The following is a 57671-nucleotide window of genomic DNA, read 5'->3' as shown; positions in this document are numbered from 1 at the left end:
GTCAACGTACGTCGCATGCCGGTCACTCCCTAAACGGCCTGGGGGAAACGGAAGAGCCGGTCCGGATCGTGGTTGCGCCGGACCTCCTCCAGCCGGGCGAGGTTCGGGCCGTAGTAGGCCTCGCGCCAGCCGATGAGCTTCGGGTCGATGTAGTTCTGGTACGCCCGGCCGCTCGCCCAAGGGCGCAGGCTCCGCCACAGCCCGTCGAGCCACGCCTCGTGCCGGGCCACGTCGGCGGCCGGCGCGGATTCGGGCCAGTGGACGAGGTACTGGGCGAGGAACGCGGCGTCCCGGTGCGCGAAGGCGGTGTCGCCGACCGGGACCCGGTTCACGGCGCCGCCGCAGACCCCGTCGAACTGCACCACGGCGAGGCCGCCCCGCGGAGCGTCGGCGCCGTAGCGGCGGACGGCGTCCAGGACCGCGCCGATCGCCGTGTCCGGCAGTCCCGCGCCGGCCCAGAAGTCGGAGCGGGCGGCGTGGGAGTTCCTGCGGAGCCGCCCCCGCGGGTCCCGGCCGGGCAACGTGCCCGGCAGCCGGCACTCCGCGGCGCCCAGGTCCGGACACCCCGACATGGCCCGCACGGTGTCGCCGTGAGTGCGTACGACGATCCAGCTGTCCCGCGGCGCTGCGCCGACGAGGTCGGACAGCCGCGTCAACTGCCTTTCCAACTCCCGGCGTCCGTCGAGGCACACCACCCGGACCGAGGGCACCGCGGCCGCCGCGGCCCCCGGCCCGGATCCGGCGAAACCCGCCTCGACGGTGAACTCCACCTGGCTCCAGAACGGGTCCGGCAGGCCGGCCAGCCAGCGCTGCCAGCCGCGCAGGACGCCCCCGCAAGCGTCGTCCGGCCAGTGGAGTTCGGCGAGGGCGCAGTCGCCGACCGGGTGGGTGCGGAAGCGGAACTCGGTCACCACGCCGAAGTTGCCGCCGCCACCGCCGCGCAGGGCCCAGAAGAGATCCGGATCCCGGTCGGCCGAGACCTCGCGGACGGCCCCGTCGGCGGTGACCACCCGCGCCCCCGTCAGCCGGTCCGCGGTGGTGCCGTACGCCCGCGAGGCCAGGCCGAGGCCGCCGCCGAGGGTGAGCCCGGCGATGCCGACGGAGGGGCACAGCCCGGTCGGGACGGACACGCCCCGCCCGGTGAGGGCCGCGTGCACGTCACCGAGCCGGGCGCCCGCGCCGATCCGTACGCCGTCCCCCTCGACCGCCACCGAGGCCATGGCCCCGGCGTCGAGGACCAGGGCACCGGTCCGGGTGGACCAGCCGGCGTAGCTGTGGCCGCCGCCGCGCGGCACCACTGGTACGGCCGTGCGGCGGGCGAAGTCCAGGCAGACGGCGACGTCCCCCGCGTGCGCGGGCCAGGCGACCGCGGCCGGCGCGACGGCGTCGTAGCGGGGCTGGAACAGCCGCCGCGCCTCCGGGTAGTCCCGGTCCCCGGGAAGCACCAGCCGCCCGTCGATCCCGCGGGCCAGCGCGCCGTAGTCCGGGCCCCCGGCCGCCGCGCCGACGGTGGCGAGGACGGCCGCGGCCGCACCGCCGAGGACCTGGCGCCGATGGAGGCTCATACCTCTTTCCTGCCACCGTCCGCCCGGATCCCCGTGCAGGCGGGTCCCACGCGCACCCCGTTGACATCCGAACGGCTCATCGCCGAAACGGTTCGACTCGTCATATGTACGGACCGGGGCGGCGGAGGTGTCCGGCGTTCCCCGACCGCCCCTCGCGTCGCGAACCGCCGCCGTACGCTGCACCCATGAGCCTGGTGGACCTCACAGCGCACGCAGAAGAGTTCAACGCCGACCCGTACCCCTTCTACGAGGCCCTGCGCGCCGCCGGCCCCGTCCACCGGCTGGTGCTGGGCGGCGAACGCGCATGGCTGGTCGTCGGCCACCACGAGGCCAGGGAGGCCCTGAGCCACCGGCCTTCGGCCGGTGGGCCGCCTGCAGCCGCTCGGGGTCAGGCGGCGGGGGGTTCCAAGGGTGGGAGGCGGCGCTGGAGGAGGCAGAATTCGTTGCCCTCCGGGTCGGCCAGGACGTGCCAGGCCTCCGTGCCGTCCTGGCCGATGTCGACGGGCCTGGCGCCGAGCGCGAGGAGGCGCTCCAGCTCGGCGGGCTGGTCGCGGTCGGTGGCGTTGACGTCGATGTGCAGGGGGAGCTTGCCGGTCCGCGGGTCGCTGTTGGGGCTCAGGACCAGCGTGGGCTGCGGGCCGCCGAAGCCGGCGCCGGGCGGGCCGATCTCGATGCTGCCGTCGTTCTCGCGGCCGAGTTCGACGTAGCCGAGGACCTTGCTCCAGAACGCGGCGAGCCGTTCCGGCTCGGCGCAGTCCAGGACCAGCTCACTGATGCGGCATGCCATGCGCGCCAGTCTACGCGGCCGACCTGCACCACGCTCGTTCCCCGCCCGCCGCTGGGACCGGTCACCTACCCGGTCCGAGGGGAACCGGGCCCCGGCGCCACGGGCCTGTGGGCCCGTCAGCCCTTGCGGGCCAGCAGGAAGCCCTGCGGGCAGTTCTCCCCGGAGGCCGGTCCGCGCAGCAGGCGGGCCACCTCGGCCAGTCCGGCCCCGGCCAGCAGGGCGGCGATCCGGTCGGGCGGCATCCGGTACACGTCGAGGTCGACGGGGTGCCCGTACGCGTGTTCCAGCCGGACCCGCCCGTCGCCCGCCTCGAAGGCGATCAGGGCATGACCGCCCGGCGCCAGCACGCGGGCGAACTCGGCGAACACCGACGGCAGTTCCCCGGGCGGGGTGTGCAGGGTGGAGTACCAGCCGAGGACCCCGCCCAGCACACCGTCCGCCACGTCCAGCGCGGACATCGGCCCCACCTCGAACCGCAGCCCCGGATACGTCCGGCGGGCAACCGCAACCATCGCCGGGGACAGGTCCACACCGAAAGCCCTTACGCCCAGCCCGTCCAGATGCGCCGTCACCCGGCCCGGACCGCAGCCCAGGTCGGCGACCGCCCGGCCGGCGCCGCCCTCGTCACCGCGCACACACTCGGCGAAGGCGGCCAGCATGGCCCGGTCCAGCGGCTTCCCGGCCAGTTCCGTGCCCAGCAGCCGCGCGCAGTCGACGGCGACGGCGTCGTACGCCGCCCGTACGGAGTGCAGGTACGAGGAAGCTGTCATGCCCGTGAACAGTAGCCCGCCCGGCGTCGCGGATCACCCTCCAACGAGCGGATTGGGCAGTTCCGCCCACTGGTCTCCGGGGACCCCCGGACTCAGCCGCATGAGGGTGAGCGCCTTCGTCGGCAGCCGCCCCGTCAGCAGCGCCCCGGTGTCGGCGGTGGCCGGCAGGGCGGTCGCCTCCGCGAGCGCCTCGGCGAAGGCTCCGGCCGAGCCCGCCGTGGCACCGAGCGCCCCCGTCAGCAGGGACCCGAAGAGCTTGCGGCGCAGGACCGCCACGTCGTCGGTGACCAGCCTGCCCGACAGGGGCGGCACCTGCAGCCCGTGCGCCCGCAGCCGGGCCGGGCTGATCCGGATGTCGGCCAGGTCGCGGTAGACCAGCCGCAGGGGCTCGCCGGCGGGGGAGAGGACGACGAGGAGGTTCTGGCCGTGGGCCTCCAGGGCCACCCCAAGCTCCAGCACCCGCAGGCACACCGACAGCGCGAGGCGGGCGAACCGCGCCCGCCAGGCCGCCGAACGGGCCGGCGGGTAGGAGGCCAGCGCCGCCACCGGCAGCACCCGCTCACCCGCGGCGGCGTCCGCGTACGCTTCCGGCGGCTCGCGCAGCACGGCCGCGAGGTCGGGGCTGTGCGCGGTCGCCGCGCCCAGGGTCCGGGTGATGTGCAGCCGCCCGTCGAGCCGCTCGGCCAGGCCCTGGGCGAAGGCGGACACGGCCGCCGCCGTCTCGATGGAGTAGACCGAGATGTCCCGGACGGAGGAGGTCAGCCGGGCGCTCAGCGCGGTCTTCACGTGCGGGCCGCCGTCGGCGGGCGCCAGCGTGCGCAGGGCCATCAGCGGATGCGCCGCGAAACCGGTCCGCACCCGCTCGTGCTTCAGCACGTGCGCCGCCTGCCACGGGTGCACGGGGACCAGGATCCGCCCGCCGTCCCGCAGCCGCGCCGGCCAGTCCCCGGTGACCAGGCACTCCTCGGCCCGTACGGAGACCAGGCCCAGCTCCACCACCGGCCGGTGCTCGGGGGCGTAGGACAGCTGCTCGGCGACCGAGAAGCCGGGGCGGGAGCGGCAGTTGGGATGGTACGGATGGCCGTCGACCACCCGCTGTTCCCACTCCCAGGTGGCCCGCGCCGCGTGGTCCTCCCCGGCGGGCGGCTGCCCGGCGCGGGAGAGCGCGAGGGAGGCCGTACCGGCGTCCAGCTCGGCGGCGAAGTCCTCCCCGTGCGGGATTCCGAGCGCCCTGACGAGCTGCCCGGCCCGGCACTGGGACCTGCCGTCGAGCAGCAGCTCCTCCACGTACGGCCGGGTCGCGTACGGGTCCGGCAGCGGGCCCTCCAGCCGGCGGCCTCCCGCCAGCAGCAGCGCCAGGCCGGTCGGCGTCGCCTCCCGGCCCACGACCCACGGCAGGGGCTCGAAGGCCAGGGCCCGCCACAGCCGGGTGAGCACGGCCGCCCGGGCGGCGCTCAGCGCGGCGGCGTACGTGGGTCCGAGTGCGGGCCGTACGGTGGCCAGTTCTGCGGCGACGGCTTCTTCGGCCGCGGAGGAGGGAATGGGCATGCTGGGCTCCGCCTTCGGAATGTCGCTTCACGGGATGATCAAGTAATCATTGCGGATACCGACGATCATGGCCGGTGGTTCCCCTCGCGGGCCGCCGGCCCACCGGATGGACCGAATGGAACCAGTGGACCTCAACGCCGACGCCGACGCGTACGCCGCCGCCCCGCTCCTGAACTGCCTGCTCCGGGAGGCGGCCGAGCCCGCGGGGCCGGCCGGGCCCGGGCCCGCCGGAGCGGCCGTGCACCGGTTGCGGGGCAGCGGGCGGCTGCTCCGCGTGCGCGGCGGCCGCCGTCCCGTACGCCCCGAACTGCGGACGGCGGACGGCTGGCACCCGCTCAGCCACACCGAACTGGTCAAACTCGTCTCCGACGAACTCGGCCGGTTCACCGGAGTCAGCAACGACGAACTACCGGTGGAGATCGCCGACAGCCGTGACGCGCTCCTCGCGCTGCTGACCGCCCGCGCCGCCGCCGAGCCCCCGGCGGACCCGTACGTGCTCTCCGAGCAGTCCCTGGTGACGGGCCACCCGTACCACCCAGCCCCCAAGGCCCGCGGCGGGGCGCCGGCCGGCAGCTGGCTGCCCTACGCGCCCGAGGCGTACGCCCGGTTCCCGCTGGTGTTCCTGGGCATCCGCGAGGACCAGTGCGTGGAAGAGGGCGGACGGGCCGCCTCCGAGGCCGTCGACTCCCTCGCCGACCTCCTCGACGGGCCGACCGCCCCCGCCGGCTACCGGCTCCTGCCCGCCCACCCCTGGCAGCTCGACCTGGTGGACGAGCGGCCCGCGGTGCGCGAGGCGTTCGCCGACGGGCGGATGCTGCGGCTCGGCGAGAGCCGCCGCCCGGCCTGGCCCACCGCGTCCGTCCGGACCCTCCACGTTCCGGATCCCGCGGCCGACCTCTTCGTGAAGTTCAGCCTCGACGTGCGGATCACCAACGACGTGCGCCGGCTGTGGCGGCACGACCTGCTGAAGCTGCGCCGCACCGACGCCGCCGTCGAGGCCGGTTTCGCCGCCCTGCGCCGGACCGGCTCGGACGCGGCCTGGCTCGCCGACCGCGGCTACCGCACCGCGGCCTTCGCCTTCGAGGAACTCGCCGTACTGGTCCGAGACGGCCTGCGCGCCCACACCGTGCCCGGGGCCACGCCGCTGCTGGCCGCCGCGCTCGCCGAGGGCCGTCCGGGGAGCCCGCCGGCCGGCGCCGCCGACCCCGCCGCCTGGTGGCGGGCGTACCTGCGCCAGGTCGTCCCGCCGGTGCTCGAACTCTTCGCCCGGCACGGCGTCGTCCTGGAGGCCCACCTCCAGAACACCCTGGTCGCGGTCGACGCGTCGGGCATGCCCGTGCAGGCCCTCTTCCGGGACGCGGAGGGGGTCAAGCTCCTGCCGGACCTGCCGCGGGCGGACGCCTGGCAGCGCCTGGTGTACTGCCTGGTGGTCAACAACCTGTCGGAGATCGCGGGCGCGCTGGCCGATCGGTATCCGGACATCTCTCCGCTCCTCTGGCCGGCCGTACGGGAGGAGTTGCTGCGCTACGACTCCCTGCGCGGGCTCCCCGAGATCGCCGGACTCCTGGCCGCACCCGCCCTGCCCGCGAAGACCAACCTGCTGCTGCGCTGGACCCGTGCCGACGGGGCGGACGCCCGCTACCGCCCCCTGCCGAACCCGCTGCGCGGGTAGGGGAGGGCCTCCCCCCGTCCGGGGGGTGGTCGGGAACCGGCCAAGGCGGGCGGTGCACCGCGATCCCCCCTCACGTAAAGGTATAGACCAATGCTAGTTTGGTCGGGCACCGCCAGTCCTTGACCACCCGTCAGAGGAGAAGCCATGCCCTCCCCTTCGCGGGGCGGCGGCCCGACCGCCATGCCCAAGTACCAGCGGATCGCCGCAGCGCTGCGCCGCGATCTCGACCGCGCCGCGCGCACCCCCGGCGGAAGACTGCCCTCCGAGCGCAGCCTGGCCGCCCGGTACCAGGTCAACCGGCAGACCATCAGGGCCGCCCTCCAGCACCTGCGCGAGGACGGCCTCGTCGTCACCGGGCGCCGCGGCTCCCGCCCCGCCGTCCGTGCCGAGGTCGTCCCCGCCGCGGCCGATCCGGTGGCTTTCGCGCCCGCGTCCCCCGCGCCCGCCCTCGCCCGGAGCTGGGTGACGGTGGTCACCGTCCCGCCCTCGCTCGCCGTACCGCTCGGCATGTCCGGCGGGGACCGCACCCTGGTCCACCACCACCGCGAGCGGGGCCGGACCGGGGAGACGCTCCGGCACGCCGTCACCTACTTCAGCCCGGACGTCGTCGCGCGCAGCCCCGAGCTGGCCGCCTGCCGCGTGCGTGCCGGGCACGCCCGCGAACAGGACCTGGATGCCCTCCGGGGCTGGCTGGAGCGGGCCGCGGCGGGCGGCCGGGTCGCCGAGACCATCACCATGACCCGCACCACCCACCCGTCGGCATCGGCGCCGTCCGCCGCCCCCGCGTGCGGTCTGACCGTGCGCCGCACCGTGCACTCCCCGTCCGGCCTGCTCCTGGCCGTGACCGACCTGTCCTTTCCCACCTGGGACCATCTGACGATCCATCGTGACCGCCGCCACCCCGCCGCCGCCGGCTTCGACGTCGTCCAGCGGAAGTCCGGAGTCCCTGTCTGAGTTCGGAGTCCGGAGCGGCCCCGCGCACCCCACACGTGAGGTGGATCACCAAGGCGTTTGCCGAAGTGAATGCCGGGCATCGGCGCAGCTGGAGCGGAGCCTCGCCCTCCGGTGCCTTGCGCCGGGGGGCGACGCGCATGCGGGCGGATCCCGTCCCGCTCCACGGCGCGCCGGACCGATCCGCGCGAGCCGTACCCGGTACGACCCGCGAGGTGTATGTGTCCACGCTCCAGGCCGAGCACGTCTACAAGGTGTTCGGCAACCGGCCCGACGACGCCGTGCGCGCACTCGAAGGCGGCGGCGACCGCAGCGAGCTGCGCGCCGACGGAGCCACGGCCGCGGTCATCGACGTCTCCTTCGACGTCGAGCCCGGCCAGATCTTCGTCGTGATGGGCCTGTCGGGATCCGGCAAGTCCACCCTGCTGCGCATGCTGAACGGCCTGCTCGAGCCGACCGCGGGACGCATCCTCTTCGGCGGCCAGGACCTCACCGCGCTCAGCGCGCGCGAGCTGCGCCGCGTGCGGTCCACGAAGATATCCATGGTCTTCCAGCACTTCGCTCTCTTCCCGCACCGGAACGTTCTGGAGAACGCCGGCTACGGGCTGGAGGTGCAGGGCGTGCCCCGCGCCGACCGCGACCGCCGGGCCGCGCAGGCCCTGGCCCTGTGCGGGCTCGAAGGCTGGGAGATGGCCTGGCCCGACGAGCTCTCCGGCGGCATGCAGCAGCGGGTCGGCCTGGCCCGGGCCCTGGCCACCGACGCCGAGCTCCTGTTGATGGACGAGTCCTTCAGCGCGCTGGACCCGCTGATCCGCCGCGACATGCAGGACCAGCTCCTCGAACTCCAGCGCACCCTGAAGAAGACCATCGTCTTCATCACCCACGACCTCAACGAGGCCATGCGCCTCGGCGACGGCATCGCCGTCATGCGCGACGGCCGCATCGTCCAGCAGGGCACCGCCGAGGACATCCTCACCCGCCCCGCCGACGACTACGTCGCCTCCTTCGTCCAGGACGTGGACCGCTCCCGGGTGCTGACCGCGGACGCGGTGATGACGACGACCCGGCCGCACCGCCCCCGCGCCGACTCCTGCGGCTGCCCCACCGTCACCGCCGACACCCCGCTCGCCGACCTCTGCGCCGTCAGCGCGCGCGTCCCGCACCCGGTCACCGTCACCGGCACCGACGGCGCCGTCGTCGGCTCCGTACCCCAGGACCGCCTCGTCGCCTTCATCGGCGACGAGCAGCGGGCCCCGGTCCGCTGCGCGGAGGTGGCCGCCTGATGCCCCGCCTGCCCCTCGGCGCCTGGGTCGACAGCGGAGTCGACTTCCTCCAGAGCCGCCTGTCCTGGCTGTTCGACGCCATCAGCGCACTCGTCACCGGCCTCTACGACGGCCTCGTCGCCGTCCTCTCCGCCCCCGCCCCACTCCTGTTCGCGGGCATCCTCGCCATCGCCGCCTGGTGGCTGCGCGGTCTGCTCGCGGGCCTGCTCGCCTTCGCCGGTTTCGCGCTCGTCGACTCCGTCGGGCTCTGGTCCGACGCCATGTCCACGCTGTCGCTGGTCCTGGTCGCCACCCTCGCCACCCTGGTCTTCGCGATCCCGCTCGGCATCTGGGCGGCCCGCTCCGACCGCGTCAGCGCCGTCCTGCGGCCGCTGCTGGACTTCATGCAGACCATGCCCGCCATGGTCTACCTCATCCCCGGCATCATCTTCTTCGGGGTCGGCGTGGTGCCCGGCATCATCGCGACCATCGTCTTCTCGCTGCCGCCGGGCGTCCGGATGACCGAACTCGGCATCCGCCAGGTCGACGCCGAACTGGTCGAGGCCGCCGAGGCGTTCGGCACCACCCCCCGCGACACCCTCGTACGCGTCCAGCTGCCCCTGGCCCTGCCCACCCTCATGGCGGGCGTCAACCAGGTGATCATGCTCGGCCTGTCCATGGTCGTCATCGCCGGCATGGTCGGCGGCGGAGGCCTCGGCGGCGCCGTCTACCGGGCCATCGGCAACGTCGACATCGGCCTCGGCTTCGAGGCCGGCCTCTCCATCGTCATCCTCGCCATGTACCTCGACCGGATGACCGGGGCGCTCGGCCGCCAGGTCTCCCCGCTGGGCCGGCGCGCCCTCGCCCGGGCCCGGTCGGTCGCCACCGGCGCCGCCCGTGTGTGGAACCACCGCCCCCAGCCCGCGTACGCCGTGACCGGAGCCGTCGTACTGGCCCTCGTCGCGGGCGGCCTGAACACCTTCGGCGGCTCCGGCGGCTCCGCCGGCGAGGACGGAGCGGCGGGCGCCGAGAACATCGGCAAGGGCCGCACCGTCTCCATCGGCTACATCCCGTGGGACGAGGGCATCGCCTCGACCTACCTCTGGAAGGAGCTCCTGGAACGGCGCGGCTTCAAGGTCGACACCCGCCAGCTGGAGGCCGGCGCGCTCTACACCGGCCTGGCCGGCGGCGGCCTCGACTTCCAGACCGACGCCTGGCTGCCCCTCACCCACGCCCAGTACTGGGAGAAGTACGGCGACAAGCTGGAGGACCTCGGATCCTGGTACGGCCCGACCTCCATCGAGCTCGCCGTGCCCTCGTACATGAAGGACGTCCGCTCGCTCGCCGACCTGAAGGGCAAGTCCGGGCAGTTCAAGGGCCGGATCATCGGCATCGAGCCGAGCGCCGGCGCCATGGCCCTGCTGAAGGACAAGGTCATGAAGGAGTACGGGCTGGAGGGCGAGTACCAGGTCGTCGAGGGCTCCACCCCCGGCATGCTCGCCGAGCTGGGGCGGGCCTACGACAAGAAGGAGCCGGTGGTCACCGTGCTGTGGTCGCCGCACTGGGCGTACTCCTCGTACGAGCTGACCAAGCTGGAGGACCCGAAGGGCGTCTGGGGCAAGGGCGACGGAATCCACACCCTCGCCCGCAAGGGCTTCGCCGCCGACGAGCCCGAAGTGGCCGCCTGGCTGCGCTCCTTCAAGCTCACCGAGGAGCAGCTCACCGGTCTGGAGGCGCGGATCCAGCAGACCGGCAAGGGCAAGGAGCAGCAGGCCGTCCGCGCCTGGCTGGGGGACCACCCCGAGGTCGCCGCGCTGTCCTGACTCGCGGCACACCCAAAGGGCCCCCGTCGGGGGGGGGGGGGGGGGGGGGGGGGGGGGGGGGGGGGGGGGCCCCCCCCCCGCCCCCCCGGGGTCCGCCGCCGGCGCCCAACCCCCCCCGCCCCCCCCCCGGCGGGCCCCGCGCCCCCCCCCCCCCCCCCCCCCCCCCCGCCCCCGACGCGTGCACGGGCCCTGCTCAGGGCACCAGCACGCGCTCCGATGCCTGCGCCCCCGGGCCGGACCGCGGCGCCGCCGGCCGTTCCCGCGCCGGCCACCACAGCGACCGGCCCAGCAGCACCGCGCACGCCGGCACCAGGACGATCGACAGGACGAACGCGGAGAGCAGGATCCCGAGCCCGGTCGCGAAGCCGATCTGCTGCGTGGCCGCGACCGGGTTGACCGCGAGGCTGCCGAAGGAGGCGGCCAGCACCAGCCCCGCCGTCGCCACGGCCGGCGCGGTGTGCCGCACCGCCCGGGCCACCGCTTCCGGGGCCGGACCGGGCCGCTCCATCTCCTCCCGGATCCGGTCGGTCACCAGGATGTTGTAGTCGGTGCCCAGCGCCACCACGAACAGGAACAGCACCAGAGGCAGCGTGAAGGCCACGCCCGGCTGGTCCAGCCCGTGCTGGAAGACGAGCGTCGCGGCACCCAGCGTGGCGGCGAACCCCAGCCCCACCGCCAGCATCAGGATCAGCGGGGCGAGCAGGCTCCGCAGCAGCAGGAAGAGGATGAGCGCGATCAGGACCGCCGCGACCGGGAACACCAGCCGCAGGTCCTCGTCCACGGCCGTCGAGACGTCGGCGAACACCGCCGCGGTACCGCCCACATGTGCCTCGGTGCCGTCCGGCCGGTGCGCGGACACCGCGTCGCGGACCGCGCCGGAGGCCAGGTCGCGGGCCTCCTGGCCGTGCGGATCGGCGTTCGGGAACAGGTCGATGCGCGCCGCCAGGCGGTCCTCGCTCAGCACCGTCGGGGCGACCTGTCCCACCCCCTCCACCCGCGAGAGCGTCCCGGACAGGGCGTCGACCCGGCCGGCGGTGAGCGGCGCGCCGTCCGACGCGGTGACGTAGACGCTGATCGGGTCCGACACGCCCGCCGGCATCGCCCGGGAGATCTCGCCCGCGGTGGCCGCGGCGGCCGTCCGCTCACCGTCCGCGCCGCCCGACCCGTAGTCCATCCGCATGCCGGCCATGCCCGCGGCGAGCGCGCCCAGCAGCACCACGGAGCCGAGGGCCGCCGTGAGGGGCCGCTTGACCAGCCAGGCTCCCAGCCGGCCCGCCGAACCGCCGCGGGGCTCGCGCCGGTGGGCCCGCGAGGGCCAGAACATCCTGCGCCCCGTGACGGCGAGCAGGGCCGGCATGAAGGTGAGGCTTCCGAACAGCATCACCAGCACCGACACGGCGATGGCCGGACCGAGCACCCGGAACTGCCCGAAGGAGGCCACGCCGAGCGTGGCGAACGCCGCGACGATCGTCAGCGCCGCCGACGTCACCGCCGTACCCACACGCCCGGAGACCTCGTCGGCCACGGCACGCGCCGGCTGCTCGGGGCGCCGGCGCAACTGCTCGCGGAAGCGGAACAGCAGGAAGAGGAAGTAGTCGATGCCGATGCCGACCAGTACGACGCTGATCAGCTGCGGGGTGGACGGGTCGAGGGTGATGCCGGTCAGCATCGCGACGCCGACCACCGTGCCCGTCGCGGCACCGCCGATGACGGACACCACGATCAGCGGCAGCAGCGCGGCGAGCACGCTGCGGAACACCAGCACGTGCAGCAGCACGATGACGCCGAGCATCACGATGCCGATCACCCGGGACCGGGTCTCCTCGGCGTCGAGGCCGTCGACGGTGGAGGCGAGCCCGCCCGTGTAACCGGTCCGGAACCCGGCCTCGGCGAACCCGGCCCGGGCGTGCTCGCGGAAGGCCCGGTAGGTGTCCTGCAGTCCCGGGTCCTGGGGGTTGCCCTGCAACTCCACGGACAGCAGCCGGAAGCCCCGGTCGGGGGCCGTCATGGCCGGGACGACCTTCGGGGTCTGCGAGTGGTCCTGGGCGAACGGCGTCTCCTCCTCGGGCTTCGGCATGGCCACCCGGTGGCGGCCCAGCTCCGCGGCCTCCTCGTCGATGCGGCGTTCGTCGGCCCCGCTCAGCGGCGCGCCGTCCGGCCGGGCCACCAGCACGGTCAGCGTGTTGGCGTCCGGTTCCACCCCGAACCGCTCCTCGGCGACCTTCAGGGCCGCCGCCGAGTCGTAGGTCGAGGGCAGGAAATCGCCGGTGTTGCTCTGGGTGGCGCGGAAGACCAGCGCCTGCCCCAGGATCGTCAGGGCGATGCCGAGCACGGCCCACAGGGCGATCACCTTCCACGGATTCCTCGTCGAGAACCCGGTCAGGGCGCGGATCACGTGACTCCTCAGGTCAGTGGTGCGGGCCGGGGGTTCCCGGCCCGACTCCAGACCACCAGGCGGGGGCCGTGCGATCGTCGCCGTAGGGGAGGAACCGCACCCCGGGAGCAGGGTCCGGGCCGCGGCCCCGACCAGGACCCCGGTCCTGGTCGGCAACCGGCCCACGGGACGGCGGCACCGGTCGGCCGGAGTGCCAGAATGGATCGAGAGGAACCGGCACGAACCGCCCCCGCACCGGCGGGGAGCAGGCCGGCGGGGGAGGGCCGGCAGGGATGAACAAGGGCGCGACGAACAGGGGCACGACGAACAAGGGCGCCGACAGGCTGCGCTGGACACGCAACGACGCACTGGTGGCCATCGGGGCCGCCGCCGTGGACCTGCTGGGCTTCTCGGTCGGCACCCGGTCAGAAGGCATGTCCCTCACCCTCTCGGCGGTCTGCGCCCTCGTGGCGGCCGCCACGTGCCTGCTCGCCCGCCGCAGCCGACCGGTCGCCGTGCTCGCGGCGGTGCTGCTCCTCGGGATCGTTCCCAACATGGCCGTCCCGGACGTCTCTCCGCACTTCCCGCTCGGCCTCGCGGTCGCCCTCTACTCGGTGGTCCGGTTCAGCCGGCCCGCCGTCGCGGCGGCGGCCGTCGCGGCGACCGTGCCGCTGGCCTCGGCGGGCCTGGGCGGCATGCTCGTCCCCTCCGGCTGGTCCCTCGTCGCCAACGCGGCGGCCGCGGCCCTGGTCGCCGGCGCCGCCCTGGTCATCAACCGCTGGCAGCGGGAGGTAGCAGCCAACCACGTCCTCCAGGCCGAGCGCGCGGTCGCCGAGGAACGCCGCCGGATCGCCCGGGAACTGCACGACATCGTCGCCCACCACATCACCGCCATGCAGCTGATGGCGGGCGGCGCGCGCGCCAACCTGGCGCACGACACCGAGGCGGCCCGCGAGGCCCTCGTCACCCTGGAGGACTCGGGCCGCATCGCACTGCGTGAGATGCGCCAACTCCTGGACGTCCTGCGGGCCGGGGAGGAAGCGGACGAAGCCCCGCCGCCGCCGCAGCCCGGAGCCGCGGACCTTGAGCGGATCGTCACCGAGTCACGGCTGGCCGGAACGGAGACGGAGTTCACCGTCGACGGGCCCGTGCGCCCGCTGCCGCCCAGTGTCGGCCTCACCCTCTTCCGCATCGTCCAGGAGGCGTTGACCAACACCCGCAAGCACGCCGGGGAGGCGCGTGCCCACGTACGGCTGACGTACCGCTCGGAGGAGGTCTGTGTCGAGGTGTGCGACGACGGGGCCGGTGCACCGCCGCCGGTCGCCCGGCCCGCCGAGGGCAGCGGGTACGGTCTGATCGGAATGCACGAACGCGTGGCCCTCCAGGGCGGAACCCTGGAGGCGGCCGCAGGCGTCGGCGGCGGATTCCGGGTGGCGGCACGCCTCCCGGTCCCGGCGGGGCGGGGCGGCGGGGGAGGGGAACGACACCGATGATCCGTGTGCTCATAGCCGACGACCAGCCGCTGGTACGGCGGGGCCTCGCCCTGATCCTCGGCCCGGACCCGGAGTTCGAGGTGGTGGGCGAGGCCGAGGACGGCGCCCGCGCCGTGGTGCTCGCCGGGGAACTGCGGCCCGACGTGGTCGTCATGGACATCCGGATGCCCGTCCTCGACGGCGTCCAGGCCACCGCGGAGCTGGCGCGGACCCTCCCCGACGTCCGCGTCCTGGCGCTCAGCACCTTCGACATGGACGAGTACGTGGTCGCCGCCCTGCGCGCCGGAGCGTACGGCTTCCTCCCCAAGGACGTCTCCCCGGAGGAACTCGGGGCCGCGGTCCGCATCGTGCACGCCGGCGAGGCGGCCGTCGCACCCCGGCTGCTCACCCGGCTGCTCTCCGCCTACGTACGGACCCCCGTGCCGGCCGCCCGTCCGTCCACGGCGGCCGCGGTGCCGCCCGACATGACCCCGCGCGAGCGGGAGATCTGGCAGCTCCTGGCCTCCGGCCTGGACAATGCGGAGATCGCCGCGGACCTGGACATCAGCGTCTCCACGGTCAAGAACCACATCACCGGCATCTTCGGCAAGCTGGGCGTCCGGGACCGCGCCCAGGCGGTGATCGCGGCCTACGAATCGGGGCTGGTGGAGGCCGGTTGCGGGAGCGGTTGATCACAAAGTGCCCGCAAGAGGACCGGAATCCTCCTGGTGACCGTACCTCTGACCAGCCAGAACACTGGATGATTCGCCCGTGCGGAGTGGGCCTCCTCCATGGCACAGTGCGATCAGCCCAACCGCACGAGCAGGGAGCCTCCATGCGCGATCCGCACGTCACGCCGCTCGTGGCCGCCCCCGTGCGTCCGCCGGGGCCGGGCCCCTTGCCCGGCTGTCCGGTGTGCGGCGGCGTGCCGGAACGCATCTCCTGGCGCCAGCGCCCGGGAGAGCCGGTGCTGCTGGTCTTCGACCCCTGCGGCCACCGCTGGAGCACCCCCGCCCCGCCGGTCCTCGCCGTCACCCCGCCGCGGACACACGGTCACGCCGACGCGGGCTGAGCCGACGCCGGCGTGACCTGTGGTCAGGCAGGTGAGGTGGTCAGTCGGTGAACACCTGCACGATCCGGTCGCCCGAAACCGCGACGCCCGTCTTGGCGAAGCTGCAGTTCTTGATGTTGGGGGCGTGCCACGAACTCTTCAGCCAGCCGTCGACGTGGGCCTTCTCGTCGCCCGAACCCCAGGCGATGTTCTCGGCGTACGCGTTGAACGTCGCCCCGGCCTTCTTCAGCCGGTCCGGGATGGTGGAGCCGTCCGAGCCCGTGTGGGAGGTGGTCGTGTCGTTGGCGTATTCCTGGGCCGCGGCCTGAACCTTGGGGTCGCTCGTCAGCGGCGCGCAACCCGCGTCCTTGCGGGCCTGGTTGACGAGTTCGAGGACCTTGTTGGGGTCGGCCTGGAGCGGAACGGCGGCGCGCGTGCCCACAGTCGCGGGCTCCGCGGCGGCAGCCGCTCCGGCGCCGATGGCGCCCCCGAGCACCAGCAGCGAGGACGCACACACCGCGGTGCACCCGCGCCGTACCCGGCCGGATCCGAAAGCCATGGGATTACCTTCCTTCTCGACGAGAAGCGGCAGACGCGGCGAACGCCGCCGCCGGTCACCCCCATCCCTGCCGATTGTCCGCCGCACCCCACCCGCCCGCATCTCCCGGCCGGAAAGCACCAGGTCGGACGGGTCGGGCGGCGGGGCGGGGGACGGCGACCGCCTCGGCGGGGAGGCGGAGGCCCGCCGGGGCGGTGAGCGCACCGCGCAGGACGGTGTCCCGGCCCGTTCGGGCGGGCACCGCACGCAGGGGCCAGGCGTGCGCGACCCAGGGACAGGGCGTCGGAGACCGAGTTGAGGCCCTGCCCGCCGAGCGGGCTGCACAAAGGGGGCGGCGTCCCCGATCACGACATCGAACGGTGTACGCGCACGCCCGTCTGGCGTGCAATCCGCGCGTTGGACCTGCCCCGGGCCGCCAGGAGCACGATCTGCGACCGGACCCTGCTCTGGTGCGGAGTCTTGTGACCGTAGGCCGCCTTCTTCAACGGTGCCGCTCGGCGGCAGTCAGGGTTATGCGGCGGGCGGCAGGAACTGGCAAAGCAGACAGGCCGATCAGCAGAAGTGGATCACAGCGCCACGGGGATCTTGCTCATGCGGCTTAGTGGCGGAGTGCGTCCAGGGCGGTGAGTTCGTCCTCGGACAGGCCCAGGGAGCCGACGGCCACGTTCTGGGCGAGGTGGTCGAGGTCGCCGGTGCCGGGGATGGCCAGGACGTGGGAGCCCTGGTGCAGGGTCCACGCCAGCCGGATCTGGGCCGTGCTCACGCCGTGGGCGCGGGCGATGGCGACCACCTGCGGGCTGTTGTCGGTGGTCGCGCCGCCTTCGCGTCCGGTGCCGGCGATCGAGTAGAACGGCACGAACGCGATGCGTTGTTCGCCGCAGAGGTTCAGGAATTCCTTCTGCTCGGGTGATGCGCCGATGCCGTACATGTTCTGGACGCAGACCACGGGCGCGATGGCCTGGGCCTCGGCGAGGTGGTGGGGGCGGATGTTGGACAGGCCCAGGTGACGGATGAGTCCGGCCTCGCGCAGTTCGGCGAGTGTGCCGAAGCGTTCGGCGATCGAGTCGGTGCCGACGATGCGCAGGTTCACCACGTCGAGGTGGTCGCGGCCGAGCTGGCGCAGGTTCTCCTCGACCTGGCCGCGCAGCTGCTCGGGGGTGGCATGCGGCAGCCACTGGCCCGAGGGATCACGGCCCGGTCCGACCTTGGTGGTGATGACGAGGTCGTCTCCGTAGGGGGCCAGGGCACGGTTGATCAGTTCGTTGGCGGAGCGCAGCGGCGAGAAGTAGAACGCGGCGGTGTCGATGTGGTTCACGCCGAGCTCGACCGCGCGGCGCAGCACACGGATCGCCTGGTCACGGTCGCGTGGGACGGCGTCGACCGCGAACGCCTCGCCGTGTTGGGGCAGGCGCATCGTGCCGAAGCCGATTCGGTTGACCGTCAGGTCGCCGAGTTTCCAGGTGCCCGATGCCGCTGCGGTGATCGTCTGTGAGGTCATGGCGGGATGATCTCCGCGCGGTAGGCTGGCCCGCTATTCATTCACACATACCTGAATCCATTGAGGAGTGGTCATCCTGGCAGAGTTGGCGTTCTCGGCGAGCGATCTGGCGCAGGTGCGGTTCGCCGTCTCGCCGATGTGGGAGATCGCGCCCAGCTTCCGGCTGCTGACGTCCGCCGCCGCACATCCGATCCACCGGGCCTGGGCCGACCAAGTGCGCCCGCGTCTGGTGGCCGCCGGGCTGGACCGGGGCTGGCTGGCCGAATTGATCCCGCCCACCGGCGGCTACGTCCCCGACTTCCTCAACCCGGCCCCCGCCGGACCGGCCCCCACGCCGACGGCAGAGTGGGATGCGATCCTCGCTTCATCCGCCGACCGGGTACGCCAGGACCTCGACCACCTGGCCCGCCACCAGGGGCATCTCGGCCCCCGGCTACGGACCCTGCGCGCAGACCCGCAGAACCGCCTGGCCAAGGTCACAGAAGAGATCGAAACGTACTGGGGACTGGCACTCGCCCCCTACTGGGCGCGAATCCAGGCGGTGTTGGACACAGACATCCTCCACCGGGCCCGCATGATCGCCGAGCACGGCGCGGGCCGTCTCTTCAACGACCTGCACACCTCCGTGAGCTGGGACGACAACGGGCTACAGCTGGCCGGCCGAAAGCAGCCGCTGACCCGTAACACGGCAGGTGCCGGACTGCTGTTGATCCCCTCGGCCTTCGCTGGTCCAGGACTGCGCACCCGGACGGCGCCTCCGGACCCGCCTCAGCTCGCCTATCCCGCGCGCGGTGTCGGCTCACTATGGAAGACGCGGCCCGCGCCCCGGGCCGACGCCCTCGCCGCCGTACTGGGCCGCTCGCGGACCCTGTTGCTGATCGAACTGGAGACCCCGGCCTCCACCACACAGTTGGCCCACCGCACCGGGCTCTCCCCAGCCGGGGTATCCCAATATCTCACCGCGCTCCGCAACGCGGGCCTGGTCAGCGCCCACCGCGCGGGCCGCTCCGTCCTCTACGCCCGCACCACCACCGCCGAGACCCTCCTTCAAAAGGAGTAGGCCGCCGCGGGAGCGTTTGAGTGCGTGATCGACCGGCTCCCGGCGTCCTGCCGCCCCCTTTTGAGTGCTCCGGCGGCGTGCTGGTGCGCCCGGACGACGGTGGAGTCGACGGAGACGGTCCAGTCGATGTCGTCGGCGGCGTCCGCCGCGGCCAGGACCGCGGCCAGGACCGCAGCCAGGACCGCGGCCAGGACCGCGGCCAGGCTCCGTCCCCCGGTGCGGTCGACAGTCCGTCTGACCAGCCGGTCGGGGTGGCCGGCCCACCGTCGTCCACGGACCGGATCGGCCGGCATCAGCGGCTCGATCCGGTCCCACAGCGCATCAGTGATCACTCGTCGGACAGACACATCGGATCAACCCGTCAAAGACACACGCTTCAGGGGGTGTCCGGCGGTGACGGCGGTCAGGGGGTGAGGACTGCGAGCTGCCGGGTCGCGCGGGTCATCGCGACGTAGCGGTCGACCGCCCCCTCGACGCCCTCGCCGAACCGGTCGGGGTCGACGAGGACGACCAGGTCGAACTCCAGCCCCTTCGACAGCGCCGGCGTCAGCGACCGGACACGGGACGTCGGCCGGAAGGTGGGGTCGCCGATGACGCAGGCGATGCCTTCGGGGTGTTCGGCCAGCCAGTCATCGAGGACCGTCCGCAGGTCGGTGACGGATCCGTGGACGACGGGGATGCCGCTGCTGCGGATGGACGTCGGCACGTTGGCGTCGGGGAGCGCGGCGCGGATGGCCGGCTCGGCGGCCGCCATGACCTCCTCCGGGGTGCGGTAGTTGATGCTCAGGGAAGCCACCGTTATCCGGTCGAGCCCGACCCGTTCGAGCCGTTCCCGCCAGGACTCCGTGAAGCCGTGCCGGGCCTGGGCCCGGTCGCCGACGATCGTGAAGCTCCGCGACGGGCAGCGGGCCAGCAGCATCTGCCATTCGGCGTCGGTCAGTTCTTGGGCCTCGTCCACGATGACGTGGGCGAACGGGCCGGCCAGGAGGTCCGGTTCGGCGCTGGACAGCGCGCCCTCGTCGATCAGGGTGTCCTGGAGGTCCCGGCCGTGCAGCATCCCCACCGCGCCTTCGCTCTCGTCGATCACGACGTTCTGCAGCAGACTGTCGATGGCGTCCGCCCGGCGGGCGCGTTCCGCGGCGACGGCGGCCTCGTTGCGGCGCTTGCGGACCGCGGCCTCCGCGTCGCCGAGCCGCTGCCGGGCCGCGTCCAGGAGCGGCAGGTCGGACACCGTCCAGGCGTGGGCGTCCGCCCGCTGCAGCCTGCGTACGTCGTCGGGGCCCAGCCAGGGCGCGCACTTGCGCAGGTAGGCGGGCACCGACCACAGGTCCGAGACGAGGTCGGCCGCATCCAGCATCGGCCACGCCCGGTTGAGGGTCCGGACCAGTTCCCGGTCCTGCAGCAGGGACCGCCGCAGCAGCTCCGGCGGAACGTCGTGCCCTTCGCCGCCGTCCTCGTGCTTGTCGATGAGGATGGTGAGCAGCTCCTCCTTTATCTGCTCGCGGGCTTCGTTGTGCGGGGTACCCGGTTCCACCGCGTCGAACGCCGCGGCCCAGTCGTCGGCGCTCAGCCAGACGTCGGACCAGTGGCTGGAGACGGTCATCCCCCGGGTGGGCGGCTCCTCGTAGATGCGGACGGCCGCGTCGACCGCCTTCACCAGGTCCGCGGAGGACTTGAGCAGGGCCACGTCCGGGTCGCGTTCCTCCCCCGCTGCGGCGCCCTCGGCCACGAGGTCGCGCAGCGTACAGGTCTGCACGCCCTCCTCACCGAGGCTGGGCAGGACGTCGGCGACGTAGGCCAGATAGGGCTGGTGCGGGCCGACGAACAGGACACCGCCCCGACGGTGGCCGAGACGGGGGTCGGAGTAGAGGAGGTGGGCCGCGCGGTGCAGCGCGACCACGGTCTTGCCCGTGCCGGGGCCGCCGTCGACGACGAGGGCGCCGCGGGACCCCGCGCGGATGACGGCGTCCTGGTCGGCCTGGATGGTGGAGAGCACGTCGCGCATCCGGGCCGACCGGTTGCCGCCCAGGCTGGCGATGAACGCGGACTGGTCGTCGAGCGCCGCGTGCCCTTCGAGCGCGTCGGTGCTGAACACCTCGTCCCAGTAGTCGCTGATCCGGCCACGGGTCCATCGGTACCGGCGCCGGCTCGCCAGCCCCAGCGGGTTGGCGTGGGTCGCCGCGAAGAACGGCTCGGCGGCGGGGGAGCGCCAGTCGAGCAGCAGCCTGCGCCCCGTGCTGTCGGTGAGGCCGAGACGTCCCACGTACACGGGCTCGCCGCCGTCGGCGGGGACGATGCGCCCCAGGCACAGGTCCAGGCCGAAGCGGCGCAGGGTGCGCAGGCGGGCGGTCAGGCGGTGGATCTCGGCGTCCCGGTCCATGGCCTCGCGGCCGATGCCGCCGGGCGCCCTGCGCTCCGCCTCCAGACGGTCGGAGAGTTCGGCGATCGACTGCGCGAGGCTCTCCGAGATGGCCGCGAAGTGCCGCTCGTCGCCGTCGATCAGGGCCGCATCGGCCTTGGGGGAGAGGTGGTCGGGAAGGTCGAACGCGCTGCTGGCCCGCGGAGTGTCCGAGACCGGCTCGATGTCACCGCGCGATTCGTGAACCGGCAAAAACGCATGCACTTCGTGAATCTCCCATTTCTGCAGCTTCTGGCTTCGGTCCGCGATTTTGCCCCAGCACCAGGGTCTTGCCGCAAGCCCCCCGGTGCGCTATAAGTTGAGAGTGGCAAGGAGTGGGTTCACCTCCTTGCCTTTCTCGTCCGCTCTGGACGGCCCCCCTCGTCACCCCCCCGGACCGTCACCCCCCGGACCGTCACCTCCCCGGCCAGGCCCTCGCCCACCCGCGCGCACCGTGGCCGACCGTGGCTTCCGCGCGCCCACCGGAGGCTGTGGGATGTTCAAAGATGCGTGGTCGGGGGCGACTTCGAGCAGCATCCTTCAAAGAAGCCCGCCAGAGCGCTATCTTGCCGGGAGCATGCCAAAGAGCTGTGTCCGTTTTCCGGACCGCACGAGGAGCTGCCCCATGAGACTGCCGAGCATCCGCAGGAGCCGACGGGTCCCCTTATCCGGCCGGCCGCGCTCACCACGCCGGCGAGCAGGGCGGCGCCTGCGAGCCCCGGGCGCCGCCCTGCTCGCCGCCGCCCTCACCGTCGCGGGCCTGGCCGCGGCCGGACCGCTCGTCGCACCCGCCACCGCGGCTCCCTCCGGGACCACGGCCACGGCGGGCGACGTCACCGGATTCAGCCGGTCCGGGAACACCTTCACCGTCACGGCCTCCAAGGGCGCCAAAGCCCGGGTGGTCGTCGCCCGCGCCGACATCTTCCGCCTCTGGCTCTCACCCGGCGGTACCTTCACCGACGACCCGGCCGGCTCCGACCTCGCCGAGACCACCGACTTCGGCTCCGTGCCCGTGGACCACACCGACGCCGGCGCGTACCACCGGATCAGCACGGGCTCCCTCTCCATCAGGGTCTACAAGTCGCCGCTGCGGTTCGCCGTCTACCGCGCCGACAACACCACCCCCGTCTGGCAGGAGACCCGGCCCACCAGCTGGACCGGCGGCCGCACCACGCAGTACCTCGCCCGCGGCGCGGACGAGCAGTTCTACGGCACCGGCCTGCGTCTGGGCGAATGGGCGCTGCGCGACAAGACCGTTCCCATCGCCGTCGACAACAAGTGGCGAGAGAACGACAACGCCAGCCCCGCCCCCTTCTACATGTCCACCAACGGCTACGGCGTGATGCGCAACACCTGGGCGCCGGGCTCCTACGGTTTCAACGCCCCCACCACCCTCACCCACGACGAGAAGCGCTTCGACGCCTGGTACTTCACCGGTGATTCGCCCAAGTCCGTGCTCGACGCCTACACCGACGTCAGCGGAAAGCCGTTCCTGGCACCGATGTGGGGCTTCGAGCTGGGCAACGCCGACTGTTTCAACGCCTCCAATCCCGAATACCAGGGCGACCACGCCCGTCCCCGCCACCAGACCACGCCCGACGTCGTCGGCTACGCGGCCGACGCCCGCGCCGCCGACATGCCCTCGGGCTGGTTCCTCCCCAACGACGGCTACGGCTGCGGCTACACCGCGCCCCTTAAATCGACCGTCGACGCCCTCCGGGCCAAGGGCTTTCAGACCGGCCTGTGGACATCGACCGGCCTCGGCTCCATCGCCGACGAGGTGGGCACCGCCGGCAGCCGTGGCGTGAAGACCGACGTGGCATGGATCGGCAGCGGCTACAAGTACGCCTTCGACGGCGTGCAGCAGGCCGTCGACGGGATCGAGAAGAACTCCGACGCCCGCCGCTTCGTCTGGACCGTCGACGGCTGGGCGGGCACCCAGCGCAACGCCGTCGTCTGGACGGGCGACACCCACGGCACCTGGGACGACATGCGCTGGCACGTCCCCGCCATCACCGGCGCCGGCCTCTCCGGCCTCAACTACGCCGCCGGCGACGTCGACGGGATCTTCGGCGGCAGCCCGCAGACGTACACCCGCGACCTCCAGTGGAAGGCGTTCACCCCCGCCTTCATGACCATGTCCGGGTGGGGCGCCACCAACCCCGCCGCCGGCTACCACGACAAGCAGCCCTGGCGGTTCGCCGAACCGTACCTGTCGATCAACCGCAAGTACCTCCAGCTGAAGATGCGGCTGATGCCCTACCTGTACACGATGAGCCGCGTCGCCCACGAGACGGGCGTCCCCAGCACCCGCGCCATGGTCCTGGAGTACCCCGACGACCCGGTGGCGCGCTCCAACGCCACCAGCGGCCAGTTCATGGCGGGCGACTCCCTCCTCGTCGCGCCCGTCGTCTCCGACACCACGGTCCGGGACGGCATCCACCTGCCCGCGGGCACCTGGACGGACTACTGGACGGGTCGGACGTACCAGGGCCCCGGCCGACTCGACGGGTACCGGGCGCCCCTCGACACCCTCCCGTTGTTCGTCAAGGGCGGCGGCATCGTGCCGATGTGGCCGCAGATGAACCACACCGGGGAGAAGCCGGTCTCCACCCTCACCTACGACATCCATCCGCGGGGCGCCTCCTCCTTCAGCCTCTACGAGGACGACGGCCGCACCCGCGCCCACCAGTCGGGCGCCTACGCCCGCCAGCGGGTCGACGTCAGCGCCCCGGCGTCCGGCACCGGCACGGTCACCGTCTCCGTGGGCGCCCCCACCGGCAGCTACGCCGGCAAACCGGGCTCCCGGGGCTACGAGTTCACCCTCCACGTGGCCTCCGCGCCCACCGCCCTCACGGTCGACGCAGCCGCCGTGCCGCGCCTGGCTTCCAAGGCCGCCTACGACTCCGCCGCGTCCGGCTGGTTCTTCGACCCGGCGGACCGCGCGGGGATCCTCTGGGTCAAGACCGGTACGAAGGCGGGTGCCTTCACCGTCAAGGCCACCGGCACCGCCGTCCCGGCCGCCGAGGCCCTGCCCCCCTCCTCCGCCCCGATCGACCGGGCGGGCTGGTCCCTGGTCCGCGCCGACAGCCAGGAGACGGCCGCCGAGAACGGCGCGGCCGTGGGCGCCTTCGACGGGAACCCCGCCACGATGTGGCACACTTCCTGGTCCTCCACCGAGCCCGCCCCGCTCCCGCACGAGATCCAGATCGACCTCGGATCCCGCCATACCGTCGACGGCCTCGGCTACCTCCCCCGCCAGGACGGCGGGGTCAACGGCAGGATCGGCGGCTACGAGATCCACGTTTCCGACACCACCGCTGACTGGGGTCCGCCGGCGGCGAGCGGCACCTTCGCCGACACCGCCGCCGCCAAGACCATCGCCCTGCCCCCGAAGACCGGCCGCTACCTCCGCCTGAGAGCCCTGACCGAAGCCGGCGGCCGGGGCCCCTGGACCAGCGCCGCCGAGATCACCCTCACCGGCCGCCCGGCCTAGCTCGTCTCCGCGAGCACGGCCCGGCACTCCCGCCGGGCCGGCTCGCTCAGCAGCCCCCGCAACCGACCGAACAGTAGACGGAGTTCGCCGCCCCACGCCTCCCGGAAGGCGGGGTCGATCCGCGCCAGGTCGAGTTCGTTCGCCGCCGACAATTCGGCCAGGTCCCGCCGCGCCTCCACGGCGGGGGAGTGGACACCGCCCGTGAACCGGTCCCGGAAGGCCGCCTGCGGACGGTCGAGCGTCGGATACGAGGCCGCCCGGTCGCAGGCGGCGTAGAGGTACACGATCTCCTCGGCCTCGTCACCGATCACCTCGGCCAGCTCCGCCCGCCGGGCGAGCGGCAGCAGCGCCGTGGGGAACCCGTCGGTTCCGTAGAACGCGTGGCACAGGCCCGCCCGTTGCAGGGCCGGCCGGGCGCCCCAGGACGCGAGCAGCTCCCGTACGCGCTCCAGATGGGCCAGGAGGGTCCCGCCCGGGTGGGCGACGTCCTGCGCACCGAGTTCCCGCAGCCATGCGACGGCACGTTCCGACACGGAAGCCTCCTGCGGATCGTGGTGGTGGGTCGGCACCCGTCCACACCCTTCGCCGGGGGTCCGGACCCCGTGGCGAGGGCGGGGACGGGTTGCCGCCCGGGCCCTGCATCGATCTTGATCCACCCCCATACCCAAGTCAATCCTCCGGTTTGCTCCCCACACCCAAGGAATATCTTGGGTCTCATGACTCTCGACGACCTCCGCGTGTTCGTGGCCGTCTGCCGCGCCGGAAGCCTCAGCGCCGTCGCACGCGACCTCGGCCGCACCCAGTCCGCCGTCAGCCAGCACGTCCGCCGCCTGGAGAAGCAGACCGGCACCAGCCTCCTGGAGCGGCACGCCCGCGGCGTCGTGCCCACCGAGGCCGGCCGCATCGTCCAGGCGGCCGCCGCCGACGGCATCGCCGGCCTCGACGGCGCGCTGCGCCGCGTGGACGACCTCGTACGGGGCGGGGCCGGCACCGTGCGCGTCACCACCGGGGCGACGACCGTGCGGCACTTCATGTCCGAGGCCGTCGTCTCCTTCCGCCGCGACCACCCCGCGGTGAGCCTGGAGTTCCAGACCGAGAACTCCAGCCGCAGCTGCTTCGACGCCCTCGCCGCCGGCGACCTCGACCTCGCCTGGATCACCATCGGCGCCCCCGTCCGCGGCATCGAGCAGCGCCCCGTCATGGACCTGCCCTGGGTGCTCGCGGTCGGCGCCGACGACCCGCTCGCCAGCCGGACCTGCCTCACCCCCGCCGACCTCGCCGGCATCCGCCACATCCGGCTCCCGGAGAACTCCGCCTCCCGCTCCCACCTCGACGCCGCCCTCGCCGAGGCCGGCATCCACGTACGCTCCGACACCAGCGTCGCCGACTGGGACACCGCCCTGCTGCTCGCCGAGCTAGGCCTGGGCCACGCCGTCGTGCCGGCGCTGCCCGGCTGGCAGGTCCCCGGATCCGACGGGCCGCTGCGCCTCGTGCCGATCCCCGCCCTGCCGCCGCTCGCCGTCGGCTGGGCCGTCCGCCGCTGGGCCGCCCTCACCCCGCCGGCCCTCGTCTTCGCCGACGAGGTCGCCCGCAGCTGCCGGGCGCGCGCGGCCGGGCAGCAGTGACGCCGCGGCCAGGCCGACCGCGGCCAGCGCGGCCAGGGCCCCCAGCGACGGGCCGTGCACCCCGGCGCTCGCGGCGACCGCGATGCCCAGGGCCGGACCGACGTTCATGGCCGTCTGCTTGAGCCCGCCGACCACCCCGGCGTACCCGGCCGGGGCCTCGCCGACCACCGCCCCGGTGGCGGTGACCATGACGGTCGTGAAGCCGGCGCCGAGCACCGCGAAGGCCGGCCCGGACGCGGAGCCGAGCCCGGCGATCCCGGCCACGACCAGGGCCGTACCGGTCAGCGCGGTCCGGCGCGCCCCGAACCGGCGCAGCGCCATCCCCGCCACCGGAGCCCCCGCGACCATCACCGCCGTCAGCGGCAGCACCCGGAGTCCCGTGTCGAGGGCGTCCAGCCCCTGGACGTCCTGGAGCCGGAACGTCGCCGTGAACAGGGCCCCGAACATGCCCGCGGACACCACGAGCAGCAGGGCCATCGAGGCCGTCACCGCCCTGGCGCGGGCCACGGCGGGCGGCACGAGCGGCCGCGCGGAACGCCGTTCCCGCCGGACGAACCAGGCGGCGAGCGCGCCGGCGCCCGCGAACCCGAGCAGCGTCCCCGCCCCGCTCCACCCGTACTGCGGTACGCCGACCAGCGCGTGCACGAACACCGCGACGGCCGTCGCGAGCAGGGCCGCACCGCCGAGCTCCAGCCGCCCCGCCCCGGCGCGCGGCGGCGCGGGCGCCCGTACCGCGAGCGTCAGCGCGGCGATCACCACGGCGACGGGCACGTTGACCACGAACACGGCCCGCCAGTCCCACTGCGCGACCAGCAGACCGCCCAGCAGCGGACCGGCCGCCGCGGCCACCCCGATCGCGCTGGTCCGCACCGCCACCGGCGTGGCCAGCCGGTCGGGCGGGTACGCGAGTCTCAGCAGCGCCAGCGTCGCCGGCTGGAGCAGCGCGCCGAACACGCCCTGCACGGCGCGCAGGGCGATCACCCAGCCCACGCCGGGCGCGAACACGATGCCCGCCGAGGCCGCGGCGAAGCCGAGCACGCCGACGAACAGCAGCCGGGAGTGCCCGTACCGGTCGCCCAGCCGTCCCGCGACGACCAGGAACGCGGCCACCGCCAGCATGTAGGCGGTACTGGTCCACTGGACCTGTGTGACGCTCGCCCCCAGGTCGTGGCTCAGGCTCGGCTGCGCCACCGTCAGCACGGTGCCGTCGAGGGCGACCAGCATGGCACCCGCCACGCTGACGAGCAGTGAGATCCGCTGCCTCACGCCGGGGCAACCCCGAGGTGCGCGGCGACGGCGGCGTCCACCAGCCGTTCGACGCCCGCGGCCCGGTTCTCGCCGAGGACCAGCGGCAGGCTGCCCCAGAGCCACAGCTGTGCCACGCCGTGCAGGTTGGCCCACAGGGCGGCGGCGGTGACGGAGGGCTCTTCGGCCCCGCACCGGCCGGCGAGCGCGACGAGCAGGGCGAACAGCGGGAGGGTCGACTCGCGCAGCCGCGGTTCCTCCGAGGGGTCTTGTCCCGCGCTGTCCAGCAGGTCGTGCCGGAACATCAGCTCGAACATACCGGGGTGCTCCAGCGCGTAGCCGACGTAGGCGCAGCCGATCGCCCGGACCCGATCCCGCGGGGTGGAGTTCCTCGCTCCGGCCGCCACCTGCGCGAACCGCTCGCCGAGATCGGCGAAGCCGCGCCGGGCGATCGCCGACAGCAGGGAGTGGTGGGTGGGGAAGTACCGGCGCGGCGCGCCGTGCGAGACGCCCGCACGGCGGGCGATCTCCCGTAGTCCGAGGGCGCCGGTGCCCTCGCTCATGACGAGTTCCGCGCCGACATCGATCAGCCGTTCCCGAAGGGGTCTCTCCTGGTCCATGGACCTCTGTCTACCAGTGTGCGTAGACAGTGTCTACTCGCTGCGTGCGGGGCGGTGGGGCGGTTGGCGAGGCCGCGCGGCGCGGTGCGGAGGATGATGGACTGGGCGGGGGCCCGACGAGGAGGTGCACGTGCCATGACGGAGCACGACGGCGGTCCGTCGGCGCAGGACCTGGAGGAAGGCCGGCTGCTCAAGGAGCTGGAGGCCATCCACCGCACGCGCCACGAGACCCTGCTGCACGGGTCCGACGATGCCCTGATCACCCATACGAAGCGGATGAACGAGCTGGAGCACGAGTACGTGCGCCGCCACCCGCAGCGGGCCCAGACCGCCTCCCGCACCCGATCGGGCGCCCGCGCCCGCACCGAGGGCGAGCACTGACACCGGACCCATCGGCCGCCAGCGCGACGGCGGGTGGGCTTCCTTTGCCTCGAATGAGACAATCTTGTATCGTTCGAGGCGAAGGAGGCTCACCATGGTGCACGAAGAAGAATTGCTCGACGGCGCCGCCCGCGTCCTCGCCGGAGACCACAGCGCCTCGATGGTGCAGATCGCCGCCGGAATCGGGACGAGCCGCGCCACGCTGAGCCGTCGCTACGCGACCCGCGAGGCCCTGCTGAAAGCGGTCGCGGTGCGGGCGATCGAGGTGGTCGACGGCTGCCTGGCCCCGCTCGACCTGGCACAGAACGCCGACGCCACTGCCTTCGACGCCGCCCTGGAGGAACTGGTCGTCGCGCTGCTGCCCGCAGCCCACCTCTACGGCTTCACCTCACGGGACGCCACCGTGCTCGCGGACCCCGCGTTCCGGGCCGGCGTGGACCGGCAGGACCAGCGGGCCCTCGCCTTCCTCGCCCTCGGCCAGCGGCTGGGGCGGCTGCGCGCCGACCTCCCGCCGTACTGGATCTGGTACTCCCTCTGGGGACTCCTCGACGCCGCCGCCGAAGGCGTACGGGACGGGCACCTCGCCCCCCGACAGATCGGCCACCTGGTCCTGACCTCCTTCCTCAGCGGGACGCGGCCCTCCGCGCCACCTCCCGCGCGGCCTCCAGCCGCGGCCGCACCCTGATCCGCCCGACACCGCGCACACACCCCGAACGGAACCCCATGCACACCCCCGCGCCGGACCCTCGCAGGTGGATCGTCCTGGCGATCCTCTCCGGCAGCCTCCTGCTCATCTCCATGGACACCACGATCCTCAACGTGGCCTTCCCCTCGCTCGTCGGCGACCTCCGGCCCGGCGCCGTACAGCAGCTGTGGATCATCGACGTCTACGCGCTGGCCCTGTCCGGCCTGCTGGTCACCGCGGGCGCGCTCGGTGACCGCTGGGGCCGCAAGCGACTGCTCATGGCGGGCTTCGGCATCTTCTCGGCGGCCTCGCTCATGGCCGTGGTCGCCACCGAGGCCTGGCACCTGATCGCCGCCCGCGCCCTGCTCGGCATCGGCGGCGCGGCCATCATGCCGGCCACCGTGTCGATCCTGCGCACCGTCTTCACCGACGCCAAGGAGCGCGCCTTCGCGCTCGCCGTCTGGGCGGCCGTCTTCGGCGGCGGCATGGCCCTCGGGCCCGTCGTCGGCGGCCTCCTGGTCCAGGACCACGGCTGGCACTCCGCCTTCCTCCTCAACCTGCCCGTCGCCGCCGTCATCGTGGCGGCAGGCCTGCGCTACCTGCCCGAATCACGCTCCCCGCGCAGCAGCGGCCGGTGGGACTGGTGGGGCGTCGGACAGTCCGTCGTCGGCATGCTCGCCCTCGCGGGCGGCATCAAGCAGCTCGGCAAGAGCGGTGTCGCCGACCCGCTGCCCTGGACCCTGCTCCTCGTCGCGGCCGTCGCGCTGACCGTCTTCGTCCGCCGCCAGACGAGGCTGGACAACCCCCTGCTCCAGGTACGGCTGTTCGCCGAGCCCGCCTTCAGCGTCGCGGCCACCGCGATCTTCCTTCCCATGGTGGGCATGGGTGCGATCCTCTTCCTGGTCACCCAGTGGTTCCAGTACGGAGAGGGCTACACCCCGCTGCAGGCCGGACTGCGCCTGCTCCCGGCCCCGCTCGCCCTGATCGCCGCATCGATGGTCGCCCCCTCGCTCATGCAGCGCTTCGCGATCCGCCACGTGCTGGGCGCCGGACTCGTCGTCCTGGCAGCGGGCATGGCACTGCCGTGGACCCTCCAGCAGTTCACCGGCGTGGGCTACCCGGCCTTCGCGGCCGCCCTCGCCGTGATGGGCCTGGGCGCCGGCACCGCGACCACCGTCGCCTCGGTGACGCTGGTCTCCGCCGCGCCCGCCGCCGAGGTTTCCAGCGCCGCCGCCATCGAGGAGACCTGCTACGAACTCGGCTCCGCCATGGGCGTCGCCGTCCTGGGCTCGACCGCGGCAGCGCTCTACCGGGGCAACCTGCCCGACCTCGAACTGGACGCCCCCACCGCGGCCGCCGCACGGGACTCCGTCGGAGAGGCCGCGCACATCGCCGAACGACTGGGCGGCTCCGTCGGCCGGGCCCTGCTCGACACCGCCTCGCACGCCTACACCCTCGCCATCACCCCGGCGTTCCTCATGGCCGGCGGCCTCGCCGTCGCCGCGGCGGCCACGAGCTGGGCGCTCATTCCGCGCGATCTCCGGCCCACCGAGAACCACTGATCCGGGCGGGCCGGAAGGCGGCGGCCGGCGCCGGCCCCAGGGTGGTGGTGCCCGGCGCCGCCCGGTGCCCCAGCCCCGTGCGGTAGGCGTCCATCGCCGCCTCGACCCGGCCCGTACGCCGCAACAGGTCGCCCAGCAGCCGGCACAGATCGGCGAGATCGCCCGTCGCCCCGCTGCGCTCCAACAGGGCCAGCGCCTGTACGTAGTGCTCCTCGGCGGATTCCGACTCGCCGCGCTCCTCGGCCATCAGGCCGAGGAGCCGGTGCGCGCCGCCGGCGTGCACCGCGCCATGGCTGTTGCCGAGGTCCAGCAGCGCGGCGAGCAGCCCCGCGGCCTCCTCCTGCCGGCCCAGCCGACGCAGTACGTCCGCCAGTTCCACCTCCACCTGAGCCGTGTACAGGCCCGCCCGCCGGGCCGACAGCATGTCCCGGGCCGTGCGTAGCTCCCTTTCCGCCGGCCCCAGTTCACCGTTCTGGGCCAGCACGTAGCCGCGCATCCAGTGGCAGTGCGCCAGATCGGTGCTCAGCTGCAGCTGGCCGTAGATCGCCTGTGCCTTGGCCAGGGAGGCGTCGGCCTCGGCCATCCGCCCCTCGGCGAGGAAGGTCCGCGCCACCTGCCGGTGCATGCCCGCCACCAGCGCCGGATCACTGACCCGCGGCGCCAGGGCGAGGGCGAGCTCCGCCGAGTGGGCGGCGCGGGCGTGGGCGCCCATGTCCATGTACGGCCCGATGACCGCCGCGTGCAGAAGGACCAGCGCGTCGGGGTCGGCCAGCCCGCTCGCGCCCAGCTCGTCGATGGCGGACTCCAAGAGATAGCAGGCGTAGCGCAGCTCGCCGGCGAGCAGGTGCGCCACGGCCCGGCCGCGCACGGGACGGGCCCGGAGCGGTAGCGGCTCGTCGGCCAGGAGGCGTTCGGCCTCCTCGAAGTGGCCGATCGCGGCGGGGAGTTCACCGGACTCGAGCGCGCACTCACCGAGTCCGAGGCGGGCCTGCGCCTGTTCGGGGACGAGCCCGAGCTCCTCCGCCTCGGTGAGCAGCCGGCGGTAGCGCGCGGCGGCCTCCTCGGCCGCGCCGGTGGCGAGGGTGCGCTGCGCGTCGGTGAGGGCGAGCCGCAGCTCGGTGGCCAGATGGGCGGGGCGGCCGGTGGCCAGCTCCTCGTACGAGGTGCCCAGGCGGGCGGCGAGGAAGCGCAGCGCGGTCTCGGAGGGGCGCACCTTGCCGGACTCCAGGGTGGAGATGTAGGCCGAGGTGTAGGAGGGATGGGCCAACTGCTTCTGGGTCAGCCCGCGTTCGACCCGCATGCGTTGGACCCTGCGCCCGATCTGGTCCGGTTCGTCCATGGAATCCCCCCTGGTTGCTCGAACTCCCCAGTATTCAACCGGAGAACGCCATTGCGCACCTCCCGTGCGCCGCCTAGTTTAAGCAGCCGATTCAATACGCTTATCAATCGGCTTAACTTCCTTTCTCGGGGGGAGACTTCATGGATCCGGTCAGAGGTGCGTCGTCCGGACGACGGGTGCGGCGTCCGGCACTGCGCGCGGCGCTCGCAATGGTCTGCGCGACCGCCGCGCTGGTGGCCGCCGGCCCGGCGGACGCGGCGGACGGCCCGGCCGGGACCCGGGTGGAGGTCGAGATCCCCGGGCCCGAACAGGGCGGCGACGCCGGATCCGGGCACGCCCTTGTGCCGTCGGCGGGCGGCCCCGCGAAGAGCGCGGGCCGGCTCACCGAGGCCGAGCGGTCGGCCGACGGCGAGGTCACCAAGATCATCGACAACGGCCCGACCGCCGACCGGCTCGACGTCGTCGTCATCGGCGACGGCTACACCGCCGCCGAACTGCCCCGGTTCCACGCGGACGCCGAGCAGAAGTGGGCCGAGGTGGCGGCCGTCGAGCCGTACACCACCTACCGCGGCCTGTTCAACGTCTGGACGGTCGACGCGGTCTCCCGCGAATCGGGCGTCTCCGGCGATCCGGACCCGGCGACCGTCCGCGACACCGCCCTCGGCTCCTACTTCTGGTGCGACGACATCGAGCGGCTGCTCTGCATCGACCAGCCCAAGGTCGACGCGTACGTGGCCAAGGCGCCGGCGGCCGACCTGGTCATCGTCCTGGCCAACAGCGCCAAGTACGGGGGCGCCGGCTACAACGAGCCCAGCGCCACCCTCGGCTACGAGGGCATATCGACCGCCTCGGCCGGCCACCCGAAGTCCGGCCAGGTCGCCATCCACGAGACCGGCCACTCGCTGGGCAAGCTCGCCGACGAGTACTTCTACCCGGGCGTGCCGGACTACGAGAAGTACACCGGGCCCGAACCCGTCGAATCCAACAGCTCCGGCCTGCCCGCCGACCGGATGGCCGCACAGCGGGCCAAGTGGTACCGCTGGCTCGGCGAGGAGTCGCCGGACGGCGGCACGGTCGGGGCGTACGAGGGCGGCAACTACTACGTGACGGGGCTGTACCGGCCCACCGACAACTCGCTCATGCGGGTCCTGGGCAAGCCCTTCAACCTGCCCGGCGTCGAGTCGATGATCGCGGGGTTCTACCAGCACGCGAAGGTCGCCACCGCGCTCACCCCGACGGACCGGACCCTGCGGCTGCGCCACACGGCGAAGGTCGCCGTCCCCAAGCTGGCCGGAGCGGACGGCCGGCAGCTCGTGGTCCGCTGGTACCTGGACGGCAGGGAACTGAGGCGGTTCGAGGGGCGCACCGAGGTGTCCGTGGCCGAGCTGTGGCTCTTCGACCTCCGGACCCACCGCCTGTCGGTGACGGCCGAGGACCGCACGCCGTCGGTCCGCGACCCGAAGACCGCCCGCACGCTCCGCTCCACGGTGGAGTGGAAGGTACGGCTCTAGGCTGCACGCATGTGGAAAGAGGCCGCAGTTGAGGCGTACGAAGATGTCGGGTTCGCAGAGCCCGCCGGGGCGGCCGCCGTGGCCGGCGCGGAGCGGCGGCTCGGAGGGCCGCTGCCCGCCGCGCTGGTGGGGCTGCTCGGGGAGACCGACGGAGTCATCGGGCACCACGGGACCGACACGGTCTGGCCGCTGGACCAGATCGTCGAGGAGAACCTCCACTTCCGGTCGGACCCCGGCTTCGCCCGGCTCTACATGCCGTTCGACGCCCTGCTCTTCTTCGCCGACAACGGCGGCGGTGACCGGTTCGCCTTCGTCCGCACCCCCGAACGGGACGACATCTTCGTGTGGGAGCACGAGGACGACAGCCGACGGTGGGTCGCCCGGGACCTGCGGGACTACCTCGGGCGGTCGCTGACCGGCGGTGGGGACGAGTGGTACCGGTAGCCGCGCGAGGCAGGCGCGAGGCAGGCGCGCGGCGGCCGGTGGCCGCGGCGACGGTGGGTCGCGGCGGCCACCGGCCGGGGCGCGGTGCGTACGGAGGGGCGCGCAGGCTACATCGGGTCCATGCCCCGGTCGTCCATACGGCTCTCCTGCTCGCTCTGCTCCTGCAGACGGCGGGCCTTCTCCTTCAGCCGGCGGCGCTCCTCAGGATCGGTGGACCGCTCGGCGGCCTCGTTCAGCTCCTTGGCCTTGGTGCGCATCTGCTGGGAACGGCCGCGGGACTCGCCTGAAACGCTCATGATCGCTCCTTGCGTCTGGGGTAGGGCAGGCGGATTCAGCGAACCAGCACTGCCGGGCACCCGCATCTCGAACCGTCACCCAAGGTGATCCACCGCCCACGGCCGCTGCCGTCCGAGGGGCTGTCGGCGCCCGCCGACACCACACGGTCGGCCCAGCGCACGATCGGTGCCATCGGAAGGGCGCCGCCATCGGCGACGCCGGCGGCGGCGATCGGCGATGCCGGCGCCCTCGGCCGAGCGGCACCGCAGCGCGTCCGGTCAGTACAGCCCCGGCCGGGCGAGGTCCTCGTCCGAGTCCGCCCCCAGCCCGGTGGTGAGGGTGAAGAGCGCCCCGTCCGGGTCGCGGAGCGTCACCCACCGCTCCGCCGCGTTCGAGGTGATGTCCGAGACCATGCGCCCCCCGAGCATGACGGCCGCCTCGATCGCCGGCCGGAGCCTGGGCACGCGGAAATGCACGTGCCAGCGCGGCCGGGTGTGCGGCGAGTAGGAGGCGAGCTCGACGGGACCGCTGTTCAGCCGGGCCACGGGCTCGCCGTTCTGCCGCAGGACGACCTGGTCCTCCTCGTAGGAGACCGCGCAGCAGCCCGGGCGGTCGGTGGCCCACTCCAGCACCGCGCCGTAGAACATCGCCGCGTCGAAGGCGTTCCTGGTACGCAGTTCCAGCCAGGCGGGAAGGGGGCCCTTGCCGGCCCGCCAGTCCGCGGCGACGTCCCCCTCCCAGATCCCGAAGACCGCACCGTCCGGGTCGGCGACGAGCGCCGCGCGGCCCCCGGACTCGAAGGAGACCGGACCGACCGCGATGGTGCCCGTCCGCTCACGGATGCGGTCCACCGCCGCGTCGGCGTCGTCCACGGCGAAGTACGGGGTCCACGCCGCCGCGACGCCCAGGTCCGCGGCCAGCGCCCCGATGCCCGCCACCGGGACACGATCGAGGAACGCCACCGTGAAGGCCTCGCCGAGGCGGGCCGGCCGGAAGCGCCAGCCGGCCACCGCACGGTAGAAGCGCTGGGCCGTCCCGAGATCGCGCGTCATCAGGCTCACCCAGCACGGCGCCCCGAAGACCTCCCGTGTCGAAATCTCCACCGCACGCTCCGTCCCTCAGGCACCCCGTCGTTCCATTCTGGTCCCTATCGTGACGATCCTCGCGGTCGGCGGTCGCCGATGCACACACAAAGTGGCCGAGAATCACTTTCCGTGCCAATCCCTACGGTCGTGCGCGGCGATAGCCTCGGTCCCGGACACCACCGCGCAGCGTCGAAAAGGCAGGTCTCCCATGGCCGGATCCCAGGTTCCCGTGATCGATCTCGGGCCGTGGCGGTCCGGCGGGCCGCGAGAACGCGCCCGTACGGCCGCCCGCGTCGACGAGGCCCTGCGCGCGGCCGGATTCCTGCTCGTGACCGGCCACGGCGTCGACCCCGCGCTCCCCGCACGGATCCGGGACACGGCCCGCGCGTTCTTCCGGCTCCCGGCCGCCATGAAGGAGCCCTACGCCGTCACGGTCGGCGGCCGGGGCTGGCTGGGACCCGGGGCCGAGGCCAACAGCCATGCGGAGGGCACGGCCTCGCCGCCCGACCTCAAGGAGTCCTGGTCCTTCGCGGCCGACGAACCGACCGGTGACCCCGCCGTGGACGCCGAATGGTTCCGGCCCAACACCTGGCCGCAGGAGGTACCGGAGCTGCGCCCCCTGGTCACGGAATACCTGGCACGGATGCGGGCCCTCTCCGACGAACTGCTGGAACTCCTCGCCACCGCCCTCGGACTCGACCAGGACCACTTCACGCGCCACACCGGACACCCCACCTGGGGGTTCAACCTCAACTGGTACCCCGGTACGGAGACCGTCGGCGCTCCCCTGCCGGGACAGTTCCGCATCGGCGCCCACACCGACTTCGGCACGGTCACCGTCCTCGACCGCCAGCTCGGCTCGGGCGGGCTCCAGATCCACACGGACGCCGACGGCTGGCAGGACGCGCCCTACGACCCGGCCGCGCTCACCGTCAACATCGGCGACCTGATGGCCCGCTGGACCGGCGACCGATGGCGGGCCGGCCGCCACCGCGTGCTGCCCCCGCCCGCCGACACGCCGGCCGAGGAACTGATCTCCCTCGTCTACTTCTACGAGTGCGACGCGCACACCCGGGTGGAATCCCTCCCCGCCCCCATCGGCCGGGTGGTGCACGACCCCGTCGACTCCCACACGTATCTGCGGGAGAAGCTCCGGGCCATCAGCGTCCCCGCGGGTGTCGATACTTCGGAGTGACAAACGGTGCGGAGCCCTCCCCAAGGGTTACGCCCGGATCAACCGGAAAGGTGACGACCGCCGCGGCCACGGTGCATAGCGTCCGTTCCATGACACGACGCCGAACGGCCGCAGCAGCCGCCTTACTCGCCCTCCTCCTGCCGCTCCCGCTCGCCGCCGCCGGCACCGCCGCCGCCGGTACCGCCGCCGCGGCGGACTCCCCGGCCACGGCCGAGCGCAGCCGCCCAGCGGTCCAACTCCCTCACCCCACCGGCCGATTCGCGGTCGGCCGGGAAGACCTGCACCTGGTCGACCGCAGCCGGACCGACCCCTGGGCCGGCTCCGGACCGCGCGAACTGATGGTCACCATGCGCTACCCGGCCCGGCGCGACACCGGCAGCGCCGCGCGCTACCTCACCCGCGAGGAGGCCCGCCTGCTCCTCGTCGACAGGGGACTGGACCAGGCCGTCCCCGTCGAGACCCTGGCCGGTACCGCGAGCGCCTCGCGGACCGGCGCACGCCCCGTCGCCGGACGCCACCCGCTGGTCGTCCTCTCGCCGGGCTTCACCGTCCACCGCGCCACCCTCACGGCGCTCGCCGAAGACCTCGCCTCCCGCGGCTACGTCGTCGCTGCGGTCGACCACGCCCACGAGAGCGTGGGCACCGCCTTCCCCGGCGGCCGCGTGCTCACCTGCCTGGCCTGCGACAAGGCCGAGGAGACCGGTATGGGGGCGGTGAGCGACAACCGCGCCCGCGACGTGTCCTTCCTGCTGGACCGCCTCACCGGACCCCACCCCGCCTGGCGCCACGCGGGCCTGATCGACCCCGGCCGCATCGCGATGGCGGGCCACTCCATCGGCGGCGCCTCGGCGATCGCCGCGATGGCGGCCGACCCGAGGATCCGCGCCGGGGTGAACATGGACGGCGGCAACGCCACCCCCGTACCCGCCAACGGATTGGGCGGGCGCCCCTTCCTGCTCCTCGGCGCCCAGCAGCGGGGCCCGGGCGGCAACGCGACCTGGGACCGCGACTGGCCGCTGCTCGACGGCTGGAAGCGCTGGATCACCTTCGACGGCTCCGGCCACTTCACCTTCAGCGACTTCCCGGTCATCGGCGAGCAGCTGGGCCTGAACGACCCCGAGACCCCGCTGCCCGGCGCCCGCTCCGTCGAACTGACCCGCCGCTACGTCGGCGCCTTCCTCGACCGGCACCTGCGCGGGGAGTCCCGGCCCGTCCTGGACGGCCCCTCCGCCGGCGCCCCGGAGGTCCGCTTCCACGCTCCGTAGGCCGTCCGAGCAGGCTCAGACCACCGTCACCGGGTGGCGCACCACCGCGTCGAAGAGGTAGCCCTGCGTGTTGTGCACCGCCGTCTCCGGCTGCGTACGCCCAGTCCCGTCGCTCGCCCGGGCCAGCAGCGCGGTGGCACCCGTCGTCCGCGGGGTCCACGGCACCGACCAGCGCACCCAGCCGCCCCGCTGCGGGGAATCGTGCACCCGGGCGCGCCGCCAGTGGCCGCCGCCGTCCGTACTGACCTCGACCCGGGTCACGGGGGCGGCGGCGGACCACGAACGGCCCGTCAGCAGCCGAGTCCGGTGCACCGCAACGGTGGCGCCCAACTCCAGCTCGAAGGCGCTCTTGAGGGTCTGCCGGGTGAGCGGGGCGCTGCCCTCCGCCGGATGCCCGGGACCGAACAGCCGGTACATGTCCGTGTTCCACGGCGAGTACAGCGCCTCGCCGCTCACCTCGATGTCACCGACCCACTTGATCGACGAGATACCCACCCAGTCCGGGACCACCAGGCGGACGGGACCGCCGTGGTCGGGCGGCAGCGGACGCCCGTTCATCTCGTAGGCGAGCAGGACGTCGTCCAGCGCCTTCGTCACCGGCAGCGGACGCCGCACGCGGCCCAGGTTCACCCCGTTCGCCACCACCTCGTCGTCCAGCCCGCGCGGCAGGACGTCGACCGCACCCCGGGTCACCCCCGCCAGCCGCAGCACGTCCGACAGCCGCGCCCCGCGCCAGTGCGCGACACCGATCGCGCCCAGTGTCCAGGCCGTACCGGTCACCGGCTGGCCCTGCTGCGTGGAGTAGAAGCTCCGGCCGTTGCCCGCGCACTCGATGAACAGCGTCCGCTCGACCGCCCGCAGGGCCCGGAGCTGCTCGTACGAGAACTCCACCGGGCCGCCCGCGAGCCCGTCGCCCCACACCTTCAGCCGCCACGCGCCGGCGTCGATGCGCGGGGTCGAGGTGTGGTTGCGCACGAAGAAGCGGTCGACCGGGGTGAGCCGGCCCGTGCCCCGCAGCGCGGCGAAGTTCGTCTCCGCGTTCGTCCCGCGGATCGTGAACAGCTCGGGCGGCAGCGGTTTGACGATCCCGGGCGCGGCCTCCGGGCCCGCCGCCGAGGCCGTACCGGCCGCCGCCACCCCCAGCGATCCGGCCGCGGCTCCCACCGCGAACAGCTTCAGCAGACCACGGCGGTCCACCCCGGCGGAGCGGGCTCGGCCGCGGGTCCACTGCCGCAGGCGGGTACGGTCGTAGCGGCTCTCGTCCGACACATCGAGCGGCATGGCAGGGTCACTCCTAGGTCGCGGTTCCCGACGGACCGTAGCGGCCCGGGGCGAACCGCGGAAAGCTTCCCCGCCGGACGGCCACGAACCCGCAACACAGCCGCAACGGCCGATTACCGCTGGTCCGGCGAATTTCGGCAGGATGTGGCACATGACCGAGATCCGTACCCCCCGCCTCCTCCTCCGCCTCTGGACCGACGACGACCTCGTCCCCCTTTCGGAGATCCACGCCGACCCCGAGGTGATGCGCTGGATCGGCGACGGCTCCACCCTCGGCCTCGACGAGACGGCCGAGGCGATCGAGCGCTGGGAGGAGGAGTGGGACGAGGAGGGCTTCGGGCTCTTCGCCGTCGAGCTCCTCGGCTCCGGGGAGCTCATCGGAGCCGTCGGCCTCTCGGTCCTGGAGGACCTGCCCGACGCGCGGGCCGACGTACAGATCAGCTGGCTGCTCGGCCGCCAGTACTGGGGCCAGGGCTACGCCTCCGAAGCCGCCCACGCCACCTTGGAGTTCGCCCTCCAGGACCGCGGCCTGGACCGCGTCGTCGCCGTCAACCGGCTCGGCGACACCGCCTCCGAGAACGTGATCCGCAAGCTGGACATGGTGCGGGAACACGAGACCACCGACCCCCGCTACGGGCACGCCGTGGAGGTTTACGGCATCGACCTCACGCAGTACGAGGGCTAGCTCATCAGCCGATCGGACGACCCGGGGGTCGGCCGGCCCGCTCCCGTACGCGTAGGTCTTGCCGGCGCCGGACATGGTGCTGCTCTCACCACGGCCGCCGAAGGTGCCGGAAAGCAGCGCACCGGAGACCCTCGGTCCGCCTCAGGCGGGGCCGCCGCCGGGGGCGACGGCCCCGCCGCCCGCACGGACCGCGGCGACGGCCGCGGCGTGCAGTGCGGCCGGGGCGCCGTGATGCGGCCGGGGGCTGCCCGTGAGGGTGTACCACTCGTCGGCGTCCTTGTACTGGACGTCGAACCGGACCAGCCCTCCGCCCGTCACGGCGGTGCGCAGGGTCAGCGGGCCGGTGATGACGCCGACCTCGTCGGTCATGGCGCCGCCCGGCCCGGCGAGCACGTCGTCCTGCCACCGCTCCGCCCCGGTCATGAGGCGCAGGTGTCCAGCATCGTGGTGAGCATCTTCTTCTCCGGCTCGGTGACGGTCAGTTCGTACGCGGATTTGACGGTGGTCCAGGCACGTCCGTACTGGCACCAGCTCGAACGGTCCGGCGGCTGCCACAGGTCGGGGCTCTGGTCGCCCTTCGACCGGTTGGAGGCCGCGGTGACCGCCAGCAGCTGAGGATGGGCCAGGTCGTTGGCGAAAGCCTTGCGGCGGGCGGCGTCCCAGCCGGACGCGCCGGAGCGCCATCCCTCGGCGAGCGGCACGATGTGGTCGATGTCCAGTTCGCTCGCGTCGGTGACGACCACCCCGTCGTACAGGCTCTTCCACGTACCCGACACGGCGCGGCACTCGCCGTCCCGCTTCACCGCGGTGCCGTCCCGTTCGAGGACTGTCTCGCGCGTGTCGCACTTGTCGCCCTGCTCCGCCCAGTGCGTGAACCGGGCCCTGCTGTAGCCGGCCATCGAGCCCACCGGAGCCACCTTCAGCGCGGCCAGCCGGGTTCGGGCGACGGCGGTGGTGACCATGCCGGGCAGCACGTCCCCGCCGGCCGGCGCCCCGCCCGCGGGACCCCCGGCCGGCGGCGCGGCCCGGGAGTCGGACGGCTTCGGCTTGGCGTCCCCGCCGCCCGGCGCATCCGGACCGGCCGCACCGGAGCAGCCTGCCCCGGCCGCCAGCAGCAGGGCGGCCAGCAGCACGCCCGGTCCACGTATCTGACGTCCCATAACCCCACCCCGAGCCCGAACCGCTCCGCCACTGTCCCGGAAAGCCTACCCAGAACCGGACATTCAACTTATGGAGGCCCCTCCGGCGGGCGTTGTCAGTGGCCCTCGCTAGTCTCCCGACATACCGCAGCTCACGGGGGTTTGCTCCCCCTGTCAGGGCTGCGCGGAAACACGTACGGGACAGGCGGAGGGGCACAGTCTGATGGCATGGCTGGCGGCGGGCGAGGGGTACGAGATCGCCCTGGTGGAGGGGCGGGTGGCGGCGAGGTCCGTCACCGGCCGGGCAGCGGGACGGCAGTTGAAGACGCTGCCCAAGGCACTGAAGGACCATCCCGAGGTGGACCGGCTGCGCCGGCTCGCCGAATGGCTCGACCGGCACGCGGCGGCCTGCGTCGCCCAGGTCGACGGCTGGATGGTGTCCTCGCTGCCCGTCCCGACCGAACTGCTCGCCCGGGTCTGGCCCGACGACGCCTGGCAGAACGCCCTGCGCGACCTGGCCGTCGTCGGCGACGACCCCGACGAGGTGGGCTTCCTGCGGGACGCCACCGCGTCGGGCGAGCTCAAGGTGGTCAACCTCGACGGCGAGACCGTACGGCTCTCCCCGCGCACGGTGACCCTGCCCCACCCGGTGCTGCTGCCCGACCTGGACGACGTACGGGAGTTCGCGGCCGAGCTGGGCATCGTGCAGCAGGTCGAGCAGATCCACCGCGCCACCTGGCGCAAGCCCGACGAGGTCTCCGCCACCGCCACCGAGGTCCGCGCCTACGCGGGCGGGGTCTTCCCCACCCGGTTCAGCCTCGCCGCCCGCGCGACCGCCCTCGGCTACCGGGTCTCCGGCGGCTACGCCACCTGCAAGGTCCGCGACGCGGGAGCCGGCTCCGGCACGGAGGCGGCGGTGTGGATCGGCGAGCCGTACTACGACGACGAGACCACCACCGGCGCGCTGAGCTGGCACGACGAGGACGGCCGGGCGGTGACGCTGGCCAAGGTCGGACCGGTGGCCTGGTCCGAGGGAATGCGGATGGCCGCGGCACTGTACGCCGGGCGCAAGATCGAGGAGGGCGGGAACGCGTGAGCAAGAACCTGAGAAACACCGGGACGGCCGAGTCCGAGCTGCTGAAGGCCGGCGCCGTCCTCCCCAACGGCACCACCGGGGCCGGAGCCGACGCCGTCGACCTGACCGCCCGCAGCTACCGCCACCCCGGCCTGGACGAGGACCGCGTCGTCGTCCGGCTCGCCGCCGCCGAACTCGGCGCGGCCGAGGACCTCGCCGCCGGCTTCCTGGGCCTCGTACGCGACGAGGGCGAGCCGCCCGTCGTCGGCCTGAGCCGGCGCCAGGCACTCGGCTTCCCCGAATGGGTCCTCGTGCACCACCCCGAGGACGGCCACCACGCCCTCGCCGTCGTCCCCGAACTCGACCGGATCGCCCGCCAGGCCAAGACCAAGCCGAAGGCCGCGCTCGACGCCTGCACCGAACTGGCCGAGCGCCTCGCCGCCTCCGTGCCGCACTTCCTGCCCCTCTTCCACGAGCAGGCCGCCCGCATCTTCCTCGCCGTCGAGAACACCACCTACGCCGCGCAGCTGTTCGGCCGCGCCCGCACCGCCGAGGCCCAGCACGGCCTGCCCGTCGACGAGGACCGCCTCGACTCCGTCTTCCTCGAATTCGCGCTGGCCGGCGCCCTGCCGGTGAAGGTGCTCGCCGGCTACGGCAAGGCCCTGGCCGTCCGCGTCAGCCCCGCCGAGGCCTACGAGCGCTTCCGCCGCCTGTGCGTACGCCGCACCGCGGGCGGTCTGCCGCCCTCCGCGCAGGCCGCCGTCGAACTGCGCCGCCTCGCCCGCGCCGCGGGCCTGACCGGCACCGAACCCGAGCAGGACTACCTCGCCGAACTGCTGCCCCTGCCCGCCACCCTGCGTGCCGCGCTCGGCTGGTGGAAGGCCCACCGCGGCGCCCTCGTCGCGCTCGCCCGCCGCGTCCCCGCCGTACGCGGCACGCTCCTCGGCCTGACCCCGCCCGGCGGCGACGTCGACCTGATCGACCTGTGGCTGGACGTCCTGGAGGAGTCCGGCGCCACCGCCGGACTCGCCGACGAGAACCTGCCCGAGGAGGAACGCTGCTCCGACGGCACCGCCGGCTGGCTCGAGCGCTTCTCCACCGCCCGCCGCTCCGGCTGGGGCCGCCGCCCCACGAACCCGGTCCTGCTCGAGGTCGTCGAGCGCTGCGCCCCGCAGCTGCGCGCCGAACTCGACCGGCCCGGGCGGGAGGCCGGCCTGCGGATCGGCGTCCAGGACGCCGACCTCCTCGACCTCCTGCTCACCCTCGAAGTCACCGTCGTCTCCCCCCGGGAAGACGGCACGCGGCACCACCACGACACGCTGAACCTGTCCGACTGGGCCGGCCGCGACGAGCGACGCGACCTGTCCGCGGTCGCCGCGGACACCCGCTTCCAGCCCGCCTTCCGCCGGGCGCTGAACGGCATCGGCAGCGGCGGGGCCGACATCGTCCGCCACGTCGCCGCCTCGCCCGGCGCGCGCCCCCTGCTGGCCGAGTGGATGGGCGAGGTCGCCCGCGCCTCCGTCGCCGCCGGCCTCCCCGGAGTCCCCGAGGCCATCGAGCGGCTGACCTGGCTGCCCGTCGAGGCGCTCGCGCTCGCCCCCGAGGAAGTCGCCGCCGCGGCCGCCGCCGACCTCGGGGAAACCCTCGCCCGCACCCTGCGCGGCGGCCTCTTCGAGGAACTGGCCTGGCCCGCCTGGGAGAACGCCGTCGCCGAACTGACCCCCGGCAAGGACCGCAACGGCCTCATCGTCGTCGAGGCCTGGCCGTACCTGATCGTCGCCAACACGGCCCAGGTCCGCGTCATCGACGCCGACTCCACCGTCCTCACGCACGACCTGCGCGTCCCGGCCGGCTCCCACCGCCGCATGGGATTCCACTACGTCGACGGCGAGCTGCTCGTCTTCTGGGCCGACTGGAGCGCCAACCGCGTCGAGGGCTACTGGCACTCCTCGCCCGGCACCGTCTTCACCCTCGACACCGACCGCAACTACTGGTCCCTGCGCAGCGACCACCTCTCCCTGCAGCTGCCCGGCGGCGGGCGCACCACCGGCGGCGGCGTCCTGCACCGCGGCGACACCCGGCTGCCCGACGAGCGGCCGGTGATGTCCGACGGCACCTCGTACTGGGTGTGGCGGCAGCGCGACCACGACAACGACAGCGGCTGGGTCGAGTACGACCCGGCGAGCGGCGCCTACGGACGCTCCTCCATGCCCGCGTTCTTCGCCGACACCATCAGGGCGTACAGCGGCAGGGCCTCCTCCGGGTACTCCGGCCGGCTGCTGCCCACGCCCACCGTGGAAGGCTCCGTGCTGGGCGCACCCGTCGACGGCCTCCTCGGCTGGCACGCCGTACGCCTCCCCGACAACGGCTGGGCGGGCACCGACACCGGCGGACGCACCGTCACCGTCCCCGAAGGCGGGGACAAGCCCGTCGCGGCCCTCACCTTCCCGGGCGACGACCGCCCGCGCGCCCTCTCGCACAGCTGGCGCGAACTGTCCCTCACCGACCCCGACGGCGTCGTCACCGCCCAGACCCGCAACGACCGCCACGACACCCCCTTCAGTACGGGCAGCGTCGACCTCCCGCCGCTCTCCCACTGGTACGCCCTGCGCCCGCGCGACCCGCAGGGCTCGATGGCGCTGCGCACGGCCGACCGTGAGACCGTCGGGGCCCTGCTCAAGGCGGCGGCCGCCGCACCGAAGGCCACCGACCTTCCGGACGTGGTGAGCGCGGCCCTGCCGCAGGTCACCGACCCCAGGCTGATCGGCGGCATCGTCGAGGTCCTGCGGTTCGCCCTCACCCAGCAGAAGGCCCTGGACGGGATCTCGGCCCGGCTCGACGCGGACACCGCCCCCCAGGAGGAGCGCGAGCTCGGACCCGCCGACCAGCTCCTCGGCGCGGCCCTGAACGGCCTGCTCGACCACGGCCACTACCGCCACAACGACGACAGCGACGGCACGCACCGCACCCTGAGCCTCCTCGGGGCCGCCCGCGCCGACACCGGCGCCGCCGGGGTGCCCGGGCTGCTCCACTTCGACACCCCCGCCCTGCCGTACTTCACCTTCACCTGGACGCCACTGCTGGACCAGCCCGCGGCCGCCGCCTACCGGGCCGTCGCCGCGACGACCACCGACGAACAGCGAGCGGCCCTCCTCACCGTGCTCGGCGAGGTGGACACCCTCGGCATGGCCTCGGCGGAGGGCTCGGCCGGCAGCTGGCGCCAGGTCCGGGTCCACCTCGGCCGATCCCACCTGACCGGCCCCGACGGCCTCGGCCGCAACGTCTACCACCGCAGCCTGCTGCCGCTGGGAGGCGGAGCCGTCCTCGCCATGACCGAGCACGGCGACTCCGTGCCCGACGGCCACGAGTTCGGGGCCCTCCTCCACGACCCCACCGGCCGCTTCACCGTCCCCGGCCCCTACACCGTGCGCCGCGCGACACCCCTCGGCGACCCCGACCGCGGCCCCGGCTGGCTGACCGCCTTCCTCGGCGCCGCCGCCGAGCACGGCCCGCTGCCCTTCCGCCCGGAAGCCGCGGAGGAGTTCTCCCGGCTCACCGGGGTCTGCGGCGCCCTCGCCCGCCTGGTGGTCGCGGGACTCCCGCACATCGACAGCTACGACCGCAACTTCCTGCCCGCGCAGGTGCGCACGACCCTCGGCGTCAAGGCAACCGACGCCGCCTACGCCCGTGACGAGCTCAAGAGCCTCGGCGCGGACGTCCGGCGCGCCCTGGTCGCGGCCCTGCTGCCCGCCGATCCGGCACGCCTGTGGAGCGAGGGCCCCGACGTGGCGGCCGCCGCGGAGCTGTGGAACCGGCGCGTGGGCCGCCGCACCCCCGTCCCCGACTGGCTGGCCACGGAGGCCGCGCGCGCCGTCCGCGGCGGATGGCCCGCGCACCGCGTGCTGGCCGCACTGCTCGACCCGGCCGCCTCCCGCGAGCTCTCCGTCGACGTGCCGTGGACCGTCAAGGGCGACCACGTGGAACCCGCCGTGGCCGTCCCCGACCCCTTCGACGCACAGGTCCTGAACTCGACCCTGGCCATGAGCGCATGGCTGGCCCACCGGCTGCCGGCCGGCGACCCCGTACGAGCGGCCCTGCCGCCCGCACTGACCGCGGTGCGGCAGCGCCTCGCCGCGCCCGAACTGCTCCTGGAGCTCGCCCACTACACCAGCCTCCCCGACTTCCGGAAGGTCGCCGGAACACCGACCGAGACCGGCGAGGGCTACGAGCGTTACGGCGCCGTCGTCATGGCCACCCACGACGACCAGCCCAAGCCGGCGGTGCGTCCGGCGCTGCTGGACTCCACCGGCTCCGACCCGTACCTGCCGGCGCTGCGCGGTGACGACCAGCAGCCCCTGGTGGTCGAGAGGGCCCTGCGGACCGCCCACGACCCGCGCTTCGCCGCACTGCTCGCCGACCCGGGCGCCCCCGCGGCGGGCACCGTCGGCGCGGACGGCACGTGGTGGCCCCAGGACCCGAGCCGATCGGTTCCCGAGCTGGTGGAGGAGGTCGGCGCCGAGTACGGGCTGGGCGCCGACGCGGCCGCCCTGTACCTGGCCCTGCTCGCCATGCCCGACCCCACCGACCGCAACACCGCCCGGTGGACGGGCTGGAAGCCTGCCCGCCTCAAGGCCGCCCGGGCCGAACTGGCCGCCACCGACCTGGTGGTGTCGGCCGACCGCAGCCGGGCCGGACGCTCGCTGTTCCTGCCCGGCGGGTGGGCCGACATGGCCTCCCCGGCTCTGCCGGTGGAGCAGTGGAAGCTGCCGATGTACAGCCTCACCGCCGGCGGCCGACCACTGCTGGGCGTCCTGGCACCGGCCGAACCGGCCGCGGAGCTCTACCGCCGCGCCTGGCAGCGGATCCGGGAGGGCGACGTCCCCCGCTTCCAGGAACTGAAGGTGAAGCGCACCCGCGCCCGCCGCCGCTGAGCCGGCCGGTACCCCGACGCTGGGCCCCCGCGGCCCACCCGTCACGGTGGGCCGCGCCGGCCCGCGCCCCCGACCACCCCTTCGCACACCGCGCACACCCGCAGAGGAACACGATGACCGTCACCGCACCATCCGCCCCCGCCGCCCGGCAGGTGCTGCCCGCCGAAGAGCGGCACGCCGCCGAACTCGCCTTCCTCGCCGCCCACGACACCGGCCCCAGGCCGCCCGGCTGGGCGTTGACCCCGCGCGCCGTCGTCACCTTCATCTGCGGCAGCGACGGCACCGAACTGGCCCTTCCCAAGCGCCGCGCCGGCCTCCCGGCCAAGCTGGCCATCGCCACCAAGTTCGTCGGCGAACGCGCCCTGGTGGAGCGGTGCGTCGTCACCCTCGCCGGAGAGCGCGGACTGCTCCTCACCGGCGAGCCCGGAACCGCCAAGTCGATGCTGTCCGAACTGCTGGCCGCCGCCGTCTGCGGCACGAGCTCCCTCACCGTCCAGGGCACCGCCGGCACCACCGAGGACGCCTTCCGATACGGCTGGAACTACGCCCTCCTGCTCGCGCAGGGCCCCACTCCGCAAGCGCTGGTCGACTCACCGGTGCTGTCGGCCATGCGTACCGGGCGCGTCGTCCGCGTGGAGGAGATCACCCGCTGCCTGCCCGAGGTGCAGGACGCGCTCGTCTCGATCCTCTCGGACCGGCGCGTCAGCGTGCCCGAGCTGACCGCCACCGAGGACGCGGTGGTCTGCGCGGCCCCCGGCTTCACCGTCATCGCCACCGCCAACCTGCGCGACCGCGGCGTCTCCGAGATGTCCGCCGCCCTCAAGCGGCGCTTCAACTTCGAGACCGTCGCCCCGATCGCCGACGCGGACGCGGAGGCCACGCTGATCCGCCGCCAGGCCGTCGCCGCGGTCCAGCGGGCCGGCGCCGCCTTCGGCGTGGACGACGCCGTGCTCGACGCGCTCGTCACCGTCTTCCGCGACCTGCGCTCGGGACGGTCCGCCGAGGGCTGGGACGTGGAACGCCCGGGTACGGTCATGTCCACCGCCGAGGCGGTACAGGTGGCGGCCTCGCTCGGCGTCGCCGCCGCCTACCTGCCGGACGGGGACGTGCTGGACCTGCTGCCGGGGCACCTGCTGGGCGTCGTACGCAAGGACGACCCCGCCGACCACGGAAGGCTGCTGGGGTACTGGGACGGCCCGGTCCGGCGCCGCGCCGAGGACGGCTCGGCGATGTGGCGCCGCCTCTGGGACCTGCGCGGGAGCCTGCGTTGACGCACACCGACCCGCGGGCCGCGGTCGACGCGCTCGCCGCGGCCCGCGAGCCCTACCTCATCGGGGTACGGCACCACAGCCCCGCGCTGGCCGCGGTGGTGCCGGCCCTGCTGGACGCCTCCGGCGCGGACCTCGTCTGCGTCGAGCTCCCGGCGGACTTCCAGCCGTGGCTGGAGCACCTGGCCGACCCGGAGACCGTCGCCCCGGTCGCCCTGGCGGGCACCGGCGAGGACGGCCGCCTGGCGTTCTACCCGTTCGCGGACTTCTCCCCCGAGCTGGCGGCCGTCCGCTGGGCCCGCCGCTCGGGCGCGGCCGTCCTGTGCTGCGACCTCCCCCTGTCCGACCCCGGCTGGACCCCCCGGACGGCCGTCCCGCACCCGTCCCCACCCACGGACGCCCCCGACGCCCCGCCGCGGGCCGCGGGCACCACCCCGGACACCGCCTCCGGCGCCGTCCCGGACCCGCTCGCCGGTACCACCCCCACGCGGGACGCGGCAGCCGCGCCGCACACCGCTGCGGGCGCGGTCTCCGGGACGGCGGCCCAGGGCGCCGGCACGCACCCGGGCAGGGGCACTGCCCCGACGCGGGACGCGGCCGCCGCGGGCCCGGGCGCGCAGGCGGGCGGCGACCCGCGCCGCGCGGGCGGTTTCGCCGACGCCCTCACCGCCGCCGGAACCGGCCGTGACGGCGACGACATGTGGGACCGCGCCGTCGAGGTCCTCGCACCGGGCTGCTCCCCGGAGGCCGTACGCCGGGCCGCGCTCGGCGTCGGCTGGGCACTGCGCGAGGACGGCCCCGTGCCGGACCGGGACCTCGCCCGCGAGGCCCACATGCGTGCCGTGATCGCCGGAGCCGCCGCCGACGGCCGCCGAGTGGCCGCCGTCATCGGCTCCTTCCACGCCCCGGCCCTCCTCGACCCCGAGGCGGGCGCCGCGGCCGCCCCGGGGCGCGTCCCGTCCGACGACACGAAGTCCGCGTCGCGTGCGAACGCCGGCTCCGCGACCGGAACGGACGGCACCCCCGGGCTCGCGCCGCACGGCGCCTGCGGCACGGGGCCCGACGCGGGCGGGTCCGCGCCGAGCGGCAGCGTCGGCCCGGGTTCCGGCGCCGACCGGGCGCCTTCGGAGGCCGGGGAGGCCGGAGCCGGGGCCGGGGAGGCCGGGGCCGACACTTTCCACGGCGTCGCCGTGCCCCACGGGACGGGCGCCGCCGCCGACGCGGCCGCCGGATCCGAAAGCATTTCCGGCGGCGCCGCGCCGAGCCAGGACCCCGGAACGGGCGAGCGCCCCGCACCCGGCCGCGGCCCGGTCGGCAAGGCCTCCCGACAGGGGAGCGGCGCAGGCGGGCACGAGGCCGTCACCTCCTTCGTGCCGTACTCCTTCGACCTGCTCGACTCCCGCTCCGGGTACCCCGCCGGCATCCGCGACCCGCTCTGGCAGCAGGCCGTCCTCGAGGCCGGCGGCGACCCCGAGCGGGTCCGGGAGGCAGCGTCCGCCGCCGTCACCGGGATCTGCCGGGAGCTGCGCCGGGCCGGACACACCGCCGGCACCGGCGAGGCCGCCGAGACGCTGCGGCTGGCCTGCGACCTCGCCGTCCTGCGCGGGCTCCCCGCGCCCGGCCGCGGTGAGCTCCTGGAGGCCGTCGCCACCGTCCTCGGCCAAGGCGAACCCCTCGGCCGCGGCCGGGCACTGGCCCATGCCCTCGAAGCGGTGCTCGTCGGCACAGCCCGCGGGCGGACCACCCCGCACGCCCCCCGCTCCGGCCTCGGCCCCTCCGTCGAGGCCGAACTCGCCGAGCTGCGCCTGCCGTGCCCCGAGGACCCCGCGCCCCGCGAGATCCGCCTCGACCCGCTCCGCTCGGCCCTCGACGGACGCCGCGAGGTCCTCCTGCAGCGCCTCCTCGTCTGCGGCGCCTCCTACGGGGAGCCCCTCACCGTCGCCGCCACCGGCGACGGCACCGCCCTCGGCACCAAGTGGCGGCTGGCCTGGACGCCTTCCGTCCCGGCCCGGCTCGACCTCACCGGCGTGCGCGGCGTCACCGCCGCCCAGGCGGCCGCCGGCACGCTCGGCGAAACCGCCCGCCGCGCCGCCGCCGACGGCGGCCCGACCCCGGCGCAGATCCTCGCCGGGCTGGCCGCCGCCGCGCGGTGCGACCTGCCCGAACTGGTCGACGTACGCCTCCACGAGGCAGCCACCGCCCTGCCGCAGACGGCTACCCTGTCCGAACTCCTCGACGCACTCGACCTCCTGGAGGCACTGCACCGCGGCCACCTCCCCGGCACCTCCGCCGCGTCCCGAGCCGCCTGCGCCGCGCTCACCGACGACCTCATCGAAGCCGCCGTACGCTCCCTGCCCGGCCTCGCCGGCAGCGACGACCCGGCCGACGCCGCCGCCCTGGTGGCCCTCGCCGACCGGGCCGCCGCCCACCACCTGGGCCTGCGCACGGACGACGCGCTCGCCGCCCTGGCCGCCACCGCGTCCCCGCTGATGCAGGGCGCGGCCCTGGCCGTACGGGTCCTCCTCGACCTCGACCCGGCCGACGCGCTCGGCGACCGCGCCGCCGGATGGATCGACAGCGCCGGCACCGCCGACAGCCGGCGCGCCCTGACCCGCCGGCTCGCCGGACTCCTCACTGCCGCCGGCCCGTTGCTGCAGTCCTCCCCGGCAGCCCTCACCCCGCTCCTCGACCGCGTCGACCACCTCGCCGACCAGGACTTCCTCGACCGTCTCCCGGCCCTGCGCGGCGGCTTCGACGCCCTCGCCCCGGCCGCCCGCGACCGGCTGCTGGACACGGTCACCGAGCGCCTGGGCGACCGTATCGACCTCGCTCTCGACGCCCCGCCCGCCCTGCTCGCCCTCTGGGCCGCCGCCGACGCCGCCGGCCTCGCCGCACTCAAGGCCCTCCCGCTGCCCCGGCCGCAGGAACCGGCTGCGGACCAGCACTCGGCCGGGGACCCGCACCCGGCCGGGGACCCGGCGCCGGACGCCCCCGACGCCCCGTCCGCCCCCACCCCCAGGCCGCAGGCGCACCGGCTGGCGCCCGCCGACCGCTGGCGGCTGCTGCTCGGCCGCGAACGCGACCGGCTCCCCGCCGGCGCCCGCCGCTACGCCCACGCACTGGACGAGCTGTACGGCTCCGGACACGGCGAAGGGGCCGGCGACCTCGGCACCGGCCGGGGACCGGGCCGCAGCGGGGGCCAGGAGGCCTCCTTCCCCACAGCCCGGGAATGGTCGCAGGAGCTCGAAGCGCTGTTCGGCGCCGACGTACGGGAGGAGGTGCTGGCCGGTGCCGCCGAGGCGGGCCGCACCGACGTGCTCACCCAGCTCGACCCGGCGGCCGTGCGGCCCTCCGTGGAACTGCTGAGCTCCGTACTGTCCCTCGCCGGAGGACTGCCGGAGGCCCAACTCGCGCGGCTGCGGCCCCTGGTGAAGCGACTGGTCGACGAACTGTCCAAGGAGCTCGCCACCCGGATGCGCCCGGCCCTGTCCGGCCTCACCACACCGCGGCCCACCCGCCGCCCGGGCGGTGCGCTCGACCTGGCCCGCACCCTGCGCGCCAACCTCGCGCACGCCCGCCGACGGCCCGACGGCACGGTGGTCGTCGTACCGGAGCGGCCCGTCTTCAGCACCCGGGCGAGCCGCGAGGCCGACTGGCGGCTCGTCCTCGTCGTCGACGTGTCCGGCTCCATGGAGGCCTCCGTCATCTGGTCGGCCCTGACCGCGGCCGTGCTGGGCGGCGTGCCCACCCTCTCCACGCACTTCCTCGCCTTCTCCACGCAGGTCGTGGACCTCACCGACCGGGTCGACGACCCGCTCTCGCTGCTGCTGGAGGTGCGCGTCGGCGGCGGCACGCACATCGCGGCCGGCCTCGCCCACGCCCGCTCCCTGATCACCGTCCCGAGCCGCACCCTCGTCGTCGTGGTCAGCGACTTCGAGGAAGGCGGGCCGATCGGCGGCCTGCTCGGGGAGGTACGCGCACTGGCCGCCTCGGGCGCCCACCTACTGGGCTGCGCCGCGCTCGACGACACCGGCACGCCCCGGTACTCGGTTCCGGTCGCACGGCAACTCGTCGCCGCCGGCATGCCCGTGGCCGCCCTCAGCCCTCTCGCCCTCGCCCGCTGGGTGGGCGACCGCCTCCGTGGAGAGTCCCGTTGAGCACCGAACTGCCGCCCGTCGCACCCGAGGTGCTCGCCGAAGCGGTCGAAAACCTCACCGCACGGCTGCGCAAGAAGCTGGACGACACCACCGCTGGCTGTGCGGACGCCGCCACCCGCGAGGCCGACGGAAGCGTCACCTTCCGGTTCGGCGAGGACGCCCTCGTCACCCTGCGGCCCGGTCCGGCGGGGACCGTCACCGAGGCCGGACAGGCCACCTGCACCTGCCTGTTGGCACCCCGGTGCCTGCACCGGGCCGCCGCCCTGGGCGCCGCCCCGCTCGCAGACGCGGCGCCGCCGGAGCCAGAGCCGGCCGCTGCCCCGGCCCCGCCGGCCGCGGCCGCGCAGACGACGGCAGCCGAACCGGCCGAGCCCGCCGGAGCCCCGGACGCAGAACCGGCAGACCCCGCCGGGCCCGTCCCGGCCCTCACCGCGGCCCAGCTCGGCGCCGCGGCCGCGCTCTGGCACGCCGCCGCCGAAGCCCTGACGGCCGGCGTGAACGCCGGGGGAGCCGTCGTCCAGGCCGAGCTGCTGCGCGCCGCGCACACCGCCCGCCTCGCCGGCCTGCCCCGCGCGGAAGCAGCCGCCCTCCGGGTCGTACGGGGCCTGCGCGCCGCCCGGGAACGCCGCACCGCACACCGCCTCGGCGACCTCACCGGATCCTTCCGCGAACTCCTGCACACCGCCGGGGTGCTGGCCTCCGGCACGGCCCACGCGGCCCTGACCGGTACCTCCCGGCGCGCCTACACGCCGGGCGGCAGCCTCCAGGTGCAGGGCCTGTGCCGGGAACCGGTGCTCTCGGCCACCGGCTACGGCGGGGTCGTCACCCACCTGCTGGCCCCGGACGGCACCCGCTACTCCGTCTCGGACGTCCGCCCGGGAGGCCTGGCCCGCGCCCGCGGGGCCGGGCGGGCCTCCGTCGCCCTCGGCGGCGCCACCCTCGACCACGCCGGCCTCGCCCGGGGAGGCCTGCGCATCGTCGGCGCGACGGTCTCCCCGGAGGGCCGGCTCGGCGCCGGACGCGGGGTCAAGGCGACCCCCCTGCCCGGCGCCGCATGGACCGACGGGCCCGCCGCCCCGCTGTTCGCCCGCCCCGCGGCCGAGGCCGTCGCCGCGCTGCTGGCTGCCCCGGCCGAGGCGGCCGATACCGAAACCGCCCTGATCGGCTGCGATGTCACGGTCGTCGGAGCGGCCGGCGACCACCTCCTCGTCCGCGAGTCGGGACCGCACGCACCCCTGCTGAGGCTGCTGCCCGCACACCCGCACCCGGAGCTGCCGCACACCGAGAACCTGCGGCGCATCGCCTCGTACCCCGGACTGCGGCTGCGCGTCCTGGGCCGTCCCGACCTCGACCGCGCCGCCACCCTGCGCCCGGTGGCCGTCGGCCCGGTGCCCGGCGCGCAGTACACGCTGCGGCTGCCCGAGGAATGGCTGGGCCGGGCCGATCTCGGATACGACCGCCTCCAGGGCGAACATTTCCCGCCGTCGGACGCCGCCGCCGCGGCGGCCGGCGAAGCCGGCCCCGTACCGGCCGCCGACGTCCCGGACCCGCTGGCCGACGCGCCGCTGTGGCGGGTGCGCCGCCTCCTCGAGACCGGTGTCGCCGGCGGCCGGCGCGCGGTCGCCGAGGCGGCCCGCGGCGAGGCGGCCCCGGCCGCGTACGGTCCGCTGCGCCGGGCCGGGCTCACCGCCGCGGCGGACCTGGCCGCCGCCCTCGCGGCCGAGGCCGACCGGCGCCCGCGCGACGCCTTCGGCCGGCTCGCCGACCCCTCGCCCGACGGCTACGCCTGGGCCTGGCTGGCCGCGGCCACCCACCTGGCGGCTGCGGAACGCTCCCTGGTCGCCGCGTCATGGACGGCTACACCGAACGGAGCCACGCCCGCAGCACCGTGAAGTCCCCGGCGGTCAGGCCGGCGCCCGGATCGACGCGGTGCAACAGGGCCGGGCCCGGGTGGTGGCAGGCCACCCAGGCCCGGTCGGGGCCGGTGATCTCGTCGTCGATCCACACGAAGGGCCGTCCGGCCGCGTGGGCGAGGAGGGCGGGGGTCTTCCAGTGGACGCCACCGCGCCCGTCGTCGTCGGAGGGCTCCGGCCAGGCCACCACGGGCAGCTCCGGCAGCCCGAGCCTCGGCGCGACGCACTCGTTCGCCTCCGCCATCCAGGTCGTGGCCCACCACAGTTCGCACGGCAGCCCCGCCAACAGAGGCCCGAGCGCCGCGTCGATGCGGGTGAGCAGGGGATGGGGGCCGCCGTCCCCGGGCGGGTACGGGCCCGCCCCGAAGGGGATGAGCGGGCCGTCGACGTCGAGGTAGAGGAGAGGAAGGGCCGCCCAGCTGGTCATGACCTCACGGTAGCCCCGCCCGGTGGGCCGCCGCGGCGGGTGTACTACCGTCACAGCGGTGGCGGACGACGTGGGCGTGGTGGAGCGGCTGTGGCGGTACCCGATCAAGTCGACCGGCGGTGAACCGCTGCGGAGCGCGGAGGTCGACCTGCGGGGCCTGGTGGGCGACCGGCTGTACGCGGTCCGGGACGGAGCCGGGAAGTTCGGCTCGGGCAAGAACACCCGGCGCTTCCGACGCATGGACGGACTGCTGCACCTGCGTTCCCGCTACGCGCGGGGTGCGGGGGAGCCGGGCCCGCCGGCACCGCCCGGCCTCCCGGAACTGTCCGGACCGCCGGAGCTCGTCGACCCCCGCGGACGCGTGGTGGCCGACCCCACGGCCTTCCTGCGCGCCTACCTCCGCCGCGACGACGTCGAACTGGCCCGCGAGGGCCAGGTGTCGCACTTCGACCAGCTGCCGGTCAGTGTCCTCACCACTGCCACCCTCGACTGGATCCGCCGGGAGGTGCCGGAGGTGCCCGTCGACGAGCGCCGCTTCCGCCCGAACCTCCTGGTGCGCACACCTCCCGGTACCCCGCCCTTCGTCGAGGACGAGTGGATCGGCCGCAGGGCGATCCTGGGCGACACCCTGTGCCTCCACTTCCAGCGCTCCAGCGAACGCTGCGTGATGACCAATCAGGCCCAGCCGGACCTCCCGCACTCACCGCTCGTCCTGAAGGCGATCGCCGCCGCCCACGACAACCGCCTCGACGTGCTCGCCACGGTCCTCAGGCCGGGAACGGTCCGGGTGGGCGACCCGCTCGTCCTCGGCTGAGCCGCGTGGCCCGGGCCGGCACCGGATGGAACTGCGGCCCCCGTGACGGCCTCTTGATGGCCGAGGGGGGATGGTCATGACGAGGACAGCGGTGTCCGTAACAGGGCGGGTGGTGGTGGCGGGGCTCCTGTGCGCCGTCCTCGCGGGGTGCGGGACCACCCGGGCGGGGCAGGCCGCCCCGCAGGCCGGGGTACCCGCGCTCGCGCCGGCCGACTGCGGTGCGGACCTCACGACGGAGGAGGACCCGGGCGGCTACGCGGGCCCGCCGACGGACGAGGAGACGGGCGGCTCTGCGGGCCCGCCCACGGACGAGGAAACCGGCGGCTACGCCGGCCCGCCCACCGACGAGGAGACCGGCGCCTACGCCGGCCCGCCCACCGATCAGGAGAGCGGGCCCCCCGCCGGGCCCCCGACCGACGGCGGCACGGCCAACGGCGGCGGCCCCTGCGGCCCGGCCGACTGGTTCGACATGACCCGCGACTTCAGGGCCTACCACCGGGGGCACCGCACCGGCCAGGACGACAAGGTGTCGGTCACGGAGACCCGCGTCCGCAAGGTCCGGTCGGTCGGTGAAGCGCGGATCACCTTCTCCACCTGGCAGGTCGGCAAGGGCGCCGCGGAGGACGCCCGCCGCATCGCCGAGGTGTTCACCGCATGGCGCCGCGAGGTGTACGGCGACCACGGCACCCTGACCCTCCGCACGGCCGAGTACGAGGTCATCACCCAGCAGTGGTGACCCCGGGCCACCGCTCGTCCCAGAGCGCGCAGTGGTGTTCGGCCCGCCCGTCCACCGTACGGATCCCGCCCGCGCCCGGAGCCAGCGACAGCACCCGCGCCGACGCCCCCAGCCGCGGCCACCGCGGGGCACCGGGCGCGGACGGAACACCGGTCCGCGCGAACCCGGTCCAGTAGCCGGTCATCCGGTCCGCGAGCCCCTGCTGCACCCCGCTCAGCGGGGTGATCGTGAACAGGTAGGGCAGTTCGAAGCCGTGGGCCGCGCCGAGCGGCAGCTCCGGCGCCGGCGGCAGCCCCGTGAAGTCGGGCGCGTCACGGTCACTGAACCGGTAGCCGTACGTCGGCACGTGCCGCCGCAGCGCCGCCCCGTCCCGCAGCGTCGGGCAGATGAACGACGCGTCGGTCAGCAGTGTCGCCCAGGCGATCGCCGGGGTCGGGTACGCCGACACCGGATAGGCGGCCTCCACGGCCCGGGCCGTCTCCACACCGAACGACCGCTCCATCCGGGCCCGGTAGGCGTTCTCGTCGCCGATCGGGTACTCCGACAGCGTCTGGGACAGGAAGAGGCGGATCTCGTCCTGGGTGGTGCCCTGCACCACCGGCACCCGGTGGAACCGTCCGGCCCGCAGCGCCCGCCGCGGCTCCATCGGCAGGGCGCTGTCCCCGTAGGAGGCCAGGGAGAAGCGCCGCATCAGGTCGGAGGTCGCGAGGGTACGGGCGTCCAGCGCGCGCAGGCAGTCCAGCGCGCCCGAGGGCCGGCCGCAGCCGAGCCGGGCGGCCGCGAGGGCTCCCTCCTCGGCCGTGCGCCGCGCGGGCACGAAGGGCTCGTATTTACCGAGGCCCGGCAGCAGAGCCGACGGCGGCGTCGTGGTCGAGCACGAGCCGCTCTGGACTATCGCCTTGTGGAACAGGCCGGCGGAGGCGGGCGAGGTGAGGTGCGCGCAGACGCTCAGGGCACCCGCCGACTCGCCGAAGACGGTGACGTTGCGCGGGTCCCCGCCGAACCGCTCCGCGTTCCTCCGCACCCAGCGCAACGCCGCCCGCTGGTCCGCGAGGGCGAACCCGGGAGCCCCGCCGAGCTCCGGATGGCCGAACAGGCCGAAGACGCCCAGCCGCTAGTTGACCGTCACGACCACCGCATCGCCCTGTACGGCGGGCCGGTGCGGCCGGTAGACGTCGCCGGAGCCGCTGAAGAAGCCGCCGCCGTGGAACCAGACCATGACCGGTCGCGGCCGGGCACCGGGCGCCGCCGCCGTCGGAACGGTCACGTTGAGGTACAGGCAGTCCTCCGAGCCGACCGGCTCGCCACCCCCGACCACGGGCAGCTGCACACAGCGCGAACCGTGCGCCCCGGCGTCCCGTACGCCCGCCCACCGGCGCGCCGGCTCCGGCAGCCGCCAGCGCCGCGGACCGGTCGGGGGAGCCGCGAAGGGGATGCCCTCGAACGTGCTGTACGCCCCGTGCGTCCGGCCGCGCACCGGACCGCGGTCGGTGTCCACGACAGGCCCCTCCGGACCGGCCGCCGCGCCCGCCAGCAGGAGGACGGTGGGCAGCAGCAGCGCGCACCGGCGCCGGATGCCTCGGATGTCGGGCACGGCCTTCGCCTTTCCCTGGGGAGCGTCGGGGAAATACCCCCCGCCCCGCGGGGGCTTTTACCAAACCCCCCAGGCCCCGGCGGGGGCCCCCCGGTTGGCCCCCCCCAATGCGCCGGGGGGGGATAGTGGCGC

43 protein-coding genes and 3 pseudogenes (1 of these 46 only partly in view) are annotated in these 57671 nt (G+C 74.5%); 25 read left to right on the top strand and 21 right to left on the bottom strand.

Features of this window, described 5'->3' with window-relative positions; all coding sequences use genetic code 11:
• The 5 genes from ACZ3X1_RS01630 to ACZ3X1_RS01610 form a co-directional block, all read right to left on the bottom strand.
• Positions 1-17: the 5' portion of a trypsin-like peptidase domain-containing protein gene (locus tag ACZ3X1_RS01630; RefSeq protein WP_467275564.1), read on the bottom strand. 1180 nt of this gene lie to the left of the window's left edge; 17 of the gene's 1197 nt are visible here — the first part of the coding sequence; the start codon lies at positions 15-17; its stop codon lies beyond the left edge, outside the window.
• A gap of 12 nt (positions 18-29) precedes the next feature.
• Positions 30-1565 (bottom strand): FAD-binding oxidoreductase, encoded by a 1536-nt coding sequence (locus tag ACZ3X1_RS01625; protein ID WP_467275562.1) that lies wholly within the window; start codon positions 1563-1565, stop codon positions 30-32.
• A gap of 388 nt (positions 1566-1953) precedes the next feature.
• Complete coding sequence (locus tag ACZ3X1_RS01620; protein WP_467275560.1) at positions 1954-2352, bottom strand: VOC family protein; 399 nt, start codon at positions 2350-2352, stop codon at positions 1954-1956.
• A 116-nt stretch (positions 2353-2468) separates the two neighbouring features.
• Entirely contained in the window at positions 2469-3122 is a 654-nt protein-coding gene (locus tag ACZ3X1_RS01615; protein ID WP_356815761.1) for a class I SAM-dependent methyltransferase, read from the bottom strand.
• 33 nt (positions 3123-3155) lie between these two features.
• Entirely contained in the window at positions 3156-4670 is a 1515-nt protein-coding gene (locus ACZ3X1_RS01610) for an IucA/IucC family protein (protein WP_467275557.1), read from the bottom strand.
• A 106-nt stretch (positions 4671-4776) separates the two neighbouring features.
• On the opposite strand from ACZ3X1_RS01610, the gene ACZ3X1_RS01605 reads away from it, so the two are divergent.
• The 4 genes from ACZ3X1_RS01605 to ACZ3X1_RS01590 all read left to right on the top strand — a co-directional run bounded on the left by ACZ3X1_RS01605 (position 4777) and on the right by ACZ3X1_RS01590 (position 10378).
• Entirely contained in the window at positions 4777-6342 is a 1566-nt protein-coding gene (locus tag ACZ3X1_RS01605; RefSeq protein WP_356815764.1) for an IucA/IucC family protein, read from the top strand.
• A 144-nt stretch (positions 6343-6486) separates the two neighbouring features.
• The gene (locus ACZ3X1_RS01600) at positions 6487-7296 is read left to right on the top strand and encodes a GntR family transcriptional regulator (protein ID WP_467275555.1); all 810 of its coding nucleotides are present in this window, start codon (positions 6487-6489) and stop codon (positions 7294-7296) included.
• A 218-nt stretch (positions 7297-7514) separates the two neighbouring features.
• Positions 7515-8576, top strand: coding sequence for a quaternary amine ABC transporter ATP-binding protein (locus ACZ3X1_RS01595; protein ID WP_356815767.1), 1062 nt, complete (start codon positions 7515-7517; stop codon positions 8574-8576).
• Positions 8576-10378 carry an ABC transporter permease/substrate binding protein gene (locus ACZ3X1_RS01590; RefSeq protein WP_467275552.1) on the top strand — a complete coding sequence of 601 codons (1803 nt, stop codon included), beginning with the start codon at positions 8576-8578 and terminating at the stop codon, positions 10376-10378. Before ACZ3X1_RS01595 ends, ACZ3X1_RS01590 begins: the two co-directional genes overlap by 1 nt.
• A gap of 193 nt (positions 10379-10571) precedes the next feature.
• Here ACZ3X1_RS01590 and ACZ3X1_RS01585 read toward each other — a convergent pair whose 3' ends face one another.
• Complete coding sequence (locus tag ACZ3X1_RS01585) at positions 10572-12773, bottom strand: MMPL family transporter (RefSeq protein WP_467275550.1); 2202 nt, start codon at positions 12771-12773, stop codon at positions 10572-10574.
• Positions 12774-13045: 272 nt separating this feature from the next.
• On the opposite strand from ACZ3X1_RS01585, the gene ACZ3X1_RS01580 reads away from it, so the two are divergent.
• From ACZ3X1_RS01580 to ACZ3X1_RS01570, 3 genes are all read left to right on the top strand, one after another.
• Positions 13046-14245, top strand: coding sequence for a sensor histidine kinase (locus ACZ3X1_RS01580; protein ID WP_467275548.1), 1200 nt, complete (start codon positions 13046-13048; stop codon positions 14243-14245).
• Entirely contained in the window at positions 14242-14916 is a 675-nt protein-coding gene (locus ACZ3X1_RS01575; RefSeq protein ID WP_391700751.1) for a response regulator, read from the top strand. The genes ACZ3X1_RS01580 and ACZ3X1_RS01575 overlap by 4 nt, the downstream gene beginning before the upstream one ends.
• Before the next feature lie 143 nt (positions 14917-15059).
• Positions 15060-15296, top strand: coding sequence for a hypothetical protein (locus ACZ3X1_RS01570; RefSeq protein WP_356814283.1), 237 nt, complete (start codon positions 15060-15062; stop codon positions 15294-15296).
• 40 nt (positions 15297-15336) lie between these two features.
• Here the strand turns inward: ACZ3X1_RS01570 and ACZ3X1_RS01565 are convergent, their stop codons facing one another.
• Positions 15337-15834: a CAP domain-containing protein gene (locus tag ACZ3X1_RS01565; protein ID WP_356814284.1), complete on the bottom strand. Its 498-nt coding sequence runs from the start codon at positions 15832-15834 to the stop codon at positions 15337-15339.
• 598 nt (positions 15835-16432) lie between these two features.
• Positions 16433-17332 (bottom strand): aldo/keto reductase, encoded by a 900-nt coding sequence (locus tag ACZ3X1_RS01560; protein WP_467275543.1) that lies wholly within the window; start codon positions 17330-17332, stop codon positions 16433-16435.
• A 73-nt stretch (positions 17333-17405) separates the two neighbouring features.
• On the opposite strand from ACZ3X1_RS01560, the gene ACZ3X1_RS01555 reads away from it, so the two are divergent.
• Complete coding sequence (locus ACZ3X1_RS01555; protein WP_467276281.1) at positions 17406-18392, top strand: ArsR/SmtB family transcription factor; 987 nt, start codon at positions 17406-17408, stop codon at positions 18390-18392.
• Here the strand turns inward: ACZ3X1_RS01555 and ACZ3X1_RS01550 are convergent.
• Both ACZ3X1_RS01550 and helR read right to left on the bottom strand, forming a co-directional pair.
• Positions 18390-18562 (bottom strand): annotated as a pseudogene (locus ACZ3X1_RS01550) (IS5/IS1182 family transposase); the annotation flags it as partial. The gene ACZ3X1_RS01555 and the pseudogene ACZ3X1_RS01550 sit on opposite strands and share 3 nt — an antisense overlap.
• Positions 18563-18795: 233 nt before the next feature.
• Entirely contained in the window at positions 18796-21003 is a 2208-nt protein-coding gene (gene helR, locus ACZ3X1_RS01545) for an RNA polymerase recycling motor ATPase HelR (protein ID WP_467275541.1), read from the bottom strand.
• Positions 21004-21415: 412 nt separating this feature from the next.
• Between helR and ACZ3X1_RS01540 the strand changes: the two genes are divergently transcribed.
• Entirely contained in the window at positions 21416-24286 is a 2871-nt protein-coding gene (locus ACZ3X1_RS01540) for a TIM-barrel domain-containing protein (protein WP_467275539.1), read from the top strand.
• On the opposite strand, the gene ACZ3X1_RS01535 is transcribed toward ACZ3X1_RS01540, so the two are convergent.
• Positions 24283-24819, bottom strand: coding sequence for a DUF6817 domain-containing protein (locus ACZ3X1_RS01535; protein WP_467275538.1), 537 nt, complete (start codon positions 24817-24819; stop codon positions 24283-24285). The two genes, ACZ3X1_RS01540 and ACZ3X1_RS01535, sit on opposite strands and share 4 nt — an antisense overlap.
• A 183-nt stretch (positions 24820-25002) precedes the next feature.
• Here ACZ3X1_RS01535 and ACZ3X1_RS01530 point away from each other — a divergent pair, with 183 nt between their 5' ends.
• Positions 25003-25911: a LysR family transcriptional regulator gene (locus tag ACZ3X1_RS01530; RefSeq protein ID WP_467275536.1), complete on the top strand. Its 909-nt coding sequence runs from the start codon at positions 25003-25005 to the stop codon at positions 25909-25911.
• On the opposite strand, the pseudogene ACZ3X1_RS01525 reads toward ACZ3X1_RS01530, so the two are convergent.
• Positions 25846-27135, bottom strand: a pseudogene (locus tag ACZ3X1_RS01525) (MFS transporter); the annotation flags it as partial. The gene ACZ3X1_RS01530 and the pseudogene ACZ3X1_RS01525 sit on opposite strands and share 66 nt — an antisense overlap.
• Before the next feature lie 38 nt (positions 27136-27173).
• Positions 27174-27776, bottom strand: a complete 603-nt coding sequence (locus ACZ3X1_RS01520) for a TetR/AcrR family transcriptional regulator (protein WP_467275534.1) — start codon at positions 27774-27776, stop codon at positions 27174-27176.
• 135 nt (positions 27777-27911) lie between these two features.
• Between ACZ3X1_RS01520 and ACZ3X1_RS01515 the strand changes: the two genes are divergently transcribed.
• From ACZ3X1_RS01515 to ACZ3X1_RS01505, 3 genes are all read left to right on the top strand, one after another.
• The gene (locus tag ACZ3X1_RS01515; protein ID WP_356814294.1) at positions 27912-28157 is read left to right on the top strand and encodes a DUF6158 family protein; all 246 of its coding nucleotides are present in this window, start codon (positions 27912-27914) and stop codon (positions 28155-28157) included.
• Positions 28158-28251: 94 nt separating this feature from the next.
• Entirely contained in the window at positions 28252-28842 is a 591-nt protein-coding gene (locus tag ACZ3X1_RS01510) for a TetR/AcrR family transcriptional regulator (protein ID WP_467275532.1), read from the top strand.
• 38 nt (positions 28843-28880) lie between these two features.
• Positions 28881-30404 (top strand): MFS transporter, encoded by a 1524-nt coding sequence (locus ACZ3X1_RS01505; protein ID WP_467275531.1) that lies wholly within the window; start codon positions 28881-28883, stop codon positions 30402-30404.
• Here the strand turns inward: ACZ3X1_RS01505 and ACZ3X1_RS01500 are convergent.
• Complete coding sequence (locus ACZ3X1_RS01500) at positions 30367-31743, bottom strand: tetratricopeptide repeat protein (protein ID WP_390074325.1); 1377 nt, start codon at positions 31741-31743, stop codon at positions 30367-30369. The two genes, ACZ3X1_RS01505 and ACZ3X1_RS01500, sit on opposite strands and share 38 nt — an antisense overlap.
• 140 nt (positions 31744-31883) lie before the next feature.
• On the opposite strand from ACZ3X1_RS01500, the gene ACZ3X1_RS01495 reads away from it, so the two are divergent.
• Positions 31884-33254: a M64 family metallopeptidase gene (locus ACZ3X1_RS01495; protein ID WP_467275528.1), complete on the top strand. Its 1371-nt coding sequence runs from the start codon at positions 31884-31886 to the stop codon at positions 33252-33254.
• A 9-nt stretch (positions 33255-33263) separates the two neighbouring features.
• Complete coding sequence (locus ACZ3X1_RS01490; protein WP_467275527.1) at positions 33264-33698, top strand: SMI1/KNR4 family protein; 435 nt, start codon at positions 33264-33266, stop codon at positions 33696-33698.
• Positions 33699-33805: 107 nt separating this feature from the next.
• Here the strand turns inward: ACZ3X1_RS01490 and ACZ3X1_RS01485 are convergent, their stop codons facing one another.
• Positions 33806-33994, bottom strand: a complete 189-nt coding sequence (locus tag ACZ3X1_RS01485; RefSeq protein WP_030657858.1) for a DUF6381 family protein — start codon at positions 33992-33994, stop codon at positions 33806-33808.
• A gap of 258 nt (positions 33995-34252) precedes the next feature.
• On the bottom strand, positions 34253-35026 hold the full coding sequence (locus tag ACZ3X1_RS01480; RefSeq protein WP_467276278.1) for a VOC family protein: 774 nt from the start codon (positions 35024-35026) through the stop codon (positions 34253-34255).
• 241 nt (positions 35027-35267) lie between these two features.
• Between ACZ3X1_RS01480 and ACZ3X1_RS01475 the strand changes: the two genes are divergently transcribed.
• Together ACZ3X1_RS01475 and ACZ3X1_RS01470 are read left to right on the top strand one after the other, a co-directional pair.
• A complete protein-coding gene (locus ACZ3X1_RS01475) occupies positions 35268-36254 on the top strand; it encodes an isopenicillin N synthase family dioxygenase (protein ID WP_390074330.1) in 987 nt (328 codons plus the stop codon).
• An 89-nt stretch (positions 36255-36343) separates the two neighbouring features.
• Positions 36344-37519, top strand: coding sequence for an alpha/beta hydrolase family protein (locus tag ACZ3X1_RS01470; RefSeq protein ID WP_467275524.1), 1176 nt, complete (start codon positions 36344-36346; stop codon positions 37517-37519).
• Between the two features lie 15 nt (positions 37520-37534).
• On the opposite strand, the gene ACZ3X1_RS01465 is transcribed toward ACZ3X1_RS01470, so the two are convergent.
• Positions 37535-38800, bottom strand: coding sequence for a molybdopterin-dependent oxidoreductase (locus tag ACZ3X1_RS01465; protein ID WP_467275523.1), 1266 nt, complete (start codon positions 38798-38800; stop codon positions 37535-37537).
• Between the two features lie 151 nt (positions 38801-38951).
• Here ACZ3X1_RS01465 and ACZ3X1_RS01460 point away from each other — a divergent pair, with 151 nt between their 5' ends.
• Positions 38952-39485 carry a GNAT family N-acetyltransferase gene (locus ACZ3X1_RS01460; RefSeq protein WP_467275521.1) on the top strand — a complete coding sequence of 178 codons (534 nt, stop codon included), beginning with the start codon at positions 38952-38954 and terminating at the stop codon, positions 39483-39485.
• A 141-nt stretch (positions 39486-39626) separates the two neighbouring features.
• Here the strand turns inward: ACZ3X1_RS01460 and ACZ3X1_RS01455 are convergent, their stop codons facing one another.
• Together ACZ3X1_RS01455 and ACZ3X1_RS01450 are read right to left on the bottom strand one after the other, a co-directional pair.
• On the bottom strand, positions 39627-39908 hold the full coding sequence (locus ACZ3X1_RS01455) for a hypothetical protein (protein ID WP_467275519.1): 282 nt from the start codon (positions 39906-39908) through the stop codon (positions 39627-39629).
• Positions 39905-40645 (bottom strand): HNH endonuclease family protein, encoded by a 741-nt coding sequence (locus ACZ3X1_RS01450; RefSeq protein WP_467275517.1) that lies wholly within the window; start codon positions 40643-40645, stop codon positions 39905-39907. The genes ACZ3X1_RS01455 and ACZ3X1_RS01450 overlap by 4 nt, the downstream gene beginning before the upstream one ends.
• 202 nt (positions 40646-40847) lie before the next feature.
• Here ACZ3X1_RS01450 and ACZ3X1_RS01445 point away from each other — a divergent pair, with 202 nt between their 5' ends.
• From ACZ3X1_RS01445 to ACZ3X1_RS01425, 5 genes are all read left to right on the top strand, one after another.
• Entirely contained in the window at positions 40848-41720 is an 873-nt protein-coding gene (locus tag ACZ3X1_RS01445; RefSeq protein ID WP_467275515.1) for a DUF4132 domain-containing protein, read from the top strand.
• Entirely contained in the window at positions 41717-46630 is a 4914-nt protein-coding gene (locus ACZ3X1_RS01440; RefSeq protein WP_467275513.1) for a DNA-binding protein, read from the top strand. The genes ACZ3X1_RS01445 and ACZ3X1_RS01440 overlap by 4 nt, the downstream gene beginning before the upstream one ends.
• Positions 46631-46743: 113 nt before the next feature.
• A complete protein-coding gene (locus ACZ3X1_RS01435; RefSeq protein ID WP_356814315.1) occupies positions 46744-47901 on the top strand; it encodes an ATP-binding protein in 1158 nt (385 codons plus the stop codon).
• Positions 47898-52055, top strand: a complete 4158-nt coding sequence (locus ACZ3X1_RS01430; protein ID WP_467275511.1) for a vWA domain-containing protein — start codon at positions 47898-47900, stop codon at positions 52053-52055. The genes ACZ3X1_RS01435 and ACZ3X1_RS01430 overlap by 4 nt, the downstream gene beginning before the upstream one ends.
• Complete coding sequence (locus ACZ3X1_RS01425) at positions 52052-53947, top strand: hypothetical protein (RefSeq protein ID WP_467275509.1); 1896 nt, start codon at positions 52052-52054, stop codon at positions 53945-53947. The genes ACZ3X1_RS01430 and ACZ3X1_RS01425 overlap by 4 nt, the downstream gene beginning before the upstream one ends.
• Here the strand turns inward: ACZ3X1_RS01425 and ACZ3X1_RS01420 are convergent.
• Complete coding sequence (locus tag ACZ3X1_RS01420) at positions 53913-54395, bottom strand: HAD domain-containing protein (RefSeq protein ID WP_467275507.1); 483 nt, start codon at positions 54393-54395, stop codon at positions 53913-53915. The genes ACZ3X1_RS01425 and ACZ3X1_RS01420 overlap by 35 nt on opposite strands.
• 58 nt (positions 54396-54453) lie before the next feature.
• Here ACZ3X1_RS01420 and ACZ3X1_RS01415 point away from each other — a divergent pair, with 58 nt between their 5' ends.
• Together ACZ3X1_RS01415 and ACZ3X1_RS01410 are read left to right on the top strand one after the other, a co-directional pair.
• Entirely contained in the window at positions 54454-55209 is a 756-nt protein-coding gene (locus tag ACZ3X1_RS01415; protein WP_467275505.1) for an MOSC domain-containing protein, read from the top strand.
• A gap of 76 nt (positions 55210-55285) precedes the next feature.
• On the top strand, positions 55286-55945 hold the full coding sequence (locus tag ACZ3X1_RS01410; protein WP_467275503.1) for a hypothetical protein: 660 nt from the start codon (positions 55286-55288) through the stop codon (positions 55943-55945).
• On the opposite strand, the pseudogene ACZ3X1_RS01405 reads toward ACZ3X1_RS01410, so the two are convergent.
• A pseudogene (locus ACZ3X1_RS01405) lies at positions 55929-57443 on the bottom strand (carboxylesterase/lipase family protein). The gene ACZ3X1_RS01410 and the pseudogene ACZ3X1_RS01405 sit on opposite strands and share 17 nt — an antisense overlap.
• Between the last annotated feature and the right edge of the window lie 228 nt (positions 57444-57671).

It is taken from the genome of Streptomyces sp. NPDC023541 (genome assembly GCF_055559995.1).
The sequence above is the reverse complement of the archived record's forward strand: the minus strand, read 5'-3'. Positions and strand labels throughout refer to the sequence as shown.

Bases quoted from the DNA above. Each gene is read 5' to 3' on its own strand.
- ACZ3X1_RS01625 (WP_467275562.1), bottom strand. From the start codon at position 1,565: ATGAGCCTCCATCGGCGCCAGGTCCTCGGCGGTGCGGCCGCGGCCGTC.
- ACZ3X1_RS01620 (WP_467275560.1), bottom strand. From the start codon at position 2,352: ATGGCATGCCGCATCAGTGAGCTGGTCCTGGACTGCGCCGAGCCGGAA.
- ACZ3X1_RS01615 (WP_356815761.1), bottom strand. From the start codon at position 3,122: ATGACAGCTTCCTCGTACCTGCACTCCGTACGGGCGGCGTACGACGCC.
- ACZ3X1_RS01610 (WP_467275557.1), bottom strand. From the start codon at position 4,670: ATGCCCATTCCCTCCTCCGCGGCCGAAGAAGCCGTCGCCGCAGAACTG.
- ACZ3X1_RS01605 (WP_356815764.1), top strand. From the start codon at position 4,777: ATGGACCGAATGGAACCAGTGGACCTCAACGCCGACGCCGACGCGTAC.
- ACZ3X1_RS01600 (WP_467275555.1), top strand. From the start codon at position 6,487: ATGCCCTCCCCTTCGCGGGGCGGCGGCCCGACCGCCATGCCCAAGTAC.
- ACZ3X1_RS01590 (WP_467275552.1), top strand. From the start codon at position 8,576: ATGCCCCGCCTGCCCCTCGGCGCCTGGGTCGACAGCGGAGTCGACTTC.
- ACZ3X1_RS01580 (WP_467275548.1), top strand. From the start codon at position 13,046: ATGAACAAGGGCGCGACGAACAGGGGCACGACGAACAAGGGCGCCGAC.
- ACZ3X1_RS01575 (WP_391700751.1), top strand. From the start codon at position 14,242: ATGATCCGTGTGCTCATAGCCGACGACCAGCCGCTGGTACGGCGGGGC.
- ACZ3X1_RS01570 (WP_356814283.1), top strand. From the start codon at position 15,060: ATGCGCGATCCGCACGTCACGCCGCTCGTGGCCGCCCCCGTGCGTCCG.
- ACZ3X1_RS01565 (WP_356814284.1), bottom strand. From the start codon at position 15,834: ATGGCTTTCGGATCCGGCCGGGTACGGCGCGGGTGCACCGCGGTGTGT.
- ACZ3X1_RS01560 (WP_467275543.1), bottom strand. From the start codon at position 17,332: ATGACCTCACAGACGATCACCGCAGCGGCATCGGGCACCTGGAAACTC.
- ACZ3X1_RS01540 (WP_467275539.1), top strand. From the start codon at position 21,416: ATGAGACTGCCGAGCATCCGCAGGAGCCGACGGGTCCCCTTATCCGGC.
- ACZ3X1_RS01530 (WP_467275536.1), top strand. From the start codon at position 25,003: ATGACTCTCGACGACCTCCGCGTGTTCGTGGCCGTCTGCCGCGCCGGA.
- ACZ3X1_RS01520 (WP_467275534.1), bottom strand. From the start codon at position 27,776: ATGGACCAGGAGAGACCCCTTCGGGAACGGCTGATCGATGTCGGCGCG.
- ACZ3X1_RS01515 (WP_356814294.1), top strand. From the start codon at position 27,912: ATGACGGAGCACGACGGCGGTCCGTCGGCGCAGGACCTGGAGGAAGGC.
- ACZ3X1_RS01510 (WP_467275532.1), top strand. From the start codon at position 28,252: ATGGTGCACGAAGAAGAATTGCTCGACGGCGCCGCCCGCGTCCTCGCC.
- ACZ3X1_RS01505 (WP_467275531.1), top strand. From the start codon at position 28,881: ATGCACACCCCCGCGCCGGACCCTCGCAGGTGGATCGTCCTGGCGATC.
- ACZ3X1_RS01500 (WP_390074325.1), bottom strand. From the start codon at position 31,743: ATGGACGAACCGGACCAGATCGGGCGCAGGGTCCAACGCATGCGGGTC.
- ACZ3X1_RS01495 (WP_467275528.1), top strand. From the start codon at position 31,884: ATGGATCCGGTCAGAGGTGCGTCGTCCGGACGACGGGTGCGGCGTCCG.
- ACZ3X1_RS01490 (WP_467275527.1), top strand. From the start codon at position 33,264: ATGTGGAAAGAGGCCGCAGTTGAGGCGTACGAAGATGTCGGGTTCGCA.
- ACZ3X1_RS01485 (WP_030657858.1), bottom strand. From the start codon at position 33,994: ATGAGCGTTTCAGGCGAGTCCCGCGGCCGTTCCCAGCAGATGCGCACC.
- ACZ3X1_RS01480 (WP_467276278.1), bottom strand. From the start codon at position 35,026: ATGACGCGCGATCTCGGGACGGCCCAGCGCTTCTACCGTGCGGTGGCC.
- ACZ3X1_RS01475 (WP_390074330.1), top strand. From the start codon at position 35,268: ATGGCCGGATCCCAGGTTCCCGTGATCGATCTCGGGCCGTGGCGGTCC.
- ACZ3X1_RS01470 (WP_467275524.1), top strand. From the start codon at position 36,344: ATGACACGACGCCGAACGGCCGCAGCAGCCGCCTTACTCGCCCTCCTC.
- ACZ3X1_RS01465 (WP_467275523.1), bottom strand. From the start codon at position 38,800: ATGCCGCTCGATGTGTCGGACGAGAGCCGCTACGACCGTACCCGCCTG.
- ACZ3X1_RS01460 (WP_467275521.1), top strand. From the start codon at position 38,952: ATGACCGAGATCCGTACCCCCCGCCTCCTCCTCCGCCTCTGGACCGAC.
- ACZ3X1_RS01455 (WP_467275519.1), bottom strand. From the start codon at position 39,908: ATGACCGGGGCGGAGCGGTGGCAGGACGACGTGCTCGCCGGGCCGGGC.
- ACZ3X1_RS01450 (WP_467275517.1), bottom strand. From the start codon at position 40,645: ATGGGACGTCAGATACGTGGACCGGGCGTGCTGCTGGCCGCCCTGCTG.
- ACZ3X1_RS01445 (WP_467275515.1), top strand. From the start codon at position 40,848: ATGGCATGGCTGGCGGCGGGCGAGGGGTACGAGATCGCCCTGGTGGAG.
- ACZ3X1_RS01435 (WP_356814315.1), top strand. From the start codon at position 46,744: ATGACCGTCACCGCACCATCCGCCCCCGCCGCCCGGCAGGTGCTGCCC.
- ACZ3X1_RS01420 (WP_467275507.1), bottom strand. From the start codon at position 54,395: ATGACCAGCTGGGCGGCCCTTCCTCTCCTCTACCTCGACGTCGACGGC.
- ACZ3X1_RS01410 (WP_467275503.1), top strand. From the start codon at position 55,286: ATGACGAGGACAGCGGTGTCCGTAACAGGGCGGGTGGTGGTGGCGGGG.